This window comes from Synechococcus sp. Minos11 (genome assembly GCF_014279855.1).
Lineage (GTDB): Bacteria > Cyanobacteriota > Cyanobacteriia > PCC-6307 > Cyanobiaceae > RCC307.
This window is the reverse complement of sequence record NZ_CP047953.1, coordinates 387548-440286: the sequence shown is the minus strand read 5'-3', so window position 1 is coordinate 440286 and position 52739 is coordinate 387548. Positions and strand designations below refer to the sequence as shown.

General features: G+C 61.9%; 63 protein-coding genes and 1 tRNA gene (2 of these 64 running past the window's edge). 37 read left to right on the top strand and 27 right to left on the bottom strand.

Annotated elements, in window-relative coordinates; translation table 11 throughout:
• On the bottom strand, positions 1 to 796 hold the 5' portion of the coding sequence (locus SynMINOS11_RS02345; protein WP_186549597.1) for a hypothetical protein. It extends 257 nt beyond the left edge of the window; only the first 796 of its 1053 coding nucleotides appear in the window; it begins with the start codon at positions 794 to 796; the stop codon falls past the left edge of the window.
• A gap of 99 nt (positions 797 to 895) precedes the next feature.
• Between SynMINOS11_RS02345 and SynMINOS11_RS02340 the strand changes: the two genes are divergently transcribed.
• The 5 genes from SynMINOS11_RS02340 (at position 896) to SynMINOS11_RS02320 (ending at position 4877) form a co-directional block, all read left to right on the top strand.
• A complete protein-coding gene (locus tag SynMINOS11_RS02340) occupies positions 896 to 1105 on the top strand; it encodes a photosystem I reaction center subunit IV (RefSeq protein ID WP_011934869.1) in 210 nt (69 codons plus the stop codon).
• A gap of 6 nt (positions 1106 to 1111) precedes the next feature.
• Complete coding sequence (locus SynMINOS11_RS02335) at positions 1112 to 1960, top strand: DNA-formamidopyrimidine glycosylase (RefSeq protein WP_186549595.1); 849 nt, start codon at positions 1112 to 1114, stop codon at positions 1958 to 1960.
• Positions 1888 to 2568: a methylthioribulose 1-phosphate dehydratase gene (gene mtnB / locus SynMINOS11_RS02330; protein ID WP_186549593.1), complete on the top strand. Its 681-nt coding sequence runs from the start codon at positions 1888 to 1890 to the stop codon at positions 2566 to 2568. Before SynMINOS11_RS02335 ends, mtnB begins: the two co-directional genes overlap by 73 nt.
• On the top strand, positions 2565 to 3314 hold the full coding sequence (gene mtnC / locus SynMINOS11_RS02325; protein WP_186549591.1) for an acireductone synthase: 750 nt from the start codon (positions 2565 to 2567) through the stop codon (positions 3312 to 3314). Before mtnB ends, mtnC begins: the two co-directional genes overlap by 4 nt.
• 96 nt (positions 3315 to 3410) lie before the next feature.
• A complete protein-coding gene (locus SynMINOS11_RS02320; RefSeq protein WP_255445454.1) occupies positions 3411 to 4877 on the top strand; it encodes a glycoside hydrolase 100 family protein in 1467 nt (488 codons plus the stop codon).
• Between the two features lie 13 nt (positions 4878 to 4890).
• Here SynMINOS11_RS02320 and petD read toward each other — a convergent pair whose 3' ends face one another.
• Both petD and petB read right to left on the bottom strand, forming a co-directional pair.
• On the bottom strand, positions 4891 to 5373 hold the full coding sequence (gene petD / locus SynMINOS11_RS02315) for a cytochrome b6-f complex subunit IV (RefSeq protein WP_011934864.1): 483 nt from the start codon (positions 5371 to 5373) through the stop codon (positions 4891 to 4893).
• A gap of 57 nt (positions 5374 to 5430) precedes the next feature.
• Positions 5431 to 6087: a cytochrome b6 gene (gene petB / locus SynMINOS11_RS02310; RefSeq protein ID WP_011934863.1), complete on the bottom strand. Its 657-nt coding sequence runs from the start codon at positions 6085 to 6087 to the stop codon at positions 5431 to 5433.
• Positions 6088 to 6152: 65 nt separating this feature from the next.
• Between petB and ctpZ the strand changes: the two genes are divergently transcribed.
• Both ctpZ and SynMINOS11_RS02300 read left to right on the top strand, forming a co-directional pair.
• Positions 6153 to 7385: a carboxyl-terminal processing protease CtpZ gene (ctpZ, locus tag SynMINOS11_RS02305; RefSeq protein WP_011934862.1), complete on the top strand. Its 1233-nt coding sequence runs from the start codon at positions 6153 to 6155 to the stop codon at positions 7383 to 7385.
• Entirely contained in the window at positions 7382 to 8638 is a 1257-nt protein-coding gene (locus SynMINOS11_RS02300) for an HD domain-containing protein (protein WP_186549587.1), read from the top strand. The genes ctpZ and SynMINOS11_RS02300 overlap by 4 nt, the downstream gene beginning before the upstream one ends.
• On the opposite strand, the gene SynMINOS11_RS02295 is transcribed toward SynMINOS11_RS02300, so the two are convergent.
• On the bottom strand, positions 8601 to 9260 hold the full coding sequence (locus tag SynMINOS11_RS02295; RefSeq protein ID WP_186549585.1) for an HAD-IB family phosphatase: 660 nt from the start codon (positions 9258 to 9260) through the stop codon (positions 8601 to 8603). The two genes, SynMINOS11_RS02300 and SynMINOS11_RS02295, sit on opposite strands and share 38 nt — an antisense overlap.
• A 47-nt stretch (positions 9261 to 9307) precedes the next feature.
• On the opposite strand from SynMINOS11_RS02295, the gene minC reads away from it, so the two are divergent.
• Positions 9308 to 9988 (top strand): septum site-determining protein MinC, encoded by a 681-nt coding sequence (minC, locus tag SynMINOS11_RS02290; RefSeq protein ID WP_186549583.1) that lies wholly within the window; start codon positions 9308 to 9310, stop codon positions 9986 to 9988.
• On the opposite strand, the gene SynMINOS11_RS02285 is transcribed toward minC, so the two are convergent.
• Genes SynMINOS11_RS02285 through SynMINOS11_RS02275 form a run of 3 tightly spaced genes read right to left on the bottom strand, consistent with a single transcriptional unit; the run spans position 9975 to position 12119 of the window.
• Entirely contained in the window at positions 9975 to 10544 is a 570-nt protein-coding gene (locus SynMINOS11_RS02285; RefSeq protein ID WP_011934858.1) for a chromate transporter, read from the bottom strand. The genes minC and SynMINOS11_RS02285 overlap by 14 nt on opposite strands.
• The gene (locus SynMINOS11_RS02280) at positions 10537 to 11112 is read right to left on the bottom strand and encodes a chromate transporter (protein ID WP_043736525.1); all 576 of its coding nucleotides are present in this window, start codon (positions 11110 to 11112) and stop codon (positions 10537 to 10539) included. The genes SynMINOS11_RS02285 and SynMINOS11_RS02280 overlap by 8 nt, the downstream gene beginning before the upstream one ends.
• The gene (locus tag SynMINOS11_RS02275; protein ID WP_186549581.1) at positions 11112 to 12119 is read right to left on the bottom strand and encodes a phospholipase D-like domain-containing protein; all 1008 of its coding nucleotides are present in this window, start codon (positions 12117 to 12119) and stop codon (positions 11112 to 11114) included. Before SynMINOS11_RS02275 ends, SynMINOS11_RS02280 begins: the two co-directional genes overlap by 1 nt.
• Before the next feature lie 112 nt (positions 12120 to 12231).
• Here SynMINOS11_RS02275 and minD point away from each other — a divergent pair, with 112 nt between their 5' ends.
• From minD to SynMINOS11_RS02250, 5 genes are all read left to right on the top strand, one after another.
• Positions 12232 to 13050 carry a septum site-determining protein MinD gene (gene minD, locus SynMINOS11_RS02270; protein ID WP_011934855.1) on the top strand — a complete coding sequence of 273 codons (819 nt, stop codon included), beginning with the start codon at positions 12232 to 12234 and terminating at the stop codon, positions 13048 to 13050.
• Positions 13051 to 13053: 3 nt separating this feature from the next.
• The gene (minE, locus tag SynMINOS11_RS02265; RefSeq protein WP_186549579.1) at positions 13054 to 13347 is read left to right on the top strand and encodes a cell division topological specificity factor MinE; all 294 of its coding nucleotides are present in this window, start codon (positions 13054 to 13056) and stop codon (positions 13345 to 13347) included.
• A 7-nt stretch (positions 13348 to 13354) separates the two neighbouring features.
• Positions 13355 to 13426, top strand: a tRNA-Thr gene (locus tag SynMINOS11_RS02260).
• A gap of 78 nt (positions 13427 to 13504) precedes the next feature.
• Positions 13505 to 14239, top strand: coding sequence for a DUF3887 domain-containing protein (locus SynMINOS11_RS02255; RefSeq protein WP_186549577.1), 735 nt, complete (start codon positions 13505 to 13507; stop codon positions 14237 to 14239).
• Positions 14239 to 14541, top strand: a complete 303-nt coding sequence (locus tag SynMINOS11_RS02250) for a hypothetical protein (protein ID WP_043736521.1) — start codon at positions 14239 to 14241, stop codon at positions 14539 to 14541. Before SynMINOS11_RS02255 ends, SynMINOS11_RS02250 begins: the two co-directional genes overlap by 1 nt.
• Here SynMINOS11_RS02250 and SynMINOS11_RS02245 read toward each other — a convergent pair.
• The 4 genes from SynMINOS11_RS02245 to SynMINOS11_RS02230 all read right to left on the bottom strand — a co-directional run bounded on the left by SynMINOS11_RS02245 (position 14518) and on the right by SynMINOS11_RS02230 (position 16546).
• Positions 14518 to 14796: a cell division protein SepF gene (locus SynMINOS11_RS02245; RefSeq protein WP_186549575.1), complete on the bottom strand. Its 279-nt coding sequence runs from the start codon at positions 14794 to 14796 to the stop codon at positions 14518 to 14520. The genes SynMINOS11_RS02250 and SynMINOS11_RS02245 overlap by 24 nt on opposite strands.
• Positions 14797 to 15076: 280 nt before the next feature.
• The gene (locus SynMINOS11_RS02240; protein WP_186549573.1) at positions 15077 to 15919 is read right to left on the bottom strand and encodes a sigma-70 family RNA polymerase sigma factor; all 843 of its coding nucleotides are present in this window, start codon (positions 15917 to 15919) and stop codon (positions 15077 to 15079) included.
• Positions 15920 to 15988: 69 nt separating this feature from the next.
• On the bottom strand, positions 15989 to 16183 hold the full coding sequence (locus SynMINOS11_RS02235; protein ID WP_011934848.1) for a hypothetical protein: 195 nt from the start codon (positions 16181 to 16183) through the stop codon (positions 15989 to 15991).
• 39 nt (positions 16184 to 16222) lie between these two features.
• Complete coding sequence (locus tag SynMINOS11_RS02230) at positions 16223 to 16546, bottom strand: ArsR/SmtB family transcription factor (protein ID WP_011934847.1); 324 nt, start codon at positions 16544 to 16546, stop codon at positions 16223 to 16225.
• A gap of 46 nt (positions 16547 to 16592) precedes the next feature.
• On the opposite strand from SynMINOS11_RS02230, the gene SynMINOS11_RS02225 reads away from it, so the two are divergent.
• The 3 genes from SynMINOS11_RS02225 to arsB are packed head-to-tail and all read left to right on the top strand — an operon-like array spanning position 16593 to position 19881.
• Complete coding sequence (locus SynMINOS11_RS02225; RefSeq protein ID WP_011934846.1) at positions 16593 to 17615, top strand: ArsJ-associated glyceraldehyde-3-phosphate dehydrogenase; 1023 nt, start codon at positions 16593 to 16595, stop codon at positions 17613 to 17615.
• Entirely contained in the window at positions 17612 to 18871 is a 1260-nt protein-coding gene (arsJ, locus tag SynMINOS11_RS02220; RefSeq protein ID WP_011934845.1) for an organoarsenical effux MFS transporter ArsJ, read from the top strand. The genes SynMINOS11_RS02225 and arsJ overlap by 4 nt, the downstream gene beginning before the upstream one ends.
• Positions 18871 to 19881: an ACR3 family arsenite efflux transporter gene (arsB, locus tag SynMINOS11_RS02215; protein WP_186549571.1), complete on the top strand. Its 1011-nt coding sequence runs from the start codon at positions 18871 to 18873 to the stop codon at positions 19879 to 19881. The genes arsJ and arsB overlap by 1 nt, the downstream gene beginning before the upstream one ends.
• A gap of 23 nt (positions 19882 to 19904) precedes the next feature.
• Here arsB and SynMINOS11_RS02210 read toward each other — a convergent pair whose 3' ends face one another.
• From SynMINOS11_RS02210 to SynMINOS11_RS02195, 4 genes are read right to left on the bottom strand one after another with little or no spacing between them, the layout of a single operon-like run.
• On the bottom strand, positions 19905 to 20492 hold the full coding sequence (locus SynMINOS11_RS02210; protein ID WP_186549569.1) for an L-threonylcarbamoyladenylate synthase: 588 nt from the start codon (positions 20490 to 20492) through the stop codon (positions 19905 to 19907).
• Complete coding sequence (gene prmC, locus SynMINOS11_RS02205; protein WP_186549567.1) at positions 20489 to 21373, bottom strand: peptide chain release factor N(5)-glutamine methyltransferase; 885 nt, start codon at positions 21371 to 21373, stop codon at positions 20489 to 20491. The genes SynMINOS11_RS02210 and prmC overlap by 4 nt, the downstream gene beginning before the upstream one ends.
• 5 nt (positions 21374 to 21378) lie before the next feature.
• Entirely contained in the window at positions 21379 to 22476 is a 1098-nt protein-coding gene (locus tag SynMINOS11_RS02200) for a DNA-processing protein DprA (RefSeq protein ID WP_255445452.1), read from the bottom strand.
• Positions 22477 to 22497: 21 nt separating this feature from the next.
• Positions 22498 to 22941 (bottom strand): acyl-CoA thioesterase, encoded by a 444-nt coding sequence (locus SynMINOS11_RS02195; protein WP_186549565.1) that lies wholly within the window; start codon positions 22939 to 22941, stop codon positions 22498 to 22500.
• Between the two features lie 56 nt (positions 22942 to 22997).
• Between SynMINOS11_RS02195 and SynMINOS11_RS02190 the strand changes: the two genes are divergently transcribed.
• Positions 22998 to 23843 carry a universal stress protein gene (locus SynMINOS11_RS02190; RefSeq protein WP_186549563.1) on the top strand — a complete coding sequence of 282 codons (846 nt, stop codon included), beginning with the start codon at positions 22998 to 23000 and terminating at the stop codon, positions 23841 to 23843.
• Positions 23844 to 23855: 12 nt separating this feature from the next.
• On the opposite strand, the gene psbM is transcribed toward SynMINOS11_RS02190, so the two are convergent.
• Together psbM and SynMINOS11_RS02180 are read right to left on the bottom strand one after the other, a co-directional pair.
• Positions 23856 to 23960: a photosystem II reaction center protein PsbM gene (gene psbM / locus SynMINOS11_RS02185; protein ID WP_043736515.1), complete on the bottom strand. Its 105-nt coding sequence runs from the start codon at positions 23958 to 23960 to the stop codon at positions 23856 to 23858.
• A 59-nt stretch (positions 23961 to 24019) separates the two neighbouring features.
• Positions 24020 to 24466, bottom strand: coding sequence for a 2Fe-2S iron-sulfur cluster-binding protein (locus tag SynMINOS11_RS02180; protein ID WP_186550633.1), 447 nt, complete (start codon positions 24464 to 24466; stop codon positions 24020 to 24022).
• A gap of 199 nt (positions 24467 to 24665) precedes the next feature.
• On the opposite strand from SynMINOS11_RS02180, the gene psbB reads away from it, so the two are divergent.
• The 10 genes from psbB (at position 24666) to SynMINOS11_RS02135 (ending at position 33235) form a co-directional block, all read left to right on the top strand.
• Positions 24666 to 26225, top strand: a complete 1560-nt coding sequence (psbB, locus tag SynMINOS11_RS02175; RefSeq protein WP_186549561.1) for a photosystem II chlorophyll-binding protein CP47 — start codon at positions 24666 to 24668, stop codon at positions 26223 to 26225.
• Positions 26226 to 26246: 21 nt separating this feature from the next.
• Entirely contained in the window at positions 26247 to 26342 is a 96-nt protein-coding gene (locus tag SynMINOS11_RS02170; RefSeq protein ID WP_011934835.1) for a photosystem II reaction center protein T, read from the top strand.
• 177 nt (positions 26343 to 26519) lie between these two features.
• The gene (nrdR, locus tag SynMINOS11_RS02165) at positions 26520 to 27005 is read left to right on the top strand and encodes a transcriptional regulator NrdR (protein WP_011934834.1); all 486 of its coding nucleotides are present in this window, start codon (positions 26520 to 26522) and stop codon (positions 27003 to 27005) included.
• Positions 27006 to 27097: 92 nt separating this feature from the next.
• Positions 27098 to 28201: a 30S ribosomal protein S1 gene (locus SynMINOS11_RS02160; protein ID WP_011934833.1), complete on the top strand. Its 1104-nt coding sequence runs from the start codon at positions 27098 to 27100 to the stop codon at positions 28199 to 28201.
• A 23-nt stretch (positions 28202 to 28224) separates the two neighbouring features.
• Entirely contained in the window at positions 28225 to 28923 is a 699-nt protein-coding gene (locus SynMINOS11_RS02155; RefSeq protein WP_186549559.1) for an HAD family hydrolase, read from the top strand.
• A gap of 24 nt (positions 28924 to 28947) precedes the next feature.
• Entirely contained in the window at positions 28948 to 30171 is a 1224-nt protein-coding gene (gene metK / locus SynMINOS11_RS02150; RefSeq protein WP_011934831.1) for a methionine adenosyltransferase, read from the top strand.
• Positions 30149 to 31429, top strand: a complete 1281-nt coding sequence (locus tag SynMINOS11_RS02145) for an FGGY-family carbohydrate kinase (RefSeq protein WP_186549558.1) — start codon at positions 30149 to 30151, stop codon at positions 31427 to 31429. Before metK ends, SynMINOS11_RS02145 begins: the two co-directional genes overlap by 23 nt.
• A 5-nt stretch (positions 31430 to 31434) precedes the next feature.
• Entirely contained in the window at positions 31435 to 31557 is a 123-nt protein-coding gene (locus SynMINOS11_RS12805) for a hypothetical protein (RefSeq protein ID WP_255445451.1), read from the top strand.
• Positions 31558 to 31583: 26 nt separating this feature from the next.
• A complete protein-coding gene (locus tag SynMINOS11_RS02140) occupies positions 31584 to 31865 on the top strand; it encodes a DUF2470 domain-containing protein (RefSeq protein ID WP_011934829.1) in 282 nt (93 codons plus the stop codon).
• A 17-nt stretch (positions 31866 to 31882) separates the two neighbouring features.
• Complete coding sequence (locus tag SynMINOS11_RS02135) at positions 31883 to 33235, top strand: phospholipase D-like domain-containing protein (RefSeq protein ID WP_186549556.1); 1353 nt, start codon at positions 31883 to 31885, stop codon at positions 33233 to 33235.
• Here SynMINOS11_RS02135 and pyrC read toward each other — a convergent pair.
• Complete coding sequence (gene pyrC, locus SynMINOS11_RS02130; protein ID WP_186549554.1) at positions 33232 to 34272, bottom strand: dihydroorotase; 1041 nt, start codon at positions 34270 to 34272, stop codon at positions 33232 to 33234. The two genes, SynMINOS11_RS02135 and pyrC, sit on opposite strands and share 4 nt — an antisense overlap.
• Between pyrC and SynMINOS11_RS02125 the strand changes: the two genes are divergently transcribed.
• Genes SynMINOS11_RS02125 through SynMINOS11_RS02115 form a run of 3 tightly spaced genes read left to right on the top strand, consistent with a single transcriptional unit; the run spans position 34271 to position 38524 of the window.
• Positions 34271 to 35914: a SulP family inorganic anion transporter gene (locus SynMINOS11_RS02125; RefSeq protein ID WP_255445450.1), complete on the top strand. Its 1644-nt coding sequence runs from the start codon at positions 34271 to 34273 to the stop codon at positions 35912 to 35914. The genes pyrC and SynMINOS11_RS02125 overlap by 2 nt on opposite strands.
• Entirely contained in the window at positions 35895 to 37571 is a 1677-nt protein-coding gene (locus tag SynMINOS11_RS02120) for a DUF2079 domain-containing protein (protein WP_186549550.1), read from the top strand. Before SynMINOS11_RS02125 ends, SynMINOS11_RS02120 begins: the two co-directional genes overlap by 20 nt.
• On the top strand, positions 37568 to 38524 hold the full coding sequence (locus tag SynMINOS11_RS02115; protein ID WP_186549548.1) for a glycosyltransferase family 2 protein: 957 nt from the start codon (positions 37568 to 37570) through the stop codon (positions 38522 to 38524). Before SynMINOS11_RS02120 ends, SynMINOS11_RS02115 begins: the two co-directional genes overlap by 4 nt.
• On the opposite strand, the gene SynMINOS11_RS02110 is transcribed toward SynMINOS11_RS02115, so the two are convergent.
• Entirely contained in the window at positions 38479 to 39771 is a 1293-nt protein-coding gene (locus SynMINOS11_RS02110; protein ID WP_186549546.1) for a ChbG/HpnK family deacetylase, read from the bottom strand. The genes SynMINOS11_RS02115 and SynMINOS11_RS02110 overlap by 46 nt on opposite strands.
• Before the next feature lie 79 nt (positions 39772 to 39850).
• Between SynMINOS11_RS02110 and SynMINOS11_RS02105 the strand changes: the two genes are divergently transcribed.
• The gene (locus tag SynMINOS11_RS02105) at positions 39851 to 40294 is read left to right on the top strand and encodes a hypothetical protein (RefSeq protein ID WP_186549544.1); all 444 of its coding nucleotides are present in this window, start codon (positions 39851 to 39853) and stop codon (positions 40292 to 40294) included.
• A gap of 3 nt (positions 40295 to 40297) precedes the next feature.
• Here SynMINOS11_RS02105 and SynMINOS11_RS02100 read toward each other — a convergent pair whose 3' ends face one another.
• On the bottom strand, positions 40298 to 40627 hold the full coding sequence (locus SynMINOS11_RS02100) for a hypothetical protein (RefSeq protein ID WP_186549542.1): 330 nt from the start codon (positions 40625 to 40627) through the stop codon (positions 40298 to 40300).
• Between the two features lie 72 nt (positions 40628 to 40699).
• Here SynMINOS11_RS02100 and SynMINOS11_RS02095 point away from each other — a divergent pair, with 72 nt between their 5' ends.
• On the top strand, positions 40700 to 42361 hold the full coding sequence (locus SynMINOS11_RS02095) for an alpha-D-glucose phosphate-specific phosphoglucomutase (RefSeq protein WP_186549540.1): 1662 nt from the start codon (positions 40700 to 40702) through the stop codon (positions 42359 to 42361).
• Positions 42362 to 42366: 5 nt separating this feature from the next.
• Positions 42367 to 43206, top strand: a complete 840-nt coding sequence (locus SynMINOS11_RS02090; RefSeq protein ID WP_186549538.1) for an ion transporter — start codon at positions 42367 to 42369, stop codon at positions 43204 to 43206.
• Here the strand turns inward: SynMINOS11_RS02090 and SynMINOS11_RS02085 are convergent.
• Positions 43203 to 44393, bottom strand: coding sequence for an efflux RND transporter periplasmic adaptor subunit (locus tag SynMINOS11_RS02085; protein WP_186549536.1), 1191 nt, complete (start codon positions 44391 to 44393; stop codon positions 43203 to 43205). The genes SynMINOS11_RS02090 and SynMINOS11_RS02085 overlap by 4 nt on opposite strands.
• A gap of 74 nt (positions 44394 to 44467) precedes the next feature.
• Here SynMINOS11_RS02085 and SynMINOS11_RS02080 point away from each other — a divergent pair, with 74 nt between their 5' ends.
• A complete protein-coding gene (locus SynMINOS11_RS02080) occupies positions 44468 to 46618 on the top strand; it encodes an AAA family ATPase (RefSeq protein WP_255445449.1) in 2151 nt (716 codons plus the stop codon).
• Positions 46619 to 46681: 63 nt separating this feature from the next.
• Here the strand turns inward: SynMINOS11_RS02080 and SynMINOS11_RS02075 are convergent, their stop codons facing one another.
• From SynMINOS11_RS02075 to SynMINOS11_RS02065, 3 genes are all read right to left on the bottom strand, one after another.
• Positions 46682 to 47329: an alpha/beta hydrolase gene (locus SynMINOS11_RS02075; protein WP_011934813.1), complete on the bottom strand. Its 648-nt coding sequence runs from the start codon at positions 47327 to 47329 to the stop codon at positions 46682 to 46684.
• Positions 47330 to 47410: 81 nt separating this feature from the next.
• A complete protein-coding gene (locus SynMINOS11_RS02070) occupies positions 47411 to 47932 on the bottom strand; it encodes a hypothetical protein (RefSeq protein WP_186549534.1) in 522 nt (173 codons plus the stop codon).
• Between the two features lie 9 nt (positions 47933 to 47941).
• The gene (locus SynMINOS11_RS02065; RefSeq protein WP_186549532.1) at positions 47942 to 48601 is read right to left on the bottom strand and encodes a 4'-phosphopantetheinyl transferase family protein; all 660 of its coding nucleotides are present in this window, start codon (positions 48599 to 48601) and stop codon (positions 47942 to 47944) included.
• On the opposite strand from SynMINOS11_RS02065, the gene bcp reads away from it, so the two are divergent.
• Complete coding sequence (bcp, locus tag SynMINOS11_RS02060) at positions 48600 to 49070, top strand: thioredoxin-dependent thiol peroxidase (protein ID WP_011934810.1); 471 nt, start codon at positions 48600 to 48602, stop codon at positions 49068 to 49070. The genes SynMINOS11_RS02065 and bcp overlap by 2 nt on opposite strands.
• On the opposite strand, the gene SynMINOS11_RS02055 is transcribed toward bcp, so the two are convergent.
• Together SynMINOS11_RS02055 and SynMINOS11_RS02050 are read right to left on the bottom strand one after the other, a co-directional pair.
• Positions 49045 to 49734, bottom strand: a complete 690-nt coding sequence (locus tag SynMINOS11_RS02055; RefSeq protein ID WP_186549531.1) for a type III pantothenate kinase — start codon at positions 49732 to 49734, stop codon at positions 49045 to 49047. The genes bcp and SynMINOS11_RS02055 overlap by 26 nt on opposite strands.
• A 3-nt stretch (positions 49735 to 49737) precedes the next feature.
• Positions 49738 to 50454 carry a phosphoadenylyl-sulfate reductase gene (locus SynMINOS11_RS02050; RefSeq protein ID WP_011934808.1) on the bottom strand — a complete coding sequence of 239 codons (717 nt, stop codon included), beginning with the start codon at positions 50452 to 50454 and terminating at the stop codon, positions 49738 to 49740.
• An 81-nt stretch (positions 50455 to 50535) separates the two neighbouring features.
• Here SynMINOS11_RS02050 and SynMINOS11_RS02045 point away from each other — a divergent pair, with 81 nt between their 5' ends.
• Together SynMINOS11_RS02045 and SynMINOS11_RS02040 are read left to right on the top strand one after the other, a co-directional pair.
• On the top strand, positions 50536 to 51666 hold the full coding sequence (locus tag SynMINOS11_RS02045; RefSeq protein WP_186549530.1) for an NAD(P)/FAD-dependent oxidoreductase: 1131 nt from the start codon (positions 50536 to 50538) through the stop codon (positions 51664 to 51666).
• Positions 51663 to 52313 carry an HAD-IA family hydrolase gene (locus SynMINOS11_RS02040; protein ID WP_011934806.1) on the top strand — a complete coding sequence of 217 codons (651 nt, stop codon included), beginning with the start codon at positions 51663 to 51665 and terminating at the stop codon, positions 52311 to 52313. The genes SynMINOS11_RS02045 and SynMINOS11_RS02040 overlap by 4 nt, the downstream gene beginning before the upstream one ends.
• A 4-nt stretch (positions 52314 to 52317) precedes the next feature.
• On the opposite strand, the gene SynMINOS11_RS02035 is transcribed toward SynMINOS11_RS02040, so the two are convergent.
• On the bottom strand, positions 52318 to 52739 hold the final stretch of the coding sequence (locus SynMINOS11_RS02035; protein ID WP_255445448.1) for a glycosyltransferase family 4 protein. It continues 616 nt past the right edge of the window; only the last 422 of its 1038 coding nucleotides appear in the window; its start codon lies beyond the right edge, outside the window; the stop codon is at positions 52318 to 52320.

Genomic DNA, 52739 nt, shown 5'->3' with positions numbered 1-52739 from the left:
CTTGGCCCACCACATCGGCCACCAACCCGAGCATGTCCAGGCGGGTGGCTTCCTGCATCGCCTTTTCCAAATCGATGCTCTCGTGCTGAAGCGCCCGCACGGCCATGCCCGCTTCCGCCGCCTTGCTGAGCCAACGGGCTGTGGCTGTGACGTCCTTGATGCGATCGAGCTCGGGCTCCTCCTTCAACACCCGGCGCAGGTCCTCCTGTTGGGGTTCCGGTAACCGCGCCAGTTCCCGCACCAATGGGGCCACGGCCTTCGGGGGAAGCAAATTCTGCTGCGTGCGCTCGCGAATCTCATCGGGCAGGAGCGGACTGGTGGCGGCCGTGAATTCATCGGTGAGGCGGCGCACCTGCTTACGGGTGATCTGCTGACCTTCGTTAGCCGCTTCGCTGATCATCTGCTGCACCTCCGGATCGGCCTGAGCGGTTTCCACAAAGGCGCGCTTGGAGAAGTTGTTGACGCTGGTTTCCTCCAGCAGCCCGTCGCCCACCAGGCTGTTAGCTGATTCAGCCAGCTGGATCAGGCTGTAGGCCCGGGTCTTGCTGATTTCCCGCTCCCTGAGCCACTGCAGGAAGCCAGCACCACGGCCCTCGCCACCACGCTTCTCGCGATCCCGCACCGCCGCCAAGATCCGTCCGCGCCAAATTTCGGTCTGCAGGTCAAAGCGGTCGCACAGCTCCCAGGCCTGCTCCAAGCGGGCGTGGAACTCCAGGGTGCTGAGGTCGTCCTGCTCGGGATCGGGCAGGTCGAGATGCAGCGTGGGTGCCTCAAGGCTGGCTGGCGTAGCGACCAAAGCAGATCAAGCGGGGGGCCGCGACGAATCATGACGGCTCATCGAACGATTGCGTCAGCACAGGTAAGTTTCTGAACGAACGAACCTTGTTCTGCCGACATGGCGATTTCTCGCGGCGACAAAGTGCGCATCAGGCGCCCAGAGTCCTATTGGTTTAACGAAGTAGGCACCGTGGCCTCGATCGACACCTCTGGCATCCGTTATCCGGTCGTGGTGCGCTTCGAGAAGGTCAACTACAACGGCTTCTCTGGCGTTGATGGCGGCATCAACACCAATAACTTCGCTGAGGCCGAGCTCGACCCAGCTTGATCTCAGGTGCCGGAACTTCCGGAAGTTGAAACGGTTCGCCGCGGCCTCGAGCTGCAGGTGGGCCGTTTTCCTATTGGTGAAACAATCGTTTGCCGCAGCCGAGCCGTTGCAGCCCCCAAGGGTGACCCCGACGGATTTACCGCTGCCCTGAGTGGATGCGAGTTGGCCGGTTGGCGCCGGCGCGGCAAGTATTTGGTGGCCAAGCTTGAGCGCGATGGCGCACCAGCCGGTGAGCTGGGGGTGCATCTGCGCATGACCGGCCAATTTCAATGGCTCCAGCGCGAGGAGCGACCGCCTTGCCCGCACACCAGGGTTCGCTTTCTCTCCGAGAAGCATGAGCTGCGCTTTGTGGATGTGCGCTCCTTTGGGGAGCTCTGGTTTGTGCCCCTGGGCACGCCAACCGAGCAGGTGATCACTGGCCTCACCCGTTTGGGGCCCGAACCCTTCAGCGACGCGTTCAACGCCAACTACCTGCGTCAGCGACTGAAGGGATCCAGCCGCCCCATCAAAAATGCCTTGCTCGATCAGGCCCTGGTGGCTGGCGTGGGCAACATCTATGCCGATGAAAGCCTGTTTATGGCCGGCATTCGCCCCCACACCCCATCGGGGAGCGTGAGCGCGGCGCGGCTGGAGAAGCTGCGGGCAGCTTTGGTGAAGGTGTTGGAGCTGAGCATTGGCGCTGGCGGCACCACCTTCAGCGATTTCCGCGACCTCACTGGCACCAATGGCAACTACGGCGGCCAGGCCTGGGTGTACAGGCGCGGCGGGGAACCCTGCCGCCAATGCGGCACGATCCTGCGGCGCGACACACTGGGGGGACGAAGCAGTCACTGGTGTCCAAGCTGTCAGCGCTGAGACAAGAGCTGGTGGATGTCATGGCCGATGTCCACCGCCGCGGTTGGTGTGATGGCACCGGGGGTAACTTCAGCTGCCTCATGAGCCGCGAGCCCTTGCAGCTGGTGATGGCACCCAGCGGCGTGCACAAGGGCAACGTCTCGGCTGATGAGCTGATCGTTGTCGATGGCAACGCTGCGGTGATCGAAGGTACCGGCAAAGCCAGCGCCGAAACGCTGTTGCATCTCATGATTGTGCGCAGCTGCGCGGCGGGCGCCGTGCTCCATAGCCATTCCCAGGCCGGCACGTTGCTCTCGCAATGGGCCTTACCCCGCGGGCACCTCAAGCTCCAAGACCTGGAGATGCTCAAGGGCTTGGCTGGAGTGAGCACACACCAAAGCAGCGTGAGCGTGCCAGTGCTCGCCAATGACCAAGACCTGCAACGGCTCAGTGAGGCGGCGCAGCCGCACCTCGCCGGAGCGCCCCATGGGTTGTTGATTGCCGGCCATGGGCTCTATGCCTGGGGCGAGGATCTGTTCAGCGCTACGCGCCATCTCGAGATTCTTGAGTTTTTGCTGGAGCAGCGCTGGCGCCAACTATTGCTGCAGGGATTAGGGGTTCAGCCGTGATCGATTGGGAGTCGCTACGGGCCATCGTTCTTGATATCGAAGGCACCACCTGCCCGGTGGATTTTGTGACGGGCAGCTTGTTCCCCTATGCCCGCCAGCATCTGGGCACCCTGCTGAACCAAGACGATCAACAGGCGCCGCTCAAGCCCTTGCTGGATGAAGTGCGAATCGCCTGGAAGCAAGAAAACTCCGCTGAAGCCCCGGCCTACAGCGACTCCCAAGATCCCCTCGCCCTACTGCCCTATTTGCAGTGGTTGATTGATCAAGACCGCAAACTGGCGCCGCTCAAAGAGCTGCAGGGGCTGACCTGGCGCCACGGCTACCAATCTGGAGCCTTAACCACTCCGCTGTTCGCCGATGTCGCCCCAACGCTCAAGCGTTGGCAGCAACACGGTTTGCGCTTGGCCGTCTATTCCTCTGGATCGGTAGCTGCGCAGCAGCTGTTTTATGGCCACACCAGCGATGGCGATCTAAGCGACCTGTTTGAGCGCTGGTATGACACCCGACTGGGGCCCAAAAAAGAAGCCCAGAGCTACACGTTGTTGGCTGCTGATCTGCAGCTGACAGCCCAGGCGGTGTTGTTCATTAGTGATTCCAGCGGGGAATTGGCCGCTGCCCAAGCCGCTGGGCTGCAAATTTGCGGCAGCCAGCGTCCTGGCAACCCCGAGACGCTGAGTGCCAAGTGGCCCGTTGTGGTGTCCAGCCTGGAAGCATTGGCGCCATCAGGACCGCCAGGACTACGTTGAATTTGAGGTTTGGGGGCGCCAGCCATACCCAAGGTCCCGCGGTCACCATCAAAGTCGGAACACACGACCCGCCCCAACTCCGGCGAATCGGAGGTGGTGCGCCAGGCCGAAGAGCTGTTCGAGCAAACCCTGGTCAACGTGCGCGGCCAGCTGGCTGGTGCTGTGGCAGCACTGGAAAGCTCGGTTCATGACAGCGAGCTGAACTACGGCGAGATCTTCCTGCGCGACAACGTGCCGGTGATGGTCTACTTGCTGTTGCGGGGCCGTTTTGAGATCGTGCGGCACTTCCTGGATCTGTGCCTCGAGCTGCAAAGCCGCTCCTACCGCACCCGCGGTGTCTTCCCCACCAGCTTTGTGGAAGAAGACGACAAAATCCTGGCCGACTACGGCCAACGCTCCATTGGCCGCATCACATCAGTCGATGCCTCCCTGTGGTGGCCGGTGCTCTGTTGGATGTATGTGCGGGCCAGCGGCGACACCAGCTATGGCACCAGCCCCAAGGTGCAGCGGGCTGTGCAGCTGCTGTTGGATTTGGTGCTGCAACCGAGCTTCTACGAACCGCCGGTGCTGTTCGTTCCCGATTGCGCCTTCATGATTGACCGTCCGATGGACGTTTGGGGGGCGCCATTGGAAGTGGAGGTTCTGCTGTTCGGCTGCCTCAAGAGCTGTTGCCAATTGATGAGCCTGGTGGAAGGGGGCGGCCATGGCGGCCCCTTGATCCAGCAGCGGCTGGAACTCACTCGCACCTGGATGCGGGATCTGCGCGTTTACCTGCTCAACCACTACTGGGTGACCAGCAAGACGATGCAGGTGCTGCGCCGCAGGCCCACCGAGCAGTACGGCGACTACCAATCACGCAATGAGTTCAACGTGCAACCGGAGGTGATTCCCCACTGGTTGCAGGAATGGCTGGATGACCGCGGCGGCTATTTGATCGGCAACATGCGCACCGGCCGGCCCGATTTCCGCTTCTACAGCCTGGGCAATGCCTTGGGTTCGCTCTTTGGGCTGCTGACGGGCCCCCAGCAGCTGGCCCTGTTCCGCCTGGTGATCCACAACCGCCAGCACTTGATGGCGGAGATGCCGATGCGCATCTGCCATCCGCCAATGGATCAAGACGAATGGATCACCAACACCGGAATGGACCCGAAAAATTGGCCCTGGAGTTATCACAACGGGGGCCACTGGCCCAGCTTGTTATGGCCCATGGCTGCGGCGGTGCTGATGCACCAGCGCCTCTACCCCAACGATGACCTGCTGCTGCTGGGCCAAACCCGCACCATGCTCGAGGAGTGCTACTGGCAGCAGCTCAATCAACTACCGCGTCAGCAGTGGGCTGAGTACTTCGATGGCCCCACCGGCACGTGGGTGGGGCAACAAGCTCGCATCAACCAAACCTGGACGATCGTGGGCTTCTTGCTGCTGCATCACTTGATGCGCAAAGCCCCTCAGGATGTGAAGCTGCTCGACCTCGACGATGTCGGGCCACTCAGGCTCTCATTCCAAGATCAACATGAAAAAAGCTCTCCCGACGAGCGGAAGAGCTTTCTCAAAAACTATTGATTGAACGCTGAGATCAGAACAGGCCCAAGGTGAGGGACTTGTCGATCGGCAGAGCAGCACCAATACCGAGGTAGATGGTGAAGGCAGTGCCGAACAGGAACACGGCCATGGCCACCGGGCGGCGGAAGGGGTTTTGGAACTTGTTGAAGCTCTCGATGAAGGGCACCAGCATCAGGCCCAGCGGAATCATGGTTTGCAGAGCAATACCCAGCAGCTTGTTGGGGACCACACGCAGGATCTGGAAGACCGGATAGAGGTACCACTCAGGAAGGATTTCCAGAGGAGTGGCAAACGGATCAGCCTTGTCAGCCAGCATGGCTGGATCGAGAACAGCCAGAGCCACCACACAAGCGATGGTTCCGAGGATCACCACCGGGAAGATGTAGAGGAGATCGTTCGGCCAAGCGGGCTCGCCGTAATAGTTATGGCCCATGCCCTTGGCGAGCTTGGCGCGCAGCTTGGGATCGTTCAGATCCGGTTCCTTGAGGATGTGCATCGCTGGAGGGAAGTAAGGAGTTGAACCGTTGTGGTCAGGTTAGAAGTTTCTGGCCGATCAGAGGGGACCAGAGATGCCTTGCTTACGAATCATCAGGAAGTGGGCAAGCATGAACACCGCCAGCAACCAGGGCAACACGAAGGTGTGGAGGCTGTAGAAGCGCGTGAGGGTGGATTGGCCAACACTCTCACCACCGCGAAGCAGCTCAACCATGAAGTCGCCGACCACAGGAACAGCAGCAGGAACACCAGACACAATCTTTACGGCCCAGTAGCCAACTTGGTCCCAAGGCAAGGAGTAGCCCGTCACACCGAAGGACACGGTGATCACAGCCATGGTCACGCCGGTGACCCAGGTGAGCTCGCGGGGACGCTTAAAGCCACCAGTGAGGTACACGCGGAAGACGTGCAGGATCAGCATCAGCACCATCATGCTGGCGCTCCAGCGATGCACCGAGCGGATCAACCAACCGAAGCTCACATCCGTCATCAAGTACTGAACGGAGCTGTAGGCCTCCACCACCGTGGGCTTGTAATAAAAGGTCATCGCAAATCCAGTGGCGAACTGAATTAGGAAGCAGACCAGGGTGATGCCGCCCAGGCAATAAAAGATGTTGACGTGGGGCGGCACGTATTTCGAAGAGATGTCGTCAACGATGTCTTGGATCTCAAGACGCTCGTTGAACCAGTCGTAGACAGGGGATGAATTCGCCATGCCGGTGGGGAGGGTTGCCCGGAAGCAGGTTGTGGCGAGAGTCTACTGATAGCAACGAGTAGCCCGTGACCCGGCTTCGGCTTTGGCATGCCTTCTTCAGGCCGGCTTTCGTTTTGGCGTTGCCCCTGCTGCTGATCCTGCAGCTCAGCGGTTCCGCCCTGGCCCTCACAGACGATCAAACCCTGGTGGTGGATGTTTGGCGGCTGGTGAATGAGAGCTATGTGGACCCCAGCTTCAGCGGCGTTCCATGGCGGCGCCTGCGGCAAAAGGCTTTGGAGAAAACGATCAGCAATCGCGGCGATGCCTATGACGCGATCGACGCCATGCTGGCGCCCCTGGATGACCCCTACACCCGCCTGCTGAGGCCCGAGTCCTACGGCCAACTGGAAGCGGCCACCAAAGGAACGGTGAGCGGCATCGGGCTTCAGCTCGGCATCCATCACGACAGCGGCAGCGTGGTGGTGATCGCCCCGGTGGAAGACTCGCCCGCTGCCGAGGCTGGCCTGGTGGATGGCACCCTGCTGCGCAGCATCAATGGGCAAGCCACCAGCGAGCTGGGACTCGATGGCAGCGCTGCTCTGTTGCGGGGCGACAGCGGCAGCAGCGTGCATCTGGAGGTGACCCTCCCCGATGGCGAGGAGCAAAGCCTCGATCTCGAACGGCGGGCGATTGATTTACGCCCCGTTCGCAGCCGCCGGCTGCGCAGTGGTGATCACACCCTGGGGTATCTGCGCATCAATCAATTCAGCGAACCGGTGCCAGAAGCCGTTCAAGAAGCTTTGGCAGATCTCGAAGCCAAGGGCATCGAAGGGCTGGTGCTGGATTTGCGCAACAACACCGGCGGCCTCGTGAGCGCCGGGCTAGCCGTTGCCGACGACTTCCTCGCTGGCGATGTGATTGTTGAAACCCAGGACCGCAATGGCATTAATGAGCAACGTCCGGCCAACGGCGGCCGGCTCTTTGATGGCCCCATGCTCACCTTGATCAATGGCGGCACGGCCAGTGCCAGCGAAATTTTGGCTGGTGCCTTGCAGGACAACGATCGCTCACAGCTCTTGGGCAGCACCAGCTTTGGCAAAGGGGAGATCCAAACGCTCTTGCCCCTTGGCGATGGCAGCGGCTTGGCCGTCACCGTGGCTCGCTACCTAACGCCCAATGGCCGAGCGATTCAGGGGCAAGGGCTTGAGCCCGATGAGCCCCTGAGCAGCACCGAGCCCAGTGGCAGCAGCATCGGCAGCGACGATGACGCCTGGTTGCGCAGCGCTGAAGAGGCACTGATCACGCAACTCGAGGCATGAAGCGGCGCTCGTACCACGATCCGCTCCACGGCGAGATCGTTCTCGACAGCAACGATCCAGCCGAGGCGATGGTGATCGCCCTGATCGATGCCCCGGCATTTCAGCGCCTGCGGCGCATCCGCCAGCTGGGCCCTGCCTTTCTCACCTTCCATGGCGCGGAATCCAGCCGCTTCACCCATTCCATCGGCGTTCTTCACCTGGCGCGCCGCGCCCTGCAACACCTCGAACGCCTCACTCCAGAGCTGGCCGTCTATCGCGGACTGATCTATGGGGCCGCCCTGCTCCATGACGTGGGTCATGCCCCGCTGAGTCATGCCGGCGAGGAGATGTTTGGCCTGCATCACGAGGCCTGGTCGGCGCGGCTGGTGCAGGAGTGCCCAGACCTGCGCGACCCGCTGGAGGCCTGGGCTCCGGGAACCGCCAAGGCGGTGGCTGAGCTGCTGGAGCATGGCCGCAGCCCCCACCCCGCCGCCAAAGCCCTCATCAGTAGCCAGCTGGATTGCGACCGCCTCGACTACCTCCGCCGCGATAGCTACAGCACCGGCACCAGCTACGGCCAGCTCGATCTCGATCGGCTGATTGCCGCCTTGACCTTGGCTCCCGATGGTCAGTTAGCGCTGCACCCACGCGGCCGCAGCGCTGTTGAGCACTACTTGGTGGTGCGCTCATTGATGTACAGCACCGTCTACAACCACCGGCTCAACATCGTGGCCAACTGGTTGTTGCAGCAGATCGTGCGACAAGCCCGCCAAAGCCAACCCGATGCGCTGTTTGCCGATGCCGTGATGGCCCGCTGGCTCTGGGATCCCGATGCCATGGACAGCAGCACCTATCTGGCCAACGACGACCTACGCACCGGCTATCACCTGCAGCGCTGGCGGGAAGAGGGGCCAGCGCCACTGCAAGAACTCTGCCGGCGATTGCTCGATCGTGATCTGCTGCAAGCCACCGACGTGCGAGGCCTAGACCACACCCAACGGCTGGAAGCTCTGGCCATGGCCCAACGCTTGTCACAAGCCGCTGGCCTTGATCCCGACCTGTGCTGCGGACTCAGGGAGCGCCGCAGCACGGGCTATCGCCCCTATGTCGGTGGCCTCAGGCTCTGGAACGGTCAAGATCTGCAAGCGCTTGAGCAGGTCTCACCGCTGGTGAACAGCCTCAGCCAACCCCAAGAACTGGCCTGGTTGCTGCATCCCAGGGAGGTGCGGGATCAGCTCAGGCAGCAGCTCCCGGCAGCAACCCCTGCTGCCTGAGAACAACCTCCACATCAGCAAAGCTGTCCCAGGGGTGAAAGGCGATGCCGCGCTGCTCAAGCCAGCCACTGAGGGGCTCTCTGGCAAACACCAGATCCGCCACCTCGGCCATTCCTAAATCGGTGATCGAATCACCAATCACCACGCTGCGGCCGCGGCCATAACGCTTCACCACCTCGGCTTTGGCCACCAGCTCCTGCCCATTGGCAAACGGAGACGCAAAGCGCAGCCCACCACCTGGATGGGACAGCACCTCAGCCGCAATCAATTGATCAAGGCGATGGCGATGGGGCCCCAGCACCTCTTCCACCAAGGGCACAAGCCCACCGGAAACCAACACAAACGGCAAACCAGCCCGCTCCAGTTCCGCCAAAAACGGCAGGAAGCAAGGGCGCGGGGCGTACTCGCCCATGTGAGCCACCATGGCCTCCAGATCGTGGGGGGTGAGTGCATCGGCCAAGGCCTGCATGCCCTGAAGCAAGGTGATGTCGAACTGGAACAGCTGCGCTTTGAGGTCAGCCCAGAGCTCCGGCGCAGCCCGAGCGGCCACCGCATCGAAGGTGTCGACGCTGGTGACAGTGCCATCAAAATCGCAGAACACCGTGGCGGCAGGGCAGTCCATGGCGGCGGTGAAGTGTGGCCCTAGCTTGAGCGGGCCGGATTCGCTCCATGGTCGCCCGCCTAGACCCTGCCCCCGCTCCGGGCTGGCCCCATCGGCTGCAGCTGGGCGCTTGGCAAGCGGGTGCTGATCCTTGTGAGGCGGTGCTGCATGCCCTTGGCGCCGACCCGCCCCAGGGCCGGGTGGTGATGGAGGCCGGTCCCTGGCCTTTGCAATGCAGCCATCTGCAGGCGATTGCTCAGCACCTCGAGCAAGCCGGTCTTCAACTCGAGGAGCTGAGCAGCAGCGAGCCCAGCACCTTGGTGGCCTCAGCAGCTCTGGGGCTGCGCAGCCAGGCTGAACCACCAGCTCCTGAGAACGCTGAAGAGTCCAAGGGCACTGGGCGCGAGTTGCACGTCCACCGCGGCACCGTGCGCGCCGGCGAACATCTGGAAGTGGATGGTGCGGTGCTGGTGCTGGGCGATGTGAACCCTGGTGCGCGCATCAGCGCCCGCGGTGATGTGTTGATTTGGGGGCGGCTGCGCGGCATTGCCCATGCCGGATGCCACGGCGCACGCAACGCGCGCATCGTGGCGCTGCAACTGCGGCCGCTGCAGCTGCGCATTGCCGATGCCGTGGCGCGCGGCCCGGAAGAACCGCCGCCGGAAGGAGTCACCGAGCAAGCGCGGCTCGAGGGCGATGAGATTGCAATCAGTGCCGCCCAACTAGGGGTGCCGATCAGCTGGGGATGACGCCAATGGCGCCCAGCACACCGGCAACCGCCATGAAATACAGCGGTGAGATGCGCGTGAACAACATCAAGGCGCAGACCACAGCCGAAACCAAATAAGCCACCACGCTGTGGTCCGCCGTGCGCAGCACGGTGAGGCCCACATGGAACAGGATTCCCAATGTGATTGGCCCCAAGCCCCGTTCAAAGGCGGTGCGAATCGGTGCATCTTTGAGCCGGTTCCAGCTCAAGGCCGCCGCCACCATCACCACGGTGGAGGGCAGCAACACCGCCACCTCAGCGCTCACCCCACACAACAGGCCCCACCCCAGGCCGTGGTCCCAGCCAGCCCCCAGCCCCAAGAGCCCCACGATCATGGAGCTGGGCCCAGGCGCTGCTTCAGCGAGGGCATAGATGTCAGCGAACTGGGAGCTGGTGATCCAGCCAAAGCGCTCCACCGAGAGGTGGTGGTATTCCGCCAGCAAGGTGTTGCCGCCGCCGAGGGAAAACAGCGACAGGCGCAGGAAGGTCCATACCACCTGAAGCCAGGTGTCCCAAGCGCTGCTGGGATCAACCATGGCGCTGCTGCCGCGGCCAGTAGAGGGCCATGGCAATCGGCCCCAACACCAGCACCACCGGGATCAGGCCAATCCCCTTGAACTCCAGCACCACAAAGGTGAGCGCCGCCAACCCCAAGGCCAGCGGATCACGCCAATACACGTGCAGGATTTTGAAGCCCATGGAGAGGGCCATGCCCGCTGCCGCGGCCACCACTCCGGTGAGCACCCGGTCCACCGCTGGAGCCGCGTGGAACTGGAAATACACCACCCCGATCAGCATCAACAGGCTGAAGGGCACCAGCAAAATCCCGCCCACAGCCGCCACCGCGCCAGCAAACGCCCGGAACTGCGCGCCGATGTAGACGGCCATGTTGATTTGATTGGGGCCTGGGAAGAGACGAGCCACCGTGAGGCCAGTGATGAAGCTTTCGTTGCTCATCCAGCGGCGCTGCTCAACAACGATGCGCTGACTCCAGGCCGACATGCCCCCACCAAAGGAGGACAGCGCCACCTGCAACATGCCCAGGAACAACCCCTTACGGCTTGGGGCTGCAGCCAACGGTTCTTGATCCAGCTGAGCTGCCATCACTCGTGAATGAAGTGGGGATCCGGAGGCAGCTCCCCCTCCTCATGCATCGCGGGATCCAACGGATCCGGTGCGGCGTAGGGCGTGGCTTCATTCCAGTCGTGCTTGTACATCTCAACGCAACGGGCCAGCACCTCCGGCGCATCGGTTTCGATGCCCAGCTCGCGGCGCAGATCGAACGCACTGCGATCGATGTTCATCGAACCAATCAACGCCATCTTCTTATCGACGACGATCAACTTGGCGTGCAGCTTGAGGTGTTTCTGGCGGCGAACCTTCACACCTGAGCGGCTCAGCACCCGCAGGCTGGCGAAGGTGTCGTAGATGTCCCAATCGGAGATGCCGTGCTTGCCGCCGCACAGGACCCTGACTTTCACACCGCGTTCGCAGGCGGCAATCAAGCGCTCAAGGATGACCGCATCAACAAATTTGGGGTGCTGAACCCACAGGCGTTCCTTAGCCGCATCAATCACTTTGGCCATCTGGCCACGGCTGTGAAAACTGCTCCACACCAAACCAACGCTGAGATCGGGATTGAAGAAGCTGCGGTTCCAGTCGTGCTCAAAGCCATCGATCACCTGCTCCACCGCTGGAGCCGCATAGGTGATGACGCCGTAATCACGGGTCTCGGTGAAGTACTTATCCGAGAGGTTGAACGTGGCAATGAGCGCCGCGCTGTCATCCACCACGATCGATTTCTCGTGGGTCACCGGGAACGATTCACTCGTCCAGGCCACAGACACGCCCCACGACTGCAGGGCGGCATAGGCCTGATCGTTCCAGCGATCCCCGCCGGAGGTGTGGGGATTCAGCATCACGCGCACCTGCACGCCTCGCTCGTGGGCCTGACGCAGCGCCTCGAGAACGGCAGGCGACTGCAGCTTGAATTGCTTTAAACGCAGCTCTTGCTGGGCCGATGCGATGAAATCAGTCACCGGCTCAACGCCGTCGTCAGGCATCACCAACAGCTGTTGGTGATGACCTGCTGTGGTTACCCCACGCGTCATTGCGAACCATTCGTTGCGCTGCCACCAACGATGCAAACAAATCGATTAAAGGGCTGTAATTTCCTCGGATTCACCTAACTGTCTGAGCCACAGTGCTCGGATCACAGCCTCTGTGACTGGCTCATCCACTCGCACCATCCTGATTTGCTCCGGCAAAGGCGGTGTGGGCAAAACCACCTTGACGGCCAACCTCGGCATCGCCCTGGCATCCCAGGGGGTGCGCACCGCCGTTCTCGATGCCGACTTCGGTCTGCGCAACCTCGACTTGCTGCTGGGCCTGGAAAACCGGATCGTCTACACCGCGCAAGAAGTGCTCGCGGGCAACTGCCGCCTGGAGCAAGCGATGGTGAAGCACAAGCTGCAGCCCAACCTGGCGCTGCTGCCCGCTGGCAACCCACGCATGCTCGAGTGGCTCAAGCCCGAGGACATGCAGAAGATCGTGGGGCTGATCCAACCCCACTTCGATGTGGTGTTGATCGACGCACCGGCCGGCATCGAAGACGGCTTCAAAAATGCTGCTGCTGCAGCTGATGAAGCCATCGTGGTCACCACCCCGGAGGTCTCTGCCGTGCGCGATGCCGACCGGGTGATCGGCTTGCTTAACACCCGTGGGGTGGAGCCGATTCAGCTAGTGCTCAACCGGGTGCGCCCCAAAATGATGCAGTCCCAGGAGATGTTGGGCGTCACCGATGTCACCGACATCCTGGCGCTGCCCTTGTTGGGCTTGGTATTTGAAGACGAGCAGGTGATCGTCAGCACCAACCGGGGTGAGCCCCTCACCCTCAATGGCTCGAGCTCACCAGCGGCAATTGCCTACCGCAATGTCGCCAAGCGCTTGCAAGGCGAAGAAGTGCCGCTGCCCGATCCCACCAAACAGCGCCGCGGCCTGCGGGCCAAGATGCGCCAACTCATGCAAACCAAACTGTTCTGAGCCATGACCCTGCGCGAGATGATTGATCGCCTGCTGGGTCGTCAGCAGGCCAGTGCCACCACCGCCAAGCACCGGCTGCAGCTGGTGTTGGCCCACGACCGCAGCGATCTGAATCCTGACTTAATGGAGCAGATGCGCCGCGAAATTCTCGAAGTGGTGAACCGCTACGTGGAGCTCGACCTCGAGGGGGGAGACGTCACCCTGGAAACCGAGGAGCGGGCGACCGCCCTGGTCGCCAATCTGCCCATTCGCCGCGTCCGCGACGACGTTCTGCCCCAGGTGCCAGCAGTACAGTGAGGCTCCAGCCGGCTTAGCTCAGCGGTAGAGCAGCGCTTTTGTAAAGCGAAGGCCATCGGTTCAAATCCGTTAGCCGGCTTAAGGCCGTCCACCCTTGGGATTCTTTTTTCTCTGATTGGGCCACAATGGCTCCGATTTTGGATTGGGCCTGCCTGTGTTGAAGCGTTCTGCAATGGCCAAAGCAGCGGCCGCCCTGCTGGCTTGCACCGCCATCACACCCTTCACCCTCCCCGCAGCTGCCCAGAGCAGCCGCGTGGCGCGCCCCCTGAGCGAAGCAGCCGCCCAGCAAGCAGCTGATCAAATTCTCGAAGCAGTGCGTCAACGTGACGGCGCTCTGCGCTACTCCCAATTCAGCAAGGCTCTGCAAACCACCAGCAGCCCATCAATGGTGCAAGGCACCCTCGATCAATTGCCTCAGCTCGAGAGCTGGACCATTCAGTCGGTGCGCACTGGCCTCAGCGGCAACAGCTCCGTTGAGGTGTTGCTTCAAAGCGAAAATGGCAGCCGTGAAGCCACCTTGGTAATCAACCCCCAAGGTCGCCTCGTCGCCCAGCTGTTCAACGTCTCAGACAAAGACTCCACCAAGGTGGCGCGGGCCTTCATCGATGCGGTGAGCGATGGCCAATTCATCAGCGCCCGCAGCCTGCTAGCCCTCGACCTGCAAAAAGAGATCAGCCCTCAAAAGCTGCAGAACAAGTGGCTGAGGCTGCAGCAGACCACCGGGAATTTCCAGGCGATCGAGAAGGTGATGGAAGCTGAGCATGGGAGCAACGGCTCCCTGGTGCTCGTCACCGTGCGCTTTAACCGCACCACCGACAACATCTTTGTGATCCTCAACCCGGCTGGGCAGATCACCGGACTTGATTTCCCAATCGATGGAGCCGTGCGTTGATGCCTCTGCTGCTGCTGCCAGTGTTTTGGGCTCAACTGCAACAACCCTGCAGGATCTGGAGTGTGCGAGAAGCCCTGAGCTACAGCGGCCTATGTGATGTCCGAAAGCAGCAAGGAACAACCTCGCTGACGGCTCCAAACGAGCTCACCGGGGAAGACCAAACTATTGAGGTCAGCCCCAAAGGGCGCCGCCAGGTTCATGTGCGCGGACTGAACAGCCAAGGCGATGAAACGCTCTGGGGCGAAGCTCGCAAAGTTGGCAAGAGTTGCTGGGTGGGATCAGATTTCGGTCTCTGCCTCTGAACCTGAGGTGAGACGGATCGCCATGGGCGCCGCCACGATCACCTCATCACTCACCCGCTGGATCGAACCATCCAGCGACCAAACAGCGCCAGAGAGGAAGTCAATAAAACGCTGGGCGTTGCTGTCATCCAGCAAGGCCATGTCGACAACAACCGTTGAGTGGCGCTGCAGCCATTGCACAGCAAGCTCCATCTCCTCAATCCGCTCAGGCTTGAGGAGAACGATTTCGAGCGGGGAGTATTGGCTAGCAAACATGGAAGCAGTCTGCTGAGTTTCAACAGCTGCCGCATGGAACGCTGAAAGATTCAGGAATTCAGGATGGTGTCAGGGAGCGTTGGGAGATCACGTCCCAAACCCAACCAGCCCAATGCAACGGACGGCGTGACTCAAAGCGGCTGGGACGTTCCGGAACCACATTCACCCAGCCATAGCCACCAACCACACTGATGCTGCCGTGAGTTGTGCGAACCAGCAAAGACTTAATTCACCTAGCCCTGTCGTATCAAAGTCTCTTGGAATGTGATGTTCACCACGATCAACTCGCCATGCGCAGCCGCAGCCGCAGCAAGGCGCGCTGTTCAATCTGCCTAGCCCGCTCGCGGCTGCAGCCCAACTGCTCACCGACAACACTCAGCTTCTGGCGCTCGGGCGTGAGATAGCGCCACTGCAACACCTGTTGATCACGTTCGGGCAAATGGCGAAGTTGCCTGCCCATACGCTCCCAACCGTCGTGGCGCTCAGCCTCATCCAAAGGCGAAGGCTCCGCTGATGGCAACAGCTGCAGCAGATCGCTCTCACTACCGGCCGCCGGCGTGTCGAGCGACAGGGTTCCCGGCGCCATCCGCAACGCCAGGCTGGCGGCCTTGAGATCAACGCCAGCTTCCGCTGCCACCGCAACGAGATCGGTACTGAGCCCCTGTTGCCAGAGGCGTTCATGGGCCCGATGCAATGCCCTGAGCTGCTGGGTGACATGGATGGGCAAACGCAGCGTGCGGCCTTTGGTTTCCAAGCCCCGGCTGATGGCCTGCCGGATCCAATTCCAGGCGTACGTACTGAAGCGGTAACCCAGGGTGGGGTCGAACTTCTCCACCGCTCGGATCAATCCGAGCGAGCCTTCTTGCACCAAGTCCATCAAATCCAAACCTCGCCCTTGGTAGGTCTTGGCAACGGTCACCACCAAGCGCAGGTTGGCTTGAATCATGCGCTCACGAGCCCGGCGGCCGCGCCGCAGTTCCCGTTGCTCTGTGGGGCTTAGCTGGGGTTGCTGCTCAAGCTGCTGCGCCCGTTGCACCAAGCGTGCCAGCTCCACCTCCTGCTCAGGCCGCAGCAGGGCATAACGACCAATCTGCTCGAGATAGGCACGAACCGGTTCCGCCATAGCAGCAGGTCTGCGCGCCTCATCGATACCGGCGGCAGCGCAGAGCAGCAAGGGCTCTAGGCCAAGGGTTCAGGGAGTCTTCCCCTTTGTGATGGCTTTGTGAGGATCCCCATTGGGACTGAGCAGCAACGCCACCAACAACATCAACGGGATCCAGATCAGCTCCCGCAGGGTGAACAACCGCTGCAAGCTGATCATCAACGGCTCTAAGGCCCACTCAAACAGCGCCATCAAAGCGATCACAAACAGGACCAGACCGCCCATGGCAATGGCGCAACACCTGCAACGTAACGAGATTCAGGCTCAACAACAGGGGGGGGCTGTCTTCTCACAGCACTGCTGCACAGCCCCCAACCAGGAGCGCAACTCTTCGATCGCGCCAGGTTCCAAGCGGTAGTAGACCCAACGGCCACTCAGCCGCTGGCTCAGCAAACCGGCGTCTTTGAGCACCCGCAAATGGAACGAGAGCTTGGATTGCGCCAACTCGAGATCGGTGGTGAGGTCACAAACGCAGCGCTCACCCTCGGCCAAGGTTTCAATGATTCGCAGCCGCAACGGATCAGCCAAGGCTTTCAGCAACGTCCTTGCAGAATCAGCCTTGAGATCAGTCGCCAGCAGTGAATCCATCAAATTTCGTTGATCTATCTTGGGGGCAAAGCGCGGGGCCTAACCAATGAAAATAGGTGTAAATGGCTTCGGGCGAATCGGTCGCCTGGTTTTTCGTGCCCTGTGGGGTCGTCCCGGCATTGAACTGGTGCACGTCAATGACAACGCCGGTGACGCTGTCACCGCCGCCCACCTGCTGACGTTTGATTCAGTTCACGGCCGCTGGAGCCAAGAAGCACACGCCACAGGCAGCGGCTTTCAAATCGATGGCCACACCATCAGCTATTCCCAGCACAGCGATCCAACAGCTGTTCCGTGGGATCAAGCCGGGGTGGAGGTGGTACTGGAGTGCACCGGCAAGATCAAAACCCCCGAAACCCTTCAGCCCTACTTCGATCAAACCAAGGTTCGCCGCGTGATCGTGGCCTGCCCGGTCAAAGGCCAGATCGCCGGCGCTGAAGCTCTCAACATCGTTTATGGCATCAACCATCAGCTCTACGAGCCAAGCCAGCACCGCCTAGTCACAGCAGCCTCGTGCACCACCAATTGCTTGGCCCCTGTGGTGAAGGTGGTGCATGAAACCTTCGGCATTGAGCACGGGCTGATCACCACCATTCACGACATCACCAACACCCAGGTGCCGATCGATGCCTTCAAGAGTGATTTGCGGCGGGCTCGCTCTGGCTTGAACTCCTTGATTCCCACCACCACGGGATCAGCCAAGGCCATCGCCATGATTTTCCCGGAGCTGCAAGGCAAGCTCAATGGCCATGCCGTTCGGGTGCCGTTGCTGAATGGATCGCTCACCGATGCGGTGTTTGAACTCAAGCAAGACGTCACCGCCGAGCAGGTGAATGCAGCCTTCAAAGCAGCTGCCGATGGCCCTCTGCAGGGAATCCTTGGCTACGAGGAGCGGCCCTTGGTGTCGTGTGACTACACCAACGACAACCGCAGCTCGATCATCGATGCGCCCTCAACGATGGTGGTGGATGGCAACCAGCTGAAGGTGTTTGCCTGGTACGACAACGAATGGGGTTACAGCTGCCGCATGGCTGATCTGGCTTGCCATGTGGTGGCGCTGGAGCCATGAAGCTCTCTCCGCTGCAGCAATACGGCATCGTTACCGCCAACTACTGGGCCTTCACCCTCACCGATGGCGCCCTGCGCATGCTGGTGGTGTTCCACTTCCACCAGCTCGGCTACAGCACGCTTGAGATTGCCTTCCTCTTCCTTTTTTATGAGTTCTTTGGTGTTCTCACCAACCTCTATGGCGGCTGGATCGGCGCGCGTTATGGCCTCAGGCTGACCCTCTGGGCCGGCACGCTGCTGCAGATCCTGGCGCTGGTGATGCTGATTCCCGTGGCTGCCAGCTGGCCGAAGCTGCTCAGCGTGATTTATGTGATGGCCGCCCAGGCAATCAGCGGCATCGCCAAAGACCTCAACAAGATGAGCGCCAAGAGCGCCATCAAAACCGTGGTGCCCGAAACCCCAGATGACGAGCAGCAAGGGCAAAAGCAACTGTTCAAGTGGGTCGCCATCCTCACTGGCTCGAAAAATGCGCTCAAAGGGGTGGGCTTCTTTCTCGGCGGTGTGCTGCTCACAGCGGTTGGCTTCAACTCAGCCGTGGGCCTGATGGCTGCAGGCTTGGCATTGGCCTTCGCGCTCACCCTGGTGTTGCCTGGCGAGATCGGCCGCATGAAGCAGAAGCCAGGCTTCAGCGCACTGTTCTCCAAATCCAAGGGCATCAACGTCCTATCGCTGGCGCGCTTCTTTCTGTTTGGCGCCCGGGATGTTTGGTTTGTGGTGGCATTGCCGGTGTTTTTAGAAGCGTCCCTGGGCTGGAGCTTTTGGGAGATCGGCGGATTCCTCGGCCTCTGGGTGATCGGCTACGGCTTTGTGCAAGGGGGAGCGCCCAGCCTGCGGCGGCTCTGGGGCCAAAGCACCACACCAGGCGCCAGTGCGGTGCAGTTCTGGAGTGCCGCACTGAGTGCCATTCCGGCCCTGATTGCGATTGCGCTCTGGCGCAACAGCGATCCAGGCCTGGCGATCACCGCTGGCCTGGCCGCCTTTGGCGTGGTGTTTGCGATGAATTCTTCGATCCACTCCTACATGGTGCTGGCCTACACCGATGCCGAGAGCGTCAGCCTCAACGTCGGCTTCTATTACATGGCCAACGCGGCTGGCCGCTTGGTGGGCACGCTGCTCTCCGGAGCGGTGTTCATGCTGGGGCGCACCGCGAGTGGCGGCATGCAGGCCTGCCTTTGGGTGTCATCACTGCTGGTGCTGCTCTCGTGGTTGAGCAGCCTGCGGCTGCCCCCCGTGCCGCGACTCTCACAGGCCAATTGATGGGGCTTTTCGAGCGCTACCTCTCCCTATGGATTGGCCTGGCGATCGTTGCTGGCGTGTTGCTGGGCTGGCTACTGCCAGGAGCAGCTAGCACCATCACGGCTCTGCAGCTCTCAGGCATCAACCTGCTGATCGCACTCCTGATCTGGGGAATGATTTTCCCAATGATGCTGGCGGTGGATTTTTCGGCCATCGGCGGCATCGGCCGTCAACCCCGCGGCCTGCTGGTCACCGTGGCGGTGAATTGGTTGATCAAGCCACTGACCATGACAGCGCTGGCCTGGCTGTTCATACGCGGATTGTTCGGCCCCTGGATCCCAGCCGCCATGGGCCAGGAGTACGTCGCCGGCATGATCCTGCTTGGGGTGGCCCCATGCACCGCCATGGTCTTCGTCTGGAGCCGTCTGAGCGATGGGGATCCCAACTACACCCTGGTGCAGGTGGCAATCAACGACCTGATCATGGTGTTCGCATTCGCCCCCATCGCCACCTGGCTGCTGGGCGTCAGCGATGTGCTGGTGCCATGGGACACGATGCTCTCCGCGGTTGGTTTGTTTGTGGTGGTGCCCCTGGCAGCGGGGTGGCTGACCCGACTACTCCTGCGCTCTGAAACCCGAATTCAACGCCTGGAAGTGCAATTGAAGCCCGTGGCGATGCTGTCGCTGATCGCAACGGTGCTGGTGCTGTTCATGGTTCAAGCCCAGGCGATCCTTGGCAATCCCCTGGCGATTGTGCTCATTGCCATTCCACTGATCCTGCAGACCTATCTCATCTTCTGGATCACGGCGCAGTGGATGCTCCGGTGGCACCAACCCCGCAGCATTGCGGCACCGGGAGCCATGATCGGCGCCTCGAATTTTTTCGAGCTGGCGGTAGCGGTTGCCATCAGCCTCTTTGGCCTCAACTCTGGAGCGGCCCTGGCCACTGTTGTCGGCGTGCTGGTGGAGGTCCCGGTGATGCTTTCACTGGTGGCGATCGCCAACCGCAACGAGGATTTGTTTCCGGCCTAATCAGCGATCGGCAAGGAGCAGGCCTAGGGGGCAAGGATCTCAGGCACAACCACCTGTCCCTGACGCAGGACGCGCCAACCATCGCTCTGCCAGCTCACCACGGTGCTGGCCTGCCCAGAGCCGGGCAACCAAGGCTCTGGCGCCAAGCGACTCACCTCGGGGAAGCAGTGCGCCAGCTCAGCTGCCCTGCGGCAAGCGGGCTCACCGGAGCGGTTGGCACTGCTGGTGGCCAGCGGCCCACTGCAGCGCAGCAATTGCAAGGCCGCCTCACAGGCGGGCACCCGCAAGCCAAGACTGCAGCCGCCTTCTGGGTTGAGGGCCTCCACCACCGGCCCGCGGGCCGGTAGCACCAGCGTGAGCGCCCCGGGCCAACCCAGCTCGGCCAGGCGCTGCCAGCCAGCGGGGGGCGCTTGGCCCAAGCAAGGGAGCAGCTGCTCCACAGAGGCCCCCATCAAGATCAAGGGCTTATCGGCAGGTCGCTGCTTCAACTGCCAGATCGCCTGGGCAGCAGATGGAATCGCGGCCAATGCCGGCAAGGTGTCGGTGGGAAACAGGGCCGGCTCCCCCTGTTGCAACCGCTGCGCCAGCACCTGGAACCCTTCCGCCGTCATGGGTTGGAGCGGCGCGCCACCGCAAAACGCATTTGCCCCTCCAGATCCCTCTCCTGACGGCGCTCCTGCAGGCCGGCAGCGCCCAAGAGCTCAGCCACCGCAGCAGCTTGATCGTGATGGTGCTCAAGCACCAACCATCCCCCCGGGGCCAGCATTTGCGGGGCTGCCTCGATGATCAAACGCAAGGCATCCAAGCCATCGCTGCCTCCATCCAACGCCAAGCGCGGCTCGTGATCGCGCACCACAGGCTCCAGGCCATCCACCACGGCACTGGGGATATAGGGAGGATTGCTCACCACCAGATCCAACTGGCCCGCCAGAGGCTGCAAGGGCTGCCACCACAGCCCCTCACACCACTGCACCGCAGCGCTTTGAAGCAGTCCAAGCGCTGCTGCGTTGCGCCGGGCCACAGCCAAGGCCTCGCGGCTGCAGTCGACAGCCCAGCCGCAGCTGCTGGGCCAATGCCGCGCCAAGGCCACAGCGAGACAACCTGAGCCCGTGCCGAGATCCGCCCAGCGCTGGGGTGCTTCGGAAGCTTCAAAACAGCCCATCGCCAGCTCCACCAACAGCTCGGTTTCCTGACGGGGGATCAGCACCGCTGGGCTGACTTCCAGCTCAAAATCCCGCCAGGGACAACGCCCCACCAGATGCTGCAAGGGCACCTGCTGCCGGCAGTGCTGCTGCCAGATCTGCTCCAGCCGCTGTAGCGAACAATCCAGCTGCACAGGGGCTTCAGGGTGGAGATAGCTGGCTTGAAGCTCACGCCACAGCAGACCTGCTTCCAGCTCCAGCAACCAATCCAGCGCGGCCGCTTGATCCTGCTGGCCCAGCAATTGCTCACGCCGCCAGAGCTGCAACTCGGAGCCGCTGAGGCAAGTCATGGCTGCTAGGCCACAGGCAAATCAATCTCAGTGTGACGCGGACGCCAGCACAACCCAGGCAGAGCTTCAATCCAGCCCTGCTGCTCATGGTGCAGCAGTTGCTGCGCCAAGGCTCCTGGGGAGAGGTGCAATCGCCGTTGCAGCGCCTCAAAACTGGCTCCCGAACCCAAGGCGCTCAGCAGCGGTGATGGGTCTGGCCGCTGCGGCAGCGCCAGCGGCTGCAACGGACCTGGGCCCAAGGCCTCCACAAGTTGAGTGGGATCGAGGAGGGCGGTCGCCCCTTGGTTGAGCCAGCCATTGCTGCCAGCAGCCGATGCGCGATCACTATCAGCCGGCACCACCCAAAGCGGCCGCTGCAGCGACCAGGCGATCTGGGCCGCCAAGAGGGCACCACTGCGCTGCGGGCACTCCACCAACACCACGGCTTGGGCCATCGCCACCAACAAGCGATTCCTTTTGGCAAACGCGCCCCGCAATCCAGGAGCCCCTGGCGCTTGCTCGGAGATCAACAAACCCCGCCTACCCACCTGGCTTTGAAGCCGCTGGTGATGGCGCGGATAGACCCGCTCCAGCGAGGTGCCCAGTACGGCAATGGGCGTGCCCCCAGCCTCTAAACAGCCCTGGTGGGCCTGAGCATCAACGCCTTCCGCCAGCCCACTGATCACCGGCCAGCCCGCAGCAGCCAGGGCAACGCCCAACTGCTGCGCCCAGCGGCAGCCATAGGGAGAAGCCCGGCGGCTACCAATCACGGCAATGGCCTGCTGGCGGCGCAGCAACGGCCATAGCGCGCCGCGGCCGCCCCAAAACAGCGCTGCGGGCGGCTGCGGCAGCGCTGTTAGGGCCGGTGGCATGGCTAAATCGCTGGGCAGCAACACCTTGGGCGGCACTGGCAAGGGCAGCGCTGCAGCCCGCTGCTGCAGCTGATCACGGCCTGCCAGCAGCGACGGCCCCACGCCTGGCAACGCCAACAGCTGCTCAGCAGGCGCCCACCACGCCGCTTGCAAGCTGCCAAAGGCCTGCTCCAGCTGCTTGATCCGGCTGATCCCAACACCAGGGACCTGAAGCCAGGTCCACCACCAACTCCTGCGCCCAACAATCGCCAAGCTATTAGTTCATTTGTATTATCAGCCTGCCACAGGGCCCGCCGCCAACTGCTTCAACGCCGCCTCCAGCTCTGGCGGGCGCTGGCGTTGCAGCCGTCCGCGCCGGCGATCCACCAGCGCCAAGGTGACGACCGCCTCAGCAGCCACAGCCCCATCGCCCTGGATGAAGCGCGTCAGCAACGGCAGGCGCACACCGCTGTGGGGCTGCAACCAGCTGTGCAACTCCACCGCTTCTCCATGGGCCAACGCCTGCAGATAGCGGATCTGCAAATCGACCACCATCAATTCCAACCCCTGGGCCGAAAGCTCGGCATAGGCCAAACCGGCCTCGGCCAAGGCCAGAACCCTCGCCTCCTCAAGCCAGGCCACATAGGACCCATGCCAAAGCACCCCGGCATGGTCGGTGTCTTGCGGCAGCACCTGTTTGCGACAGACCCACGGCAAGCGCGTTACATCCCCAGCCATTCCCTAGCCCAGCTCAATTGCTCGCCATAGGCTGCCGCTACGAGCTCCAGACACTGATGTTCCGCAACCTGTTGATCGCCGACTCTGGCAAGGGGCATGTGGAAGAAATGATTCGCATGCTCCGCGATATCCCCGGTTTTGCCAGCACGCGGCTCAACCTGTTGCACGTGGTCTCCGACCAAAACAGCAGCAACCTTCAGGAGCATTGGAAAGAGGGTGGCGCCCTGCTGGCCGAAGCCGTTCAACGGCTTGGCCTCAACCCCGGTGAGGTGAACACGATCTTGCGCCAGGGCGATACCAAACAAACCGTGCTCAAGGTCGCCGACGAACTCGATGCCGACCTGATCGTGATGGGGTCACGCGGCCTTGGCCGGCTGCAATCGATCTTGGCCAACAGCACCAGCCAATACGTCTTCCAACTCTCGACGCGCCCAATGCTGCTGGTGCGCGACGACCTCTATGTGCGCCACATCAATCGTTTGATGGTGGGCATTGACGGCACCGGCGTCGGCGATGACGCCCTCAAGCTGGCTTGCGAGCTCGCCAAGAGCATTCCCGGCTGCGTGCTCCATGGCGTTCACGTCAGCCACCACGACCTGGCTCCGTCCCGCAGCGGCAACAGCCCTAGTGACAGCCTGCTGGAAAAAGCCAAACAGCGGGCCCGCCAATTCGGCGTGGACTTGCAAACGGTGCACCGGACTGGAGATATCGCCAGGGGGCTGTGCGCAGCCGCCGAAGAGCTCAATGCCGACTTGGTGGTGATCGCCTCCCAAGACCGGCGCCCTCTGGTCGCGCGCGGCTTGGTCGATCTCGACCGTTTGCTCGGTGGATCCGTCAGTGATTTTGTGCGGGTGCATGCTCCCGCCCCGGTGTTGCTGGTACGGGAACCGGAATCCCGCTAACGCCAGCCCAGATCAACCTTCTCGGCTGTTGGTCTGGATGTAAAGGATGATCAAAAAGATGGCGGGAACCAACACGAACAGCAAGGTGGCCACAAAGCCGAGATCGTTGGTTTCCATGACCACTGGAGGAGACCCCGGGAGGGTATCACCGCCGTTGGGGACTCCTCAGCCTGGGTTCACAGCTCGTCGCTCTCAGCCCCGCTGTCCACCTCATCGTCAGCACCCTCTTCGGGCTCGGGGTCGGGCTCAGGCATCCGGCCCTCAGGCAATGGCTCGGCTTGGGCTGCAGCAATCGCTTGTTTTTGCGCGTCGCGGCCAGCCTGCGGACGCGTGAGCACCGCCACCGATTCCTGCACCAAGGCCTGACAAGCCAAACGCCACGACTCCGGGCGACGCCGCAACTTCTGCTGCTCGACCGGCGTCAGTGGCGTTAACGCGCCCTCTTTGCGCTCGGCCACCACTTCAACAAAGCAGGTGATGCATTGGCCGCAGCCGCCGCAGTTGCCCAGCCGCCCCTTCAATCCATAGAGCTCAACACCTTCTTGAAGGGCCAACTCCCGCAAATTGGCTCCAGGAGGACACAACACCTCTCGCCCCTCCCGCACAAACCGCACCACCGGCATGGGCCGCTCCCAAAGACGCTGCATTCTGCAGGCGGGAGTTTGCGTTTTGTGACACCAAGAGGCAATCAGCCCTCCGATCCAGGGGCAGATGACTGTTTCCCTTTGAAACCTCAAACCGCTCTGCGGCTGAAACCCCTTACGATCATGCGACCTCTGCACTCGCTGCGGAGCTTCCGTCTCGTTTTACTGCGCCGAACCCATGGGATTGCCCTGGTACAGGGTTCATACCGTTGTCATCAACGACCCGGGCCGCCTTCTGGCTGTGCACCTGATGCACACCGCCCTGGTTGCCGGCTGGGCCGGCTCGATGGCTCTGTATGAGCTCGCCATTTTTGACCCCTCAGACGCTGTCCTGAACCCCATGTGGCGTCAGGGCATGTTCGTGATGCCCTTCATGGCCCGCCTGGGCGTGACCGATAGCTGGGGTGGCTGGAGCATCACCGGGGCCACCGGCGTGGAACCGGGTTTCTGGAGCTTCGAAGGCGTTGCTGCCGCCCACATCGTGTTCAGTGGCCTGCTGTTCCTAGCGGCCATTTGGCATTGGACCTATTGGGACCTGGAGATCTGGCAAGACCCCCGCACGGGTGAGCCTGCCCTCGACCTGCCCAAGATCTTTGGTATTCACCTGCTGCTCGCCGGCCTGGGCTGCTTTGGCTTTGGCGCTTTCCACTTGACCGGTGTCTTTGGCCCGGGCATGTGGGTCAGTGACCCGTACGGCATTACTGGCCACCTCGAGAAGGTTCAACCCGCTTGGGGCCCAGAAGGGTTTAACCCCTTCAACCCCGGTGGAATCGTTGCCCACCACATCGCTGCTGGCATCGTCGGCATCATTGCGGGCATCTTCCACATCACCACCCGCCCGCCTGAGCGTCTCTACAAGGCTCTGCGCATGGGCAACATTGAGACGGTGCTCGCCAGCGCCATCGCTGCTGTGTTCTTTGCCGCCTTCATCGTGGCCGGAACCATGTGGTACGGAGCTGCTGCAACTCCGATCGAACTGTTTGGCCCCACCCGTTACCAATGGGACCAGGACTACTTCAAGCAAGAGATTGCACGCCGCGCCCAGGGCGCGATCGCCGAAGGCGCCTCAGCTGAGGAGGCTTACGCCGCGATCCCTGAAAAGCTCGCCTTCTACGACTACGTCGGCAACAGCCCCGCCAAGGGCGGCCTGTTCCGTGTTGGTCCGATGGTGAACGGCGATGGTCTGCCGACCGGCTGGATTGGCCACATTGCTTTCACGGACAAAGACGGCCGTGATCTGCAGGTGCGCCGCCTGCCCAACTTCTTCGAGAACTTCCCTGTGGTGCTCGAAGACAAGGACGGCATCGTTCGCGCTGACATCCCCTTCCGCCGCGCCGAAGCGAAGTACTCCTTCGAACAAACCGGCGTCACCGCGACTGTTTATGGCGGCGAGCTGGCAGGACAAACCTTCACTGACCCCGCTGATGTGAAGCGTTTGGCCCGGAAAGCCCAGCTGGGTGAAGCCTTCAACTTCGACCGCGAGACCTACAACTCCGACGGCACCTTCCGCAGCTCACCGCGCGGCTGGTTCACCTTCGGCCACGCCACCTTCGCCCTGCTGTTCTTCTTCGGCCACATCTGGCACGGTGCTCGCACCCTCTACCGCGATGTGTTCGCCGGAATTGACCCCGACCTCGGCGAACAGGTTGAATTCGGCCTGTTCCAAAAGCTCGGAGACAAATCCACCCGTCGTCTGCCGGAGGGCTACGTGCCCCCCGCTGGTACACCCCTCAGCTGACCCTTCCGGAGGAAATAACCGATGGAAAGCTTTGCTTACATCCTCATCCTTGCCTTCTCAATTGGCACTTTGTTCTTTGCCATCGCCTTGAGGGATCCCCCCAAGATCGGCAAGTGACCCCTTCAAACCCCCGCTTCGGCGGGGGTTTTTTCGTCTCAGGGCTGCGATGCACGAGCGCCAGTCTCATGGCCTTGAAAGGAAGCCGGCCCAGGCTCGGGCGAGACCCATGGCAGGCCAGGGCTTCTCAAAGGGCGACAGGCTGACTACACTCTGACAGCGGTAAATAGCCAGCCTTTGCAGTGTCCGTCCTGCCAACACACCGACAGTCGGGTGCTCGAATCACGGGCAGCTGATTCAGGGAAGAGTGTGCGCCGGCGCCGCGAATGTCTGAATTGTGAGTTTCGGTTCACCACCTATGAGCGGGTGGAAACCATGACCATCACCGTGGTCAAACGCAGCGGCACCAGGGAGACATTCAGCCGCAGCAAATTGTTGACGGGCCTGGTTCGCGCTTGCGAAAAAACGGGGCTGGAAACCAATCGCCTCGAGCTGCTCGTTGAAGAGATCGAGCTGCAACTTCAGCAGCGCAACCAAAAAGAAATCACCAGCCAGCAGTTGGGTGATTTGGTGCTCGAAGAACTCGGCGACCTCAGCGAGGTGGCCTATGTCCGTTTTGCTTCGGTCTACGGCAAATTCAGCGGCATCAGTGACTTCATCACCACGCTGGATGCCTTACGGCAACGCAATCAGGTCAAGCGCCAACTCGCGAAGATCAGCTGATAGCGTGGTCGATCGACGTGTGGCTTCGGCGGAGCTGATCGCGTCAACCATTCCATTCGCCCTGCTGCTTGGCAGGCCGCCGCACCTCCTCCATGACCGTGACCCCCTCCTCTTCTGAGTCCAGCGCTGTAGAGCAGCCGGAACTGGAGAGCACCGCAACTGAGCAGGCAGAGAACCTGCTGGATGTGGAGCAAAGCCTTGATGCCATGGCCCAGGACATGGCTGATGACATCCCTGAGGAGGTGCCTAGTGCTGATGACGGCCAGCGCACTCCCAGTGCCAACAACGAAGACGTTGGCTTCACGCTGGAGGACTTCACATCCCTTCTCAGCAAGTACGACTATCACTTCAAACCCGGTGACGTTGTTAACGGCACCGTGTTCAACCTGGAGCCCAAAGGTGCTCTGATCGACATCGGCGCCAAGACGGCCGCCTTCATGCCTCTGCCCGAGGTGTCGATCAACCGGGTTGAAACCCTCGAAGACGTTCTCGAGCCGGGCGAAACCCGCGAGTTCTTCATCCTCAGCGAGGAGAACGAGGACGGGCAGCTCTCCCTGTCCATCCGCCGCATCGAATACCAGCGCGCCTGGGAGCGGGTGCGTCAGCTGCAGAAAGAAGACGCCACGATCTACAGCGAGGTGTTTGCCACCAACCGTGGTGGTGCCCTGGTGCGGGTCGAAGGCCTGCGGGGCTTCATCCCTGGCAGCCACATCAGCACCCGCAAGCCCAAAGAGGAGCTGGTGGCTGAATTCCTGCCTCTGAAGTTCCTTGAGGTGGACGAAGAGCGCAACCGTCTTGTGCTCAGCCATCGCCGCGCCTTGGTGGAGCGCAAGATGAATCGCCTCGAAGTGGGCGAAGTGGTGCTGGGTACGGTCCGCGGCATCAAGCCTTACGGCGCCTTCATCGACATCGGCGGTGTCAGTGGTCTGCTGCACATCTCCGAGATCAGCCACGAGCACATCGAGACGCCCCACAGCGTTCTCAACGTGAACGATCAGATGAAGGTGATGATCATCGACCTCGACGCCGAACGCGGCCGCATCTCCCTCTCCACCAAGGCCCTTGAGCCGGAGCCGGGCGACATGCTCACCGACCCCCAGAAGGTGTTCGACAACGCCGAGGAAATGGCCGCTCGCTACAAGCAAATGCTGATGGAGCAGGCCGACGAAGACGGCATGGACATGGAGATGAGCTGATTCAGCTCCCCACCACCGAGGCAGTGCTGTTCGACAAGGACGGCACCCTCTGCCGCAGTGATGGTTTCCTCAGCGCCCTGGCCCAGGCCAGGGCGCTTTGTTGTGCAGAGCTCAGCGGCGATCCCGGCATCACCGAACCGTTGCTGCTGGCCTACGGGCTGCGCAACGGTCAGCTTGATCCCAGCGGCAGTACCGCCGTCGCCAGCCGCCACGACAACCTGATCAGCACCGCCACGGTGCTTGCTGCCGCTGGCCATAGCTGGGGGCAAGCCCGCCAATGGGCCCAAGCGGCGCTTGATCAAGCCGATGCCCAGCTGGCGGGCAGCAAAGCCCTATGCACCCCGCCCCTGCCCGGACTCAAGCCAGTGCTTGAGCGCTGGCACCGGCAAGGACTCAAGCTCGCTGTAATCAGCAGCGATCTGGGCCCCAGCCTGGAAGCATTTCTGCAAACCCATGGCCTGCGCCATCTCTTCTGCGCCGTCCATGGCGCTGAGCGCAGCCCCCGCAAGCCCGATCCAGCTGCGGCCCTGGCGCTATGCCAAGAGCTTGGTGTCGAGCCCCAGCGCTGCGGCTTGATTGGAGATGCAGCCGATGATCTGGCCATGGCCCAGGGGGCTGGATTGGCCTGGAGCCTGGCCTTCACAGGCGGCTGGTCGGTGCCCTTCAAGCTGGAGGGCAGTCATGGCTCATTTGCGAATTGGGCCCAAAGCCCAGAGCTGTAATCTGCTGGCCCCCAGCGGCTATGCATGTCCCGGTACGTCTTTACTTCTGAGTCCGTCACAGAGGGACATCCCGACAAGATCTGCGATCAGGTCAGTGATGCCGTGCTCGACGCGCTGCTGGCGCAGGATCCAGCCAGCCGCGTGGCTTGCGAAACGGTGGTCAACACAGGGCTCTGCATCATCACCGGCGAAGTCACCACCACAGCGCGCGTGGACTTCAACACCCTGGTGCGCGGTGTGATCGCCGATATCGGATACAGCAGTGCCAAAGCGGGTGGTTTTGACGCCAACAGCTGCGCTGTGTTGGTGGCCCTGGACCAACAATCGCCTGACATTGCCCAGGGCGTGGATGAGGCCGATGACCATGCCGGCGACCCCCTCGACAAGGTGGGCGCGGGCGATCAGGGCATCATGTTTGGCTACGCCTGTGACGAGACCCCAGAACTAATGCCCCTGCCGATCAGCCTGGCGCACCGCCTGGCCCGGCGTTTGGCTGAAGTGCGTCACAACGGCACTCTTGGCTATCTGCTGCCTGATGGCAAAACCCAGGTGAGCGTCGTCTATGAAGACGACCAACCGGTGGCCATCGACACGATCTTGATCTCCACGCAGCACATTGCTGAGATCGATGGCATCAGTGATGAGAAGGGCCTGCGGGAGCGCATCTCCGCAGATCTCTGGACCCACGTGGTGGAGCCAGCCACCGCTGATCTGAGCCTCAAGCCCAGCAAGGACACCACCAAATACCTGGTGAACCCCACCGGCAAATTTGTGGTGGGTGGTCCCCAGGGCGATGCCGGCCTGACCGGCCGCAAGATCATCGTTGACACCTACGGCGGCTACGCGCGCCACGGCGGTGGCGCCTTCTCCGGCAAAGACCCCACCAAAGTGGACCGCTCCGCGGCCTATGCCGCCCGCTTTGTGGCCAAAGCCTTAGTGGCCGCCGGCCTGGCCCGTAAAGCCGAGGTGCAACTCAGCTACGCAATCGGCGTGGCCAAGCCCGTCAGCATCCTGGTGGAGAGTTTCGGCACCAGCAGCCATAGCAACGACGAGCTCACCGAGCTGGTCAACGCCAATTTCGATCTGCGCCCCGGCGCCATCATCGAAAACTTCAAGCTGCGCAACCTGCCTCAACAGCGGGGAGGAAACTTCTACCGCGAAGTGGCGGCCTACGGCCACTTCGGCCGCAGCGACCTGAACCTGCCCTGGGAAGACGTGAGCGTGATTGCCGCCAAGCTCAAGGGCTAAGGCCTTGCTGGGCTGCGGCATTGATCTGGGGACCAGCGGCTGCCGCCTGGCCCTGGTCGATGCCACTGGGCCCATCCAGCAACTCAGCTGCCCCTATCCAGGAGCTTTTCGTCAAGCTGAAAGCTGGCGCCTGGGCGTTCAGCAGCTTTTCGCCCAACTCGAAGAAGAGCAGCGCCAGCAAATCGGCGCGATTGCTATCGATGGCACCTCCGGCACCCTGTTGGCTTGCAGACCAACCGGAGAGCCCTTGGCTCCAGCGCTGGCCTACAACGACGCCTGCCCTGAGCAGGCCCAGCAAACCCGCGAACTGGTGCCCAATGGCGGAAGTGCCGGCAGCAGTAGCGGCAGTGTGGCCCGCAGTTTGCGGCTGCTTGAGCAGCTGAATGAGCAGCCCGGCAGCGAGCTGCTGCTGCGCCATCAAGCCGATTGGCTGATGGGATGGCTCCTGGGGAATTGGAGCTTGGGGGAAGAAGGCAACAACCTGCGGCTGGGCTGGGATCTACGGAGCAACCAATGGACTGGCGGGATCGCCTGCAGCAGCTGGGCAGGCGCCCTTCCAGCGGTGATCCCCAGTGGCCAGCTGGTGGGCCTGATTGGGAATGCAGCCGCAGCCGAACTCCAGCTGCCAGTGAGCTGCCAGATCGTTAGCGGCACAACCGATGCCAACGCCGCTGTGCTGGCGGCTGAGCCTCAAGAGGGCGATGGCATCGCAGTGCTTGGCACCACCTTGGTGCTGAAGCAATTTGCGCCTCAGCCCCTGAGCGGCCCGGGCATCAACAACCACCGCATCGCCGGCCGCTGGCTGGTGGGCGGCGCCTCCAATGCCGGCGGCGGGGTGTTGCGGCAGTTCTTCAGCCAGGAGCAACTGGAGGAGCTCAGCCGCCAAATCAACCCAGAGCGCTCCACAGGTCTCAGCCTGCGTCCGCTGCCGCACAAGGGTGAGCGGTTCCCCATCGATGATCCCGAGCTAGAGCCGGTGCTGGAGCCGCGGCCAGTGAGTGATGCGCTGTATCTGCAGGCGCTATTGGAGGGGCTCAGCAACATTGAGCGCCAGGGCTGGCAGCGCCTAGAGGAGCTGGGGGCTCCGAGGGTGCAGCGGGTATTGAGCGTTGGCGGCGGCGCCAACAATCCCCAGTGGCGCGCCCTGCGCCAAAAGCTGCTCATCAAGCCCGTTCTCAACCGCAGCAAGGCCAGTCCAGCCGCCGCCATGGCGCTGCTCGCTAGACAGACGGCCACACTGGGACAGTCCAGTGGCTGAAGTCCATGCCTGAACGCGTACGCACCATCGTCTCGATGGGTTTGTTCGTGATCCTCAGTGGCTTTGTGGCCTTCAGTGCCATCAGGCTGGGCTGGCTGCTGTGGCAGCGCTTCTCAGGCTTGGCCTGACCCCTTCTCCTTCCGTTCTGCACTCCATGGCAGCTGATCCCCTCACCTCCGCCGTTAGCGATCGCATTTGCGCTCACATGAACGACGACCACGCCGAAGCGGTGGTGGCCTACGCGCGCCATTACGGCGGCGCTGAGAACCCCAGCCAGGCCCGCATGCTGAAGGTGGAACCCGAGCGGATGCTGCTGGATGTCGATGGCAGCGAGCTCAGCATCGCCTTTGATCACACCCTCAGCGACAGCGAAGACGCCCACCGCACTTTGGTGGCAATGCTGCGCGCCATGCCCCAACCGGGGAACGCTGACTAAGCCCCCAGCGGCTGGCCATGCATCGCCTCAGCGCCCTGGCGCTGGCAGCCCTTTGCAGTGGCTGCACAGCAGCGGCGCAGTACCGCCCATGGCCTGAAGCCACCCTGCCGCAGCCGGAGTTCATCACGGCGGGCTTCAACCACCGCCTCGGCAGCAGCTACATCAGCCCGCTGACGGGTCAAAGGCGCCCTGGCGACAACCTTGAGCAGCAGCTCATCACCGCCATAGCCGGAGCTCAACGGGAAGTGCTGGTGGCGGTTCAAGAGCTCACCCTGCCGGCCATTGCTGAGGCCCTGATCGAGCGCCACCGCGCTGGCGTGACGGTGAAGCTGGTGCTGGAGAATAACTACAGCGCCCCTTGGAGCCTGCAACATCCCGCGGGTCTGGAACCTCACCAGCAAAAGCGACTGCGCCGGCTTCAAAAGCTGGGCTGGAGCGATGCGATTGCGCTCTTGCAACGCGCTGGTGTGCCACTGCTGGATGACACCGCCGATGGCAGTGCTGGCAGCGGGTTGATGCACCACAAATTTGTGGTGATCGACCGCCAGCGGGTGCTCACGGGCTCAGCGAATTTCACCAGCTCCGGCCTCCATGGCGATGCCGGCCAAGCCAGCAGCCGCGGCAATGTGAACCACCTGCTGCAGCTGGAGAGCCCCCAGCTGGCAGGGCTGTTTGCCGAGGAGTTTGAGCAGCTCTGGGGTGATGGACCAGGCGGCAAGCCCGATAGCCGCTTTGGCCTGGGCAAAAACAGCCGCCGGCTGCAGCGAGCACACCTCGGCAGCGATCACGCCAGCGTGCTGTTTGCACCCCACCGGGGGAATAACCCCGATCACGGCCTCGCGCTGATTCGCCAGCAGCTGGAGCAAGCCCAACGCAGCATTGATTTGGCCTTATTTGTGTTCTCAGCCCAAGAGCTGGCCGATGTGCTGGCGCTCAAACGTGATCAGGGCGTTCAGATCCGGGTGCTGGTGGATCCAGGCTTTGCCCACCGCAGCTATTCCGAATGGCTTGATCTCAAGGGGCTGGCGATGGCCGACCACCGCTGCCGCCTGGAAGCTGGCAACAACCCTTGGGCCACGCCCTTGAAGAACGTCGGCACGCCGCGACTAAGCAGAGGCGACAAGCTGCATCACAAGTTCGCTGTGATCGATGGCCAAACCGTGATCACCGGCAGCTTCAACTGGAGCCCAGCGGCTGCCCACACCAACGACGAAACGCTCTTGGTAATCAACTCACCAACACTGGCGGCTCACTTCAGCCGTGAAATGGACCGGCTCTGGCAGAGCGCTGAGCTCGGCATTACCCCGCGGCTGCGGCACAAGCTGGAGCGCAGCCAACGGCTCTGCGGCCAGAGTCAAATCGCTGATTAATCGGCCAAACGCCAATCCAACACCTCACTGGCATGGAACGGCACCAGGCACTGCCCCTCCAGTTGTGCTGGCACCAATTGCGCCGTGCGCTCAAGCGTGATGGTGCCCTCATTGAGGGGAAGTTTGTAGAAGCGCGGGCCGTTTTCACTGGCAAACGCCTCGAAATGCTGCAGCGCGCCTTCGGCTTCAAACACCGCCAGATAGCTCTCCAGCGCAAAGGGCGCGTTGTAGATGCCAGCGCAGCCACAGCTGCTTTCCTTCCCGGCGCGGGGATGGGGCGCTGAATCCGTGCCCAAGAAAAACGAGGGATTGCCGCTGGTGGCCGCTTGGCGCAACGCCAAGCGATGGCGCTCCCGCTTGGCCACTGGCAAGCAATAGAAATCGCTGCGCAACCCGCCTTGGAACATGGCGTTGCGGTTGATGTGCAAATGGTGGGGCGTGATGGTTGCCGCCATCAGTGGGTCGCCATCAGCCACAAATTGGGCGGCCTGCTCGGTGGTGATGTGCTCAAACACCACGCGCAGCTGCGGAAACTGGCGGCGCAGCGGGATCAGATGCCGCTCAATAAACACCGCCTCTCGATCAAAGATGTCGATGTCGGGATCGGTGACCTCACCGTGAATCAACAGGGGCATATCGATGGCCTGCATCCGCTCCAAAACCGCTGTGATGCAGGCCAGATCACTCACCCCCGCCGCTGAATTGGTGGTGGCATTGGCTGGATAGAGCTTGGCGGCAGTGAACACGCCCTCTCGATGGCCGCGCTCCAGCTCATCAGGGCTGATGTCATCGGTGAGATAGGCCGTCATCAATGGGGTGAAGGCCATCCCAGCAGGCAATGCCGCCTCAATGCGCTGGCGATAGGCGATCGCCGCATCCACGGTGGTCACCGGCGGCCGCAGGTTGGGCATCACTATCGCGCGCGCAAATTGCCGCGCGGTGGCCGGCATCACCTGCTCGAGCATCACGTCATCACGCAAATGCACATGCCAGTCATCGGGCCTGCGCAGCACCAGCTGATCGGGAGCCGGAGTCATGAGCTGCAACGCACTGCCTTTATTTAAAGCAGCTGTGCCCTACGGTCGCAGGCGCTCTTCACCGTTGCCTGTGAGCAAAACGCCCAGCAGCCTGGCTGATCAGTGGCTGGGAAACCCCCAGCGCGACCTGCTCTCAGGCTTGGTGGTGGCTTTCGCCATGATCCCGGAAGCCATTGCTTTCTCGGGCATTGCGGGGGTGGATCCGCAGGTGGGGCTCTTTGGTGCCTTCTGCCTGTCGCTCACCATCGCCGTGGTGGGCGGCCGCATGGCGATGATCACCTCCGCCACAGGCTCCACAGCCCTGCTGATGACTGGGCTAGTGGCCACTGGCAACGCCCGCGGCGAAGGACTGGGTCTCAGCTATTTGCTGGTGGCCGGCATCCTCACAGGTGTTTTGCAGATCCTCTGGGGCTATCTGCGCCTGGCCTATCAAATGCGCTTTGTGCCCCAGGGGGTGCTGAGCGGCTTTGTGAATGCACTGGCCCTATTGATCCTGCAGGCCCAGTTCCCCCAACTCGGCATCAACCTGCACTTCGGCGAAACCGAAGCGGCCGGCCATGCCCATGACCTGCTGCCCCATGGCGCTCAGCTGCCAATCATTTGGGGCTTGGTGGTGTTGGGGCTCGTGATCATCTACGGCCTACCGCGCATCACCCGCGTGGTCCCCTCGCAGCTGGTGGCGATCGTGGTGCTGACGCTGATCAGCATCCTGTTTGGCTTTGATATCCCAACGGTGCGCAGCCTTGGTGAGCTGCCCTCGGGCCTGCCCAGCTTTGGCATCCCCTTTGGTGCCTTAGCTGATGGCCGCGTGCCATTCAATTTCGAAACCTTGGGGATCGTGTTGCCCACCGCCCTGGCCATTTCCTTGGTGGGCTTGATGGAAACCTTCCTCACCCAAGACATCCTCGACGACAAAACCGACAGCAACTCAAACAAGAACACCGAAGCCCGAGGGCAAGGCATCGCCAACATCGTGTCCTCGTTCTTTGGCGGCATGGCCGGCTGCGCCCTGGTGGGTCAATCGGTGATGAACATCGACAACGGCGGCCGCACCCGCCTCTCCACCTTCTTCTCAGGCGTCAGCTTGCTGGCGATGATCCTGTTGGCTCGGCCCTGGCTCGAGCAAATCCCGATGGCGGCCTTGGTGGCCGTCATGATCAGCATCGCCATCAGCACAGCCGATATGGCAGGCCTGCGCCGCTTGGCCCGCATCCCGGTGAGCGACACCTCGGTGATGCTGATGACCTTCGCCGTCACCATGCTCACCACCCCCCACAACCTGGCCTTGGGTGTGTTGGCCGGTGTGGCGCTGGCCGCCATCTTGTTCAGCCGCAAGGTGGCCAAGGTGATCCGCGTTGATGTGGAAGAGATGGGCCCCGATGCCCGCCGCTATGTGGTGAGGGGGCAGCTGTTCTTTGTCAGCAAGATCTATTTCTTGCAGGGATTTGATGTGCACGAGCACCCCGCCAAGATCACCATCGACATGTCGAATGCCCACATCTGGGATCAAAGCGGCGTGGGCGCCCTCAATCAGTTGATCCGCAAACTGCGCAAGGGCGGTTCACAAGTGGAGGTAGAAGGCCTCAACGAGGAAAGCCTCGACTTGTTTGAGCGCATCGGTGATGAGCAACCCGCCCATTGAATTCACGCCGCGGCCCATCTCTCCGCGGCAACGTTTTCTGCTTGGGGCAGGCCTGTTCACAGCCCTTGCCCTGGCTCTGCAGTTCTGGCGCATCTACACGCTCACGGCCACCTTTGATCAGGGGCTGTTTTTGCAGGAGATCTGGAGTGCCTTAGGCGGCCGGCCCTTTGAGAGCACGCTCGCTTCAGAGCTGTCATCACCGGTGCTGCTGGATAAAACAGCCCTGCCAACCCTGGGCTATCTGCACCTTGGCCAACACTTCACACCGCTGTTGCTGCTGTGGGTGCCGCTGGTGGCCCTACTGGGTCCCTGGAGCTTGCCCATCGTTCAGATCGGCCTGATCAGCGCTGGCGGCCTGGTGCTCTATGAACTGGCCCGCTGCGATCTCGATGAACGCATCGCCTGCTGGATCGCCCTGAGCTACTTCGCCAGCGGCACAGTGATTGGCCCCAGCTTGGAGAACTTCCACGACCTTTGCGCCGTTCCGGTGCTGGTGTTCAGCCTGCTGCTGGGCATTCGGCGCAGCAATCGCTGGCTGTATGGAACGGCCGCTCTGTTGCTGCCCTTGGTGCGCGAAGACGTGGGCCTGCTGGCCTTCAGCTTGGGCCTCTGGATGATGCTGCGCCAGCCCCGCTGGCGCTGGGCTGGAGTGGGGCTTTGCCTGTATGCCACCGCGGCGGTTGTTCTGATCACCAACACGGTTCAACCCCTTTTTGGCACTGAGGTCTCTGATCGGCTGCTGAGCGCCAGGTTCGGCCATTTCTTGAGTGATCAAGGCGGCAAGGGCTCCACCCTTGATCTGCTGCAGGCCATGGCCCTGCAGCCCCAACGCGTTGTGCAAGAACTGCTCACCCCTGTGGGGCCAACGCTGCAGCTACTCGTTGCCCTTTGGTTGCCACTGGGGTTCCTGCCAATCCTTGGCCTCGATGCTTGGTTGTTAATGGCGGTGCCTTTGTTCTTGGCCCTGGCAGCTCAAGGGGTGACAGCCCTCTCGATCAATCTGCGCTTCATGCTTTATCTGGTGCCAGGGGTGTTCGCTGGATCAGTGATCTGGTGGCGCTCACGCCAGGCCCTGTTTGAGCAGCGTTGGGTGCGGCGGCTCTGGCAAAGCTGCGCTGTGGCGTCAATGGTGTTTGCCTTAATCGGCAACCCCCACCACAGCCTGTCGATGCTGATTCCCGACAGCCTCAACCCGTGGGTCTACGTCTCCCCGTGGCAACAACTGCAGCGGGGCTACCAAAGCCGGACCCTGACCCGCAACATTCCCAAAGACGCCAGCGTCTCAGCCGAAACGCAATTGATTCCCATGCTGGCTGAACGGCGTGTGCTGCTGCGCTATCCCTTCAACTACCGCTACACCGATGAGCAGGGTCAAGCCCATGACGTCGAGTGGATCGTGTTGCAGCCGCGCTTTAAAGCCACCTATGCCCCAGCCTTCCGGCGGCAAGCCAACACCCTGGAGCACGGCATGAATCTGACCCAGCACTTGCTTGCGAGCGGCAGCTATGAGATCGCCCGTTGCGGGCCAAGCGGCATCCTGCTCAAGCACAGCAGCACCGGAAGAGCCGATGACCAGAGCGGGAATGCAGACCTTGCGCAATGCCTCAATCAAGAATTTGAACGCGCCCAGCAGGTGCTGAACCAGCGGCAGCGATGAACACCACCAACAACCAGCTGTGGGCCATTGCCTGCTGTTTCAACGAAGAAGCCGGCATCACCACATTCATCGAAGCCGTGCTGGCGCAGCCATCCGTTGATCGTCTCCTGCTGATCGACGATGGCTCACGCGATAACACCACTGGTGCCATCCGTCAGTGGATGGAGGCTCAACCACAAGCCCCGATCACGCTGGTGGAACTCACCCGCAATTTCGGCAAAGAGGCCGCCATGTTGGCGGGCTTGGATCAAGCCGTTGGCCGCTGCGGCGCGGTGATCCAAATTGATTCCGATCTGCAGCACCCACCAGAGCTGATCGCTGAGATGGTGCAGCATTGGCATGCTGGCGCCGAAATGGTGACGGCTGTTCGCGATGAGCGCGATCAAGAATCACGGCTCAAGATCCTAAGTGCGAGCGGCTTTTACAGGCTGTTCAACCGCATGGTCGACTCCATTGAGCTCACCGATGGCGCCGGCGACTACCGGTTGTTGAGCGCTCCCGTGGTGCAAGCCCTCACGGAGCTTCGGGAGAACGATCGTTTCTCCAAAGGGCTGTACCCCTGGACTGGCTTCCGCAGCGTCAACATCCCCTACCTCAGGCCACCGCGCAGCAGCGGAACCTCGGCTTGGAACCCTCGCCGACTCTGGCTCTATGCCCTCGATGGCATCTTCAGCTTTTCCGTCTTGCCCTTGAAGGTGTGGACCTTGCTGGGCTTGGTGATTTCGTTGCTGAGCCTGATCTACGCCTTCTACAGGCTCACGATCACCTTGGTCTTTGGCATCGACGTGCCCGGTTGGACGACGCTGGTGGTGGCGATCTTGTTCCTCGGCGGGGTGCAACTGATCGGCATTGGCATCCTCGGGGAATACGTCGGACGCATCTACATGGAAAGCAAACGTCGCCCGGCCTATTTCGTGCGCGACATCCACCCAGCTCCTGACAGCAAGGCCTGAGCCTCACGCTGGCGCCAAGGCGAGCGATAGAAGGCTTGCGACTCTGCAAAGCGCTCAAGCTCCCGGTCGCTCTGCAGCGGTTCAGAGGGATGCAGCAAGACCAACGCGTGCTGATGCTCCTGGCCCAGCAAACAAGCCCGCAGGCTGCGAAGTGAGGCCTGCAGGGCGCGATCACCCATGCGCCCAGTGCACAGCACCCCAGCAAACCATTTGTTGGTGGCAATGCCGCGAGCCGCCAAATCAGGGCGCTGCAGCTCACTGAGGGACTGCAACAGCAGCCATTTCAACCAGCCAGCACTCCGCAACACGCTCCACCACTCCCCAAGTGGCAGTCCCACTGGCAACGGTTCATGCACCGTGCGAACCCAAGCCAAAGGGTGCTGGGGACGGGACGCCATCAGCTGCCGCCACACCACCGGCATCAAGTGCACATGCTGATGGCCATCGACTTGCAGTGGGCGATCAGGCCACAGCGAACAAAAGCGATCGATCTGCGCATCCACTTCCAGACGCAATTGATGGCGTTGCCTGCGCAATTGAGGCCAATCCCATGACCGCGGCCAAAACGACAACAACAACAAGCGATGCACCTTGAGCTGAAGCTCACCCCGCCCGTTAAGCAGATCGGGGACCTGCTCTTGCTCAGCAATCGGCAGCCCCTCGGTGAGCACCAAATGCAACACCAAATTCAGCTGGGGGCGCAGGGCCACTCCAGCCACCGCCCCACTCAGATCGCTGCCATTGAGCATCACGCTGGTGCCTTGCAACAGCCCGCGGTCCGCCAACGCCAAGATCGAGGCATTGACCGCTGTGCAAAGGCCGAGGTCATCGGCATGGAACTGCAGGGCCGACGTCGCTAGCCCATCGCCGCGGCGTAGCCGCTGCACCTGATGGGCCGCCAGCCACCACACCAAAGCATTCACAGCCGTTGGCGTGAACACCAGCAGGGCAATGCCAACGGGATGGGTTGCCAACGGCGGCATCAGCTGGGGCAGGCCCAAACTCAGGCTGAGGTTGATCACCAGCTGCAGCAGCAACCACCGGCGCGGGAACAATTCCCCTGAGGTTTGCCGGCGAAACGTCAGCACGGCATGCAGGACATAGCCCCACAGCAATGCGGTGAGATAGCCCGCCACATTGGCCAGGGGCAATGGCGCCCCCAAGCGGGGCAGCAGCAGGAGCAGCAGCAGATGAATCGCTGCAGCACCGCCGCCCACCAGGGCGTAGCGAATCAGTGTCTGCAGCAAGACCAAGCCTCAGTTCAATCTGCGCTGGTCACAGTGCCATGAAGGACGCAGACTGGCAGCCCATGCATGCCCTCAGCCGATGTCTGGTCTGCTCCAAAACGCTGCAGCCATGGCGGTGGTGCCGCTCTTGACCCTCATCGCTGGCAGCGGCTTGGCCCAAACCAGCCCAGACCCACTGGCCGAGCCACTAACCAGAGACGAACTCAAGCCCACCTATTTCGCCATCGTCGAATGTGCGCGGCGCAATCAAGAGCCGGGCTGCCTCGCCGCCCGCCAATTGGCTGATGAGCTGATGGATCGACCCTTTGTGACGGCGTTCTGCAAAGACACGGCCTTTGCCGTGACCCAACAAGCCAAAACGGCCGAGATGAATTCCTTTGAGCGCAAAGAGGAATTGGTGCGACTAGCGCGCGACACGATGGATCTCTGCAAGGGCAAAGAAGACCCGCGTCCGGTTTATGGCGAGCTAGATGAGAACAAAACCAACGACAACAAGATCAACGTTCTCGATCTACTCAACTAAGCCTTATGGCTGGGCAGAGGTCAGCTTGAGAAAGTCGCTGGAGACCTGATCGAGCACGGAGAGGGGCTGAACACCACTGAGCACGTTGGCTTCCGCCAACTCACAGAGCTCGGGATTGCCATCGCCCTCATCACAGCGATTGGACACCTCGATCAGGGCATTGATCATCTTTCCCTGCAGGCAGGTTTCGGTGCCCGTGCGACCCAGAACCGCTTGCGAGGCCTCGCGCCCCTGCTGCACCGCTTCAGCCCAAGAGGTATCAGGCGCGGCCATTGCTGGTGTTGCAAGCAGAGCGAACCACCCAAGGCTGGTGAGCAGAAGTCGGCGTGCCATTGCTGCGGTGTTAGGTATATATCCAAGCTAGTGAGAAAATCGCTTTAGGTTGAGGCGCCCTTACGGCTTGCCGTGACGCTTTCCTCACCCAGCACTGAGTTCTCCGTGCAGCAGATCAAGCTGCCAGAAGCGTTTCAAGACCAGAAGCCTGGCACCTCGGGACTGCGCAAGAGCACCCAACAATTTGAGCAGCCTCACTACCTCGAAAGTTTTATCGAGGCGATCTTCCGCACCCTCCCTGGTGTGCAAGGCGGGACCTTGGTGGTGGGCGGTGATGGTCGCTACGGCAACCGCCGCGCCATCGATGTCATTACCCGGATGGCGGCAGCCCATGGACTGGGCCGGATTGTGCTGACAACCGGCGGGATCCTCTCCACCCCTGCCGCTTCCAACTTGATCCGCCAACGCCAGGCCATTGGCGGCATCATCCTCTCGGCCAGCCACAACCCTGGAGGTCCCAAAGGCGACTTCGGCGTCAAGGTCAATGGCGCCAACGGCGGCCCTGCCCCTGAATCTCTTACCGATGCCATCTACGCCTGCAGCCAGCAGCTCGATGGATACCGCATCGCCAGTGGAACCTCACTGCCCCTCGACGCCCCAGCCGAGCATCAAATCGGTGCGTTGCACGTGGAGGTGATCGACGGCGTCGACGACTACCTGCAACTGATGCAGCAGTTGTTCGACTTCGATCTGATCAGCGATTTACTCAAGGGCTCATGGCCAATGGCCTTTGACGCCATGCATGCCGTCACTGGTCCCTACGCCAGCAAACTTTTTGAGCAGCTCCTAGGAGCCCCAAGCGGGACCGTGCGCAACGGGCGCTGCCTCGAAGACTTTGGTGGCGGCCATCCCGATCCCAACCTCACCTACGCCAAAGACCTGGCGACGCTGCTGCTGGATGGTGATGACTATCGCTTTGGCGCGGCCTGTGATGGCGATGGCGACCGCAACATGATTTTGGGGCAGCGCTGCTTTGTGAACCCCAGCGACAGCCTCGCTGTCTTAACGGCGAACGCCACCTTGGTGAAGGGCTATGCCTCTGGCCTTGCCGGCGTTGCTCGCTCGATGCCCACCAGTGCCGCAGTGGATGTGGTGGCCAAGCAACTGGGGATCAATTGCTTTGAGACCCCCACCGGTTGGAAGTTTTTCGGCAACCTGCTCGATGCCGGACGCATCACCCTTTGCGGGGAAGAGAGCTTTGGAACCGGCAGTGATCACATCCGCGAAAAAGATGGCCTCTGGGCTGTGTTGTTTTGGCTCTCGATCCTGGCCAAGCGCCAATGCTCAGTGGCGGAGGTGATGCAGCAGCACTGGAGCACCTACGGGCGTCATTACTACTCGCGCCATGACTACGAAGGTGTCGAAACCGATCGGGCCCATGGGCTCTACAACGGCCTGCGCGATCTCCTTGGCGAGCTGACTGGAACCAACTTTGCCGATAGCCGCATCGCCAATGCTGACGACTTCGCCTACAGCGACCCCGTCGATGGCTCACTGACCCAGAAGCAAGGCCTACGTCTGCTCCTGGAGGACGGCAGCCGCATCATCCTGCGGCTCTCGGGAACCGGCACCAAAGGAGCCACCCTGCGGCTCTATCTCGAGCGCTATGTCGCCACTGGCGGCAACCTCGATCAAAATCCCCAGCAAGCCTTAGCCGGCATGATTGCGGCCGCCGATGCCCTCGCCGGCATCCGGTCAACCACCGGCATGGATGTCCCCACGGTGATCACCTGATTCCAATGGCGCCCCGCGCTTCTCGCCTTCTGCCCTCTTTAAGCCGAAGGCAACTGCAGCGGGTTGTGCTGGAAGCCGACACCCCAGGCGGCAGGCTCTACAACCTCATCATCTTTGGCACGATCCTGCTCAGCGTGGTGGGGCTGTTGCTCGAGCCACAACCGCTGAGCTTCAGCCGCGAGCTGCAACGAGGTGGAGCTGTCGTTTGGATCGACGGCTTCTGCCTGATCGTTTTTCTGATCGATTACCTGCTGCATGTGGCCCTGAGCCCGCAGCCATGGCGCTACATCCGCAGCTTTTACGGCGTCATCGATTTGATCGCCGTGCTGTTTTTCATGGTGCCGCAGATCAGCAGCGGCGTGGTGCTGTGGATGTTCAAATTTGGCCGCATCCTGCGGGTGTTCAAGCTACTGCGATTTGTTGATGAAGCCGATCGATTGCTGATCAGCCTGCGGGCCAGTGCGCGGCGCATCGCCGTCTTCATTCTGTTTGTAGTGATTCTGCAGGTGTTCCTCGGCTACTTGATGGTGCTGGTGGAAAGCGGTCACCCCAACAGTCAATTTCAAAGCGTTGGGCAAGGGGTCTACTGGGCTGTGGTGACGATGACCACCGTGGGCTACGGCAATGTGGTGCCGCAAACAGTGCTCGGACGGCTCCTAGCAGCAGCGGTGATGTTGCTGGGCTTCGGGATCATTGCCATCCCAACCGGCATCGTGAGTTATGAAGCCATCCGCCAAAGCCAAAACGACCAACGCCAATGCAGCCACTGCGGCTTTCAAGGTCACCGGCCGGGAGCTGAATTTTGCGATCGCTGCGGCACAGTGCTGCCGCTGGCGAAGCGCTAAGGCAAGTCGCTGCAGGGCGCAGCCACAGCCTGATCTGCTTTCGGCTTCACCGCCGTGCCCTGGCGCAGGGTGAGCAGATGGCTACTGATCAATTGCTCACCGGGCTCAAGGCCTGACAGCACGGGATAACAACTTTTTTGCAATGGCCCAAGGCTGACGGCCCGCTTGAGCGCAACCGGTGTGTCGTCCTTGAGCTGCTTGAAGTGTTGGCGCTGCTTGGCGTTGAGCTCACTGGCCGGCCCAATCACATACACAAAACTCTGGCCGGCACTGCGGATCACCGCATCAAACGGCACCGCCAACTGCCGACTGCTGCCAAAGCCCACCAAGGTGCGCACCCGCATGCCGCTGCGCAAGCGATTGCCAGGGTTGCTGAATTCCGCCTTGGCCAACAGCCCCTGGGTCGCCACCTTCACATCGGGGTCGACAAACTTCAGTTCGCCTTTGGCCAACTCAATGCCATTGGTGGGATCCAGCAGCCACACCGGCAAACCAGGCTTGGTGCGCTCCGCCATCGTCACAGGGATGGTGATCTGGGTGTAAAGACGGTCATTGCGCACAATCGCGGTGAACGGGTCGCGCTCTTTGACCACATCGCCGAGCTTGACGCTGAGGTCACTGACTTGACCGCTGATCGGGGCCCGCACGGTCTTGTAATCCAACCTGGTGCGAGCCACGCCCAGACCCGCCTCAGCGGCCTCAACCAAATCTTGGTTGGCTTCCAGCTTGGCTTGGCTGGCCAGGTAACTGGCCTTGAACGAGTCGAGGTCGAGCGCATTGGCTGCGCCCTCTTGAGCCAGGTAGCTGTAGCGCTCAAAGTTGCGCCTGTCGCGCTCAAGATCAGCTTGAACAGCGGCAACATCAGCGCGGCGCCTTGAGAGTTCGGCCTGCGCCCGAATCAATTCAGCGCGGCGTTCTTCACTGGAGAGCCGCAGCAGCACCTCCCCTTGCTCCACCTGTTGGCCTTCTTCAACGGGCAGCTCCACCACACGGCCATCGGCCAAAGCCGCCAACTGCACCTGATTCACCGCCTCCAACGTGGCGACGTAATCACCGAGCTCCCTGAACTGCTCAGGCTGGAGCACGGCAGTGGACACCTGCAGGGGCTTCGGGCCCTGACTGCCCAACCAGCTGCAGCCAGCCAAAGGGCACAAGGCCAACACAATCAACCCGCGGAAGAGGCGCACAGAACCATCCACTGCCCCTTCAGCCTGCCAGCTCTTGCTTGGCGCAGCAGAGTGGCTCCATCCACTTGTGGTTCATGGACCTGTTCGGCCACCACGCCGATCAACAGCTGCAGCAACAAGCCCCGCTCGCGGAGCGACTGCGGCCGCGCAGCCTTGATGAGTTCATTGGCCAAGACGCCATCCTGGGGCCAGGCCGCCTGCTACGCCGTGCGATCGCAGCCGATCGGCTCGGCAGCTTGATCCTGCATGGCCCGCCGGGCACGGGGAAGACCACCCTGGCGCGGATCATCGCCAACACCACCCGCTGCCACTTCAGCAGCCTCAACGCCGTGCTAGCAGGCATCAAGGACCTGCGCGCGGAAGTGGAGCAAGCGCAGGAGCGCCTCGGCCGCCATGGCCTGCGCACCCTGCTGTTCATCGATGAAGTGCATCGCTTCAACACCAGTCAGCAAGACGCCCTACTGCCCTGGGTGGAAAACGGGACCGTCACCTTGATCGGAGCCACCACCGAGAACCCCTTCTTTGAGGTGAACAAGGCCTTGGTGAGCCGCTCGCGCCTATTTCGACTGCAATCGCTTGATCAAGCCGCGCTGCACCAGGTCCTCGATCGTGCCCTCAGCGATCGCACCCATGGCTACGGCGAACGCTCGATCCAACTGGATGCTGAGGCCAGAGCCCATCTGGTGGAGGTGGCTGGTGGTGATGCCCGCAGCTTGCTAAATGCCCTGGAACTCGCCGTTGAAACCACTGATGCCAATGCTTCAGGAGCGATTCAGATCACCTTGGCGGTGGCTGAGGAGTCGATCCAACAACAAGCCGTTCTCTACGACAAGCAAGGGGATGCCCATTTCGACACCATCAGCGCCTTCATCAAATCGATTCGCGGCAGTGACCCCGATGCCGCCCTGTTTTGGCTGGCACGCATGGTGGAAGCCGGGGAAGATCCGCGTTTCATCTTCCGGCGTCTGCTGATTTCAGCTGGGGAAGATATCGGCCTGGCTGATCCCCAGGGGATCGTTGTGGTGGAGGCCTGCGCTGCAGCCTTTGATCGGATTGGCCTGCCGGAAGGTCTTTATCCGTTGGTGCAAGCGACTCTGTATCTCGCCGGTGCCAGCAAGAGCAACAGCGCCCTGGGGTTTTTTGATGCGGTCAAGCAGCTGCGCCAAGAAAAAGCGCAGCAGATTCCCAAGCATCTGCGCGATGCCAACCGTGATGGCTCAGCCTTCGGCGATGGCGTGGGGTATCGCTACCCGCACGCCTATGCCGACCACTGGGTGGCGCAGCAATACCTCCCCAATGCATTGCAGGGGCAGGTGTTTTATCAACCTGGGAGCCTGGGCTGGGAAGGTGAGCGCCGCCAGCAACTACTCACGCACAGGGCCGCCCAGCTCGCGGCGGCCGTGGAATGGGATAGCCAACAGGGAGAGCCACTCAGCAGTGGCCCCGATGACCCTGCGGTGGAACGCTGGCTTCAGCGCCAACTGGCTTTAGAAGAAGGACGGCTGGTGAGGCTGCAGCAACGCTTTTGGCATGCCATTGGCTTGCAGCGGCACCACAACGTGCTCGTCATGGGCAGCCGCAGCCTGCTATGGGCCTTACCCGCCCTAAGCGGAACACCCGAAGGCGGCGTCACCCTGCAGCTTGAGAGCAGCGCCGACATCGAGCGCATCAAGGCCCAGCTGCAAGTGCTGGACCCGTTGCAGCAACCTGCCCTAATCGAAGCACCAGCCCATGCCGTTGAGGGCTTGGGGGAACAGCGTTTCGAACTGCTGATTGGCCGCAACCTGCTGCAGGGAGCCAATCACCGGGCCCTCAAGGCGTGGGTGAAGCAATTGGAGACGTTGCTCTACGACAACGCCGAAATCCATCTGATGAGCAGCCAGCCGCAAGCTGGGCCTGCTGAATTGCTGAATTCAGACCACCCTCCCCTGGTCGAAGTCGAGCAGGGCTGGCTGGCGAAACGCCAACCGCTCGAACAGCTGCAGCAGCTGCTAGCCGCTGCGAACTGGAGCGTGACAAAGGAACAGTGGACTGATCAGGTCAGCCTGCAGGTGGATTCAGGCCTGATCACGCGCTGGTTCTCCAAGCAAGCCACCTACCGGCAAGCCATGGAGGGACAACTTGGCGTTCAAGCCATCAAGGCTCTCAAGGAGAGCTATCAAAAGCGCATTGGCACCGAGCTGCGCCAAACCATCAGCCATCAACACCTGGTTGCACGGCGCTAAGCCATGAAAAAACCCCCGCCAATGGCGGGGGTTTGAAGAAGAACCTTGCGGTTGATCAGCTGATCACCAGAGGCCGCGCACAGGACGGGCGGCAACTTTGTCCTTGATCTGGTTGGCCTGCACGCAAGCGGGCAGGAACACATACCAGGAGAGCAGGGAGGTGCACTGCTGGTCGCCTTGGCACTTGCCCTTGGCGCAGACGTTCTGAGCACCATCGAAAGTGCCGCAGGTGTCAGCCAGGCGCATGTCCACGGGCAGCATCTTCATGATGCCGGCAGAGGACAGCTTGCCGTCGACGGAGTCGAGGACGATGGCAGAGCGAAGAGCCTGAACGGCGGTCTTCTTCATGCCCCAGTAGGGGAAGTAGCTCTTGGTTTGGTTCTCGAGGAACTTGTAGCCCTTCTTGGAGTACAGGAAGCGGGCAACGTAGACAACGTTGACCTTGTACTGCTTGGAGAGACCCTTAGCGATCTCTTCAGCGGTCCAGCCGGAGTTGTTGACACCGGCGGCCAGGGCACGGTTGGTGCTGGAGGTGATTTCACCACCGCTCTTCAGGAACTTCTGGAAGTCCTTGAGCTTGGTGGTGTACACGGCGCCACCGCTGTTCCAACGAACAGTGGAGCGAGTGTTGATTTCTGCCTGAACGGGAAGAACAGCCAGGGAGGAAAGAGCAGCGCCGGCAGCGAGGCCAGCAGAGATGCGCTTCAGCATGAGAGCGAGGCGGACACGTCACTCAAAAACTTAGCCACGGGGTAAAAAACCGCCAACAAGATTGGCGAGTCTCTGATTGTTTTAATTAATCGGCTCTGGTTGTGGTTCTCCAGACGACGTCAATAGGGGGTCGTTAATCACAAGCCAACCCTCCGGACAATCGAGACGTCGGCCGCGCAACACAAACGCACCCGGCTCCCCTTGGCCGCGGCACACCACACCGCGAGCGCGCGTTCCGGCGCGCACCACCTCAGCGACATAACGCTCATTGACCCGCTTGGGATCGAGCACCAAGCGCGCCCGGTCATCACCCACCGTGAGGGTTGATTCCATCGTCTCGGGGATCTCCACCCCCAAGACATCCAGATAAGGGGTGAAACCGCCCCAGTAGTGGCGCGTGATCTGCCCGCCCACAAATCGCGTCATTTGTGAGGCCGCCTCTTGCCGAGCTTCCAACAACGCTTCCTGGGCTTCGAGATCGGAGAGCTGCGTATCGGAACCCGAACGGGCCAACAACGGCGGCATCAACGGCAAACGCACCAAGCCACACACCCCAAGCAGGGTGAGCAGCACGATCATGCTGAGCCGTAGGGGTTGAACCATGGGCGGACCTTAGCCGCCTTCCTCAAGCGCTACAGCGGGCATCGCACCACCACTCCAGCCCAGCCACCAGCTGCGCTGCTTCAGGTGATGGCGCTGGGCCACAACATCGACGTTGTGCTGATCACCGCGATGCACAGCTCGACCTTGCTCCAATTGCCATGACCAGCGCCCCATTTCCACGGCGATGCTGCTGCAGCGGCGTTTGGTCAATGCCTCCAGCGCCACCCAGCGCTGCAACACCGCATCAGCCAAGGCAGCAGGCGGAGGCTCCCCAGGGCAAAGACGCCGCCACAAAGAGTCCGCTCGAATCGGGCGATCTGCAGGTTCAAGATCCACCCCCACAGGCTGAGGCGACCAACCCAAGAGCAGCTGCTCGCCGCTGTGGCTCCAACTCACATACCCCCAGCCAGCGGCGAGCTGGGGATAGTGGGCCGGTGGTGCCAGCAACGGCACAGCCTCTGGAGTGCAGCCCAGCCAAGCAGCAAGCTGCTGGCGCACCACAGCGCGGGTTTGCCAAAAGATCAGGCGCCGGCGCTGCGGTAACGCTTCCCCCCAGGCCAGCTCTTGGGCGCTGAGTAGCGATGCCAACCGATCGTCAGAGCAGCCCGGCAGGAGACCGCACCAGAGCTGCGGCTGCTTAGGCTCGCTCCCCGATTGCATTGCAGCCATGGCCCTTCAAATCGGTGACCCCGCGCCTGATTTCACGCTCCCAGATCAGGACGGCCAACCCGTTGCTCTCAAAGATCTGCGCGGTCAGCGGGTGGTGATCTACTTCTATCCCAAGGACGACACCCCCGGCTGCACCAAGGAAGCCTGCAACTTCCGCGATCAGTGGGACAGCTTCAAAAGCCATGGCATCAAGGTTTTGGGCATCAGCAAAGACAACGCCAAAAGCCACGCCAAGTTCATTGATAAGTACACCCTGCCCTTCACCCTGCTCAGCGACAGCGAGCCCTGCCCGGTAGCCGAGTCCTACGAGAGCTATGGACTCAAAAAGTTCATGGGCCGCGAATACATGGGCATGATGCGCCACACCTTTGTGATCGATGCCGACGGCAAGCTCGAGAAGATCTACAAAAAGGTGAAAGCCGCCACCATGGCCGATGACATCCTCAAGGATCTTGAGCTGGCCGGCTAAGCGCCACCAACGCCGCTAAAGCCAGGTCTTCATCGTGGTGAGGCTGCAGGCCTTGGGCCTGCAGTAAGGGCATCAAGACGGGGGCATCACCACCGGTGAGCCACAGCTGCCACGGCCACGGCGGCTGGGGTCTGTCGTGAAAGGCCAAAGCAATCGCTGCAGCCAGCCCTCGTACCACACCACTGGCCATGGCCTCGGAAGTTTGCGTGGCCCAGAGCGGTCCAGCCGCCTCCACCGGCTCCAGCTGCGGCAGATCTGCGGTGCCCTGATGTAGCGCCTGCAATTGCAAGCGCCCGCCAGCCATCAGCCGCCCCCCCAAGAAACAACCGGCGGCATCCACCAGCGTCAGGCTCAAGGCCGTGCCGGCATCAGCCACCAGCACAGGTTGGCGGCACTGCTGCCAAGCGCCCCAAGCCGCCAGGGCGCGATCCACGCCCAAGGTCGGGGGAAGGTTGGCCAAGGGGACATCAGAGGTGAGCAGGCGCTGCGGCTGCCAGCGCTCGAGGTCCGTTGGCACAGGCCCCACAGCAGCCCAGGCTTCCGGAGCCTGCTGCAGCTGCTTGAGGCCAGCGGCCGCACTGGTGTGCCAGAGCTGAAGCGACTGATCAGGCGCCAGAGCAGCCCAATGCCAGCGGCTGTTGCCAATCAGCAGCCAACGCCGCATCGCTCAAATCCCGGCGCCTTCCACCAAAGGTTCCGGCAGATGCAAGCCACACTCCTGATGGCGACCGCCAAAGCGGCTAGCCCGACCCAAACCATCGTCGGGTGCACTGGAGTGCCAGTCACCCACGGTGCTGTAGCCCTGCTCGAACAGGGGATGTTGAGGCAGCTCGTGTTTCTCCATGTAGTAGTAGACGTCGCGCCGGGTCCAGCGCAGCAGCGGCCGCAAACTCCAACGTCCGCGCAAACGCTCAAGCGGCCGCATGGCGGCGCGGTTATCGGTTTGACCAGCCCGCACACCGCTAGCCCAGCAGCTCACCTCAGCAGCATCCAAGGCCTGATCCAAGGGCTCCACCTTGCGCAGCCGGTGGTAGGTCACCAGGTCGTCGGGGTTTTCGCTCTCCCAAAGCCGGCCGAGCAGCGCTTCCATGCGAGCTGGGCTCAACTCAGGCTGCACCACCTTGAGATTCAGCTTGAGGCGCTGCGTTAAATCCGCGGCGTATTGGTAGGTCTCAGGGAACAGATACCCCGTATCAATCCAGTAGACGGGCACATCTGGCGCCACAGCCACCAACAGATGCAGCAAAACGGCTGACTGGGTGCCAAAGCTGGTGGTGACAGCAAAGCCGCTGCCGAAATGATCATTGGCCCAGCGCAATTGCTCAGGGGCCTCAAGCGCCTCCAGCTCAGCCTGGGTGGCTTCCAGATCCTGAACCAGCTGCACCGCAGACCCTCCCCAGCTCTAGACAGCCTGCCGCATCACCCGGCTCTGGCCTCTTAGCCTCGCCCCAGTTCCGAGCAAACGGTGACCTCTCCCATCGTGATCGTGGGTGGCGGATTCGCCGGCCTCTACACCGCCCTGGAGCTGGCGCGGCGCCCCGGACATCCGCCCTTGCTGCTGGTGGAACCGCGAGATCGCTTCGTCTTTCTGCCATTCCTTTACGAGCGCCTCAGCGGCGAATTGCCGCTCTGGCAAATGGCTCCCCGCTACGACGCCCTCCTCGCTGGCCATGGCATTGGCTGGCAACGTGATCGGGTGACGGCGGTGGAGCCAGGCTCCTGCCAAGTGGTGCTGGAGAGCGGTCAACGCTTGGGCTATAGCCAGCTGGTGATCGCCACCGGCGCCAAGCCCGACAGCTTTGGCATCCCAGGGGTTGAAGAGCATGCCCTGCGCTTCCACAGCCTGGAGGATGTTGAAGCCCTGCAGGCGCAACTGCCCGCCATGCGCAATCGGGTGGCCATCGTTGGCGCTGGCCCCAGCGGCGTTGAACTGGCTTGCAAGTTGGCCGACCTGCTGCGCGGCCAAGCCAACGTCGAGCTGATTGAACGCGGTGAGCGCTGCTTGCCCCAGGCCAAGGCCTTCAACCGCAGCCAAGCCGAACTGGCCTTGCAGCAACGCGATGTGCGCCTGCGCTGCCAATGCGGGGTGAAAGCCGTTCAACCCGGAGAGCTAACGCTCCAAGACGCCCAAGGCCAAAGCAGCAGCTTGGCGGTGGACGCCGTGGTGTGGACAGCGGGCCAGCGCACCGCTCTGCCCAGCGGAACCTTGGCCACCGACGGTCGCGGCCGCTTGCGCTGCAACGCCAGCCTGCAGCTGGAGAGTGATCCACGCATCTTCAGCCTTGGCGATACCGCGGCCATCCCCCATGACCCCGAACTTCCAGCCACGGCCCAAGTGGCGTTTCAGCAGTCCCAGCTCCTAGCCCGCAACCTGCTGCTGGCCCGTGAGAACCAACCCCTCGAGGAGTTCAAGTGGAAAGATCTCGGAGAAATGCTGAGCTTGGGTGTGGGTGATGCCACCCTCACGGGCATGGGGCTGACCTTGGCCGGATCCTCCGCCTATCAGCTCCGCCGCTGGACCTACCTCACTCGCTTGCCAGGGTGCCGTTTACCGCTTCAGGTGGCGGCGGGCTGGCTGAGCGCCCCTCGCCCATGACTCAAGCCAAGGCCCTCCTGCTCGATGCGATGGGGACCTTGATCGGCTTGCGCCAATCGGTGGGCACCCTCTACAGCGCAGCGGCAGCCGACTACGGCTTGGACCTGGAAGCTGAAGCCCTCGATCGCGCCTTCGCGCAGGCCTACAGCCAAGCCCCTCCGCTGGCGTTCCCAGGAGTTGCCCCCGCTCATCTGGAGCAAGCCGAACGGTCCTGGTGGCAGCAGCGGATTGAAGCCACCTTCAAGGCCGTGGGCGTCAAGCAGCTTCCGATTGGCCTGGCCGGTGAGCTGTTTGATCGCTTCGCGCAACCCGAGCCATGGGCGGTCTATGCCGAGGTGCCTGATGCCTTGGAGCGCTGGCGCCAAAGCGGGCTGGCTTTGATGGTGGTCAGCAACTTCGATCGCCGTTTGCACGGCTTACTCGAGCGTCTTGGCCTGCGTGATGCCGTTGATGGCGTGCTGGTCTCCAGCGAAGCCGGAGCCGCCAAACCCGATCCCGCCCTGTTGGAGGCAGCCCTCGGCCAAGTGCCCTGCAGCGCTGAGCAAGCCCTGCTGATTGGCGATAGCGGCGCCGATGAGCAGGCGGCTGCAGCGGCCGGCATGCGCTGTTTGCGCTTGCAGCGCCCCAGCGGTCTGCTGGTGCCCTAAGCGCTCAGGGGCACAAGGCCTGCAAACGCTGCTTCAAATCGGCCCCAGTTTGCGCCCAACTAAAGCCAGCCGCCCGCAACGGCCCCTGCTGGGCCAACTGCTGTTGCAGCGCACTCGACTGCAAAAAGTCGTCGATAGCCGCAGCCATTTGCGCTGAAGACATCGGATCAAGGGGAACGGCCACCTCTCCCACCACTTCCGGTAAAGCACCAGCCGTGGAGGCCAACACCGGCGTGCCGCAAGCCATCGCTTCGAGGGCTGGCAAACCAAATCCCTCCCAGAGGCTCGGCATCACCAAGGCGCGGGCCCGATTCAGCAACTCCAAGCGCTCGTCGTTGCTCACCCAAGCGGTCCAGCGGCAACGCGAGGCGATACCCAGCTCCTGGGCTAGCGCCTGAAGTTTGTGTGTGTAGCGGCGATCGTGGG

Excerpts from the sequence above, each read along its gene's own strand:
- SynMINOS11_RS02300 (WP_186549587.1), top strand. The coding sequence starts at position 7,382 with ATGAAGCGGCGCTCGTACCACGATCCGCTCCACGGCGAGATCGTTCTC.
- SynMINOS11_RS02040 (WP_011934806.1), top strand. The coding sequence starts at position 51,663 with ATGACTCAAGCCAAGGCCCTCCTGCTCGATGCGATGGGGACCTTGATC.
- SynMINOS11_RS02240 (WP_186549573.1), bottom strand. The coding sequence starts at position 15,919 with ATGGCGGAACCGGTTCGTGCCTATCTCGAGCAGATTGGTCGTTATGCC.
- SynMINOS11_RS02245 (WP_186549575.1), bottom strand. The coding sequence starts at position 14,796 with ATGTTTGCTAGCCAATACTCCCCGCTCGAAATCGTTCTCCTCAAGCCT.
- SynMINOS11_RS02135 (WP_186549556.1), top strand. The coding sequence starts at position 31,883 with ATGCATCGCCTCAGCGCCCTGGCGCTGGCAGCCCTTTGCAGTGGCTGC.
- SynMINOS11_RS02160 (WP_011934833.1), top strand. The coding sequence starts at position 27,098 with ATGACCGTGACCCCCTCCTCTTCTGAGTCCAGCGCTGTAGAGCAGCCG.
- SynMINOS11_RS02105 (WP_186549544.1), top strand. The coding sequence starts at position 39,851 with ATGTCTGGTCTGCTCCAAAACGCTGCAGCCATGGCGGTGGTGCCGCTC.
- SynMINOS11_RS02195 (WP_186549565.1), bottom strand. The coding sequence starts at position 22,941 with ATGGCTGGGGATGTAACGCGCTTGCCGTGGGTCTGTCGCAAACAGGTG.
- SynMINOS11_RS02250 (WP_043736521.1), top strand. The coding sequence starts at position 14,239 with ATGCCTCTGCTGCTGCTGCCAGTGTTTTGGGCTCAACTGCAACAACCC.
- metK (WP_011934831.1), top strand. The coding sequence starts at position 28,948 with ATGTCCCGGTACGTCTTTACTTCTGAGTCCGTCACAGAGGGACATCCC.
- arsB (WP_186549571.1), top strand. The coding sequence starts at position 18,871 with ATGGGGCTTTTCGAGCGCTACCTCTCCCTATGGATTGGCCTGGCGATC.
- SynMINOS11_RS02100 (WP_186549542.1), bottom strand. The coding sequence starts at position 40,627 with ATGGCACGCCGACTTCTGCTCACCAGCCTTGGGTGGTTCGCTCTGCTT.
- minC (WP_186549583.1), top strand. The coding sequence starts at position 9,308 with ATGGTCGCCCGCCTAGACCCTGCCCCCGCTCCGGGCTGGCCCCATCGG.
- SynMINOS11_RS02065 (WP_186549532.1), bottom strand. The coding sequence starts at position 48,601 with ATGGCTGCAATGCAATCGGGGAGCGAGCCTAAGCAGCCGCAGCTCTGG.
- SynMINOS11_RS02125 (WP_255445450.1), top strand. The coding sequence starts at position 34,271 with ATGAGCTGCAACGCACTGCCTTTATTTAAAGCAGCTGTGCCCTACGGT.
- SynMINOS11_RS02235 (WP_011934848.1), bottom strand. The coding sequence starts at position 16,183 with ATGGGCGGTCTGGTCCTGTTTGTGATCGCTTTGATGGCGCTGTTTGAG.
- SynMINOS11_RS02210 (WP_186549569.1), bottom strand. The coding sequence starts at position 20,492 with ATGACGGCGGAAGGGTTCCAGGTGCTGGCGCAGCGGTTGCAACAGGGG.
- SynMINOS11_RS02070 (WP_186549534.1), bottom strand. The coding sequence starts at position 47,932 with ATGGTTCAACCCCTACGGCTCAGCATGATCGTGCTGCTCACCCTGCTT.
- bcp (WP_011934810.1), top strand. The coding sequence starts at position 48,600 with ATGGCCCTTCAAATCGGTGACCCCGCGCCTGATTTCACGCTCCCAGAT.
- psbB (WP_186549561.1), top strand. The coding sequence starts at position 24,666 with ATGGGATTGCCCTGGTACAGGGTTCATACCGTTGTCATCAACGACCCG.
- SynMINOS11_RS12805 (WP_255445451.1), top strand. The coding sequence starts at position 31,435 with ATGCCTGAACGCGTACGCACCATCGTCTCGATGGGTTTGTTCGTGATC.
- SynMINOS11_RS02120 (WP_186549550.1), top strand. The coding sequence starts at position 35,895 with ATGAGCAACCCGCCCATTGAATTCACGCCGCGGCCCATCTCTCCGCGG.
- arsJ (WP_011934845.1), top strand. The coding sequence starts at position 17,612 with ATGAAGCTCTCTCCGCTGCAGCAATACGGCATCGTTACCGCCAACTAC.
- SynMINOS11_RS02180 (WP_186550633.1), bottom strand. The coding sequence starts at position 24,466 with ATGCCGGTGGTGCGGTTTGTGCGGGAGGGGCGAGAGGTGTTGTGTCCT.
- SynMINOS11_RS02055 (WP_186549531.1), bottom strand. The coding sequence starts at position 49,734 with ATGCGGCGTTGGCTGCTGATTGGCAACAGCCGCTGGCATTGGGCTGCT.
- pyrC (WP_186549554.1), bottom strand. The coding sequence starts at position 34,272 with ATGACTCCGGCTCCCGATCAGCTGGTGCTGCGCAGGCCCGATGACTGG.
- petB (WP_011934863.1), bottom strand. The coding sequence starts at position 6,087 with ATGGCGAATTCATCCCCTGTCTACGACTGGTTCAACGAGCGTCTTGAG.
- petD (WP_011934864.1), bottom strand. The coding sequence starts at position 5,373 with ATGCACATCCTCAAGGAACCGGATCTGAACGATCCCAAGCTGCGCGCC.
- SynMINOS11_RS02075 (WP_011934813.1), bottom strand. The coding sequence starts at position 47,329 with ATGCTGAAGCGCATCTCTGCTGGCCTCGCTGCCGGCGCTGCTCTTTCC.
- SynMINOS11_RS02230 (WP_011934847.1), bottom strand. The coding sequence starts at position 16,546 with ATGGATTCACTGCTGGCGACTGATCTCAAGGCTGATTCTGCAAGGACG.
- prmC (WP_186549567.1), bottom strand. The coding sequence starts at position 21,373 with ATGACTTGCCTCAGCGGCTCCGAGTTGCAGCTCTGGCGGCGTGAGCAA.
- SynMINOS11_RS02275 (WP_186549581.1), bottom strand. The coding sequence starts at position 12,119 with ATGACGCGTGGGGTAACCACAGCAGGTCATCACCAACAGCTGTTGGTG.
- SynMINOS11_RS02280 (WP_043736525.1), bottom strand. The coding sequence starts at position 11,112 with ATGGCAGCTCAGCTGGATCAAGAACCGTTGGCTGCAGCCCCAAGCCGT.
- SynMINOS11_RS02140 (WP_011934829.1), top strand. The coding sequence starts at position 31,584 with ATGGCAGCTGATCCCCTCACCTCCGCCGTTAGCGATCGCATTTGCGCT.
- SynMINOS11_RS02090 (WP_186549538.1), top strand. The coding sequence starts at position 42,367 with ATGGCGCCCCGCGCTTCTCGCCTTCTGCCCTCTTTAAGCCGAAGGCAA.
- SynMINOS11_RS02340 (WP_011934869.1), top strand. The coding sequence starts at position 896 with ATGGCGATTTCTCGCGGCGACAAAGTGCGCATCAGGCGCCCAGAGTCC.
- SynMINOS11_RS02295 (WP_186549585.1), bottom strand. The coding sequence starts at position 9,260 with ATGGACTGCCCTGCCGCCACGGTGTTCTGCGATTTTGATGGCACTGTC.
- minE (WP_186549579.1), top strand. The coding sequence starts at position 13,054 with ATGACCCTGCGCGAGATGATTGATCGCCTGCTGGGTCGTCAGCAGGCC.
- SynMINOS11_RS02225 (WP_011934846.1), top strand. The coding sequence starts at position 16,593 with ATGAAAATAGGTGTAAATGGCTTCGGGCGAATCGGTCGCCTGGTTTTT.
- SynMINOS11_RS02285 (WP_011934858.1), bottom strand. The coding sequence starts at position 10,544 with ATGGTTGATCCCAGCAGCGCTTGGGACACCTGGCTTCAGGTGGTATGG.
- SynMINOS11_RS02115 (WP_186549548.1), top strand. The coding sequence starts at position 37,568 with ATGAACACCACCAACAACCAGCTGTGGGCCATTGCCTGCTGTTTCAAC.
- psbM (WP_043736515.1), bottom strand. The coding sequence starts at position 23,960 with ATGGAAACCAACGATCTCGGCTTTGTGGCCACCTTGCTGTTCGTGTTG.
- mtnB (WP_186549593.1), top strand. The coding sequence starts at position 1,888 with ATGCGGCACGATCCTGCGGCGCGACACACTGGGGGGACGAAGCAGTCA.
- SynMINOS11_RS02170 (WP_011934835.1), top strand. The coding sequence starts at position 26,247 with ATGGAAAGCTTTGCTTACATCCTCATCCTTGCCTTCTCAATTGGCACT.
- SynMINOS11_RS02080 (WP_255445449.1), top strand. The coding sequence starts at position 44,468 with ATGGACCTGTTCGGCCACCACGCCGATCAACAGCTGCAGCAACAAGCC.
- SynMINOS11_RS02190 (WP_186549563.1), top strand. The coding sequence starts at position 22,998 with ATGTTCCGCAACCTGTTGATCGCCGACTCTGGCAAGGGGCATGTGGAA.